Source organism: Labrenzia sp. THAF35, assembly GCF_009363595.1.
GTDB classification, from domain to species: domain Bacteria; phylum Pseudomonadota; class Alphaproteobacteria; order Rhizobiales; family Stappiaceae; genus Roseibium; species Roseibium algicola.
Window position 1 is genome coordinate 1,388,388 of sequence record NZ_CP045380.1, and the last position, 55,470, is coordinate 1,443,857.

57 protein-coding genes (1 of these 57 cut by a window edge) are annotated in these 55,470 nt (G+C 59.8%); 28 read left to right on the top strand and 29 right to left on the bottom strand.

The window, feature by feature from the left end; genetic code table 11:
- Positions 1-404: 404 nt before the first annotated feature.
- Positions 405-911, bottom strand: coding sequence for a cyclic nucleotide-binding domain-containing protein (locus FIU93_RS06395; protein ID WP_152505101.1), 507 nt, complete (start codon positions 909-911; stop codon positions 405-407).
- 25 nt (positions 912-936) lie between these two features.
- Positions 937-1,620, bottom strand: a complete 684-nt coding sequence (locus FIU93_RS06400; RefSeq protein WP_023002571.1) for a response regulator transcription factor — start codon at positions 1,618-1,620, stop codon at positions 937-939.
- A 192-nt stretch (positions 1,621-1,812) separates the two neighbouring features.
- Here FIU93_RS06400 and FIU93_RS06405 point away from each other — a divergent pair, with 192 nt between their 5' ends.
- Positions 1,813-2,352 carry a L,D-transpeptidase family protein gene (locus FIU93_RS06405; RefSeq protein WP_152505102.1) on the top strand — a complete coding sequence of 180 codons (540 nt, stop codon included), beginning with the start codon at positions 1,813-1,815 and terminating at the stop codon, positions 2,350-2,352.
- A gap of 16 nt (positions 2,353-2,368) precedes the next feature.
- Here the strand turns inward: FIU93_RS06405 and FIU93_RS06410 are convergent, their stop codons facing one another.
- Positions 2,369-2,854 (bottom strand): hypothetical protein, encoded by a 486-nt coding sequence (locus FIU93_RS06410; protein WP_055660126.1) that lies wholly within the window; start codon positions 2,852-2,854, stop codon positions 2,369-2,371.
- A 221-nt stretch (positions 2,855-3,075) separates the two neighbouring features.
- On the opposite strand from FIU93_RS06410, the gene FIU93_RS06415 reads away from it, so the two are divergent.
- From FIU93_RS06415 to FIU93_RS06435, 5 genes are all read left to right on the top strand, one after another.
- Positions 3,076-3,966, top strand: a complete 891-nt coding sequence (locus tag FIU93_RS06415) for a neutral zinc metallopeptidase (RefSeq protein WP_023002575.1) — start codon at positions 3,076-3,078, stop codon at positions 3,964-3,966.
- Positions 3,967-4,242: 276 nt separating this feature from the next.
- Entirely contained in the window at positions 4,243-5,154 is a 912-nt protein-coding gene (gene dapF, locus FIU93_RS06420; protein WP_152505103.1) for a diaminopimelate epimerase, read from the top strand.
- The gene (gene mtaB, locus FIU93_RS06425) at positions 5,151-6,419 is read left to right on the top strand and encodes a tRNA (N(6)-L-threonylcarbamoyladenosine(37)-C(2))-methylthiotransferase MtaB (protein ID WP_152505104.1); all 1,269 of its coding nucleotides are present in this window, start codon (positions 5,151-5,153) and stop codon (positions 6,417-6,419) included. The genes dapF and mtaB overlap by 4 nt, the downstream gene beginning before the upstream one ends.
- A 252-nt stretch (positions 6,420-6,671) precedes the next feature.
- Entirely contained in the window at positions 6,672-8,147 is a 1,476-nt protein-coding gene (gene ftsY / locus FIU93_RS06430) for a signal recognition particle-docking protein FtsY (RefSeq protein WP_152505105.1), read from the top strand.
- 170 nt (positions 8,148-8,317) lie between these two features.
- A complete protein-coding gene (locus tag FIU93_RS06435; protein ID WP_286202410.1) occupies positions 8,318-9,703 on the top strand; it encodes a mechanosensitive ion channel family protein in 1,386 nt (461 codons plus the stop codon).
- A gap of 44 nt (positions 9,704-9,747) precedes the next feature.
- Here the strand turns inward: FIU93_RS06435 and FIU93_RS06440 are convergent, their stop codons facing one another.
- From FIU93_RS06440 to gloB, 4 genes are all read right to left on the bottom strand, one after another.
- Positions 9,748-10,536, bottom strand: a complete 789-nt coding sequence (locus tag FIU93_RS06440; protein WP_152505107.1) for a DUF1206 domain-containing protein — start codon at positions 10,534-10,536, stop codon at positions 9,748-9,750.
- Between the two features lie 511 nt (positions 10,537-11,047).
- Positions 11,048-11,491, bottom strand: coding sequence for a cupin domain-containing protein (locus tag FIU93_RS06445; RefSeq protein WP_152505108.1), 444 nt, complete (start codon positions 11,489-11,491; stop codon positions 11,048-11,050).
- A gap of 44 nt (positions 11,492-11,535) precedes the next feature.
- Complete coding sequence (locus FIU93_RS06450; protein ID WP_152505109.1) at positions 11,536-11,751, bottom strand: hypothetical protein; 216 nt, start codon at positions 11,749-11,751, stop codon at positions 11,536-11,538.
- Positions 11,752-11,876: 125 nt separating this feature from the next.
- A complete protein-coding gene (gene gloB, locus FIU93_RS06455; protein ID WP_062486192.1) occupies positions 11,877-12,659 on the bottom strand; it encodes a hydroxyacylglutathione hydrolase in 783 nt (260 codons plus the stop codon).
- Between the two features lie 138 nt (positions 12,660-12,797).
- Between gloB and FIU93_RS06460 the strand changes: the two genes are divergently transcribed.
- A complete protein-coding gene (locus tag FIU93_RS06460; protein ID WP_152505110.1) occupies positions 12,798-13,574 on the top strand; it encodes a class I SAM-dependent methyltransferase in 777 nt (258 codons plus the stop codon).
- Between the two features lie 254 nt (positions 13,575-13,828).
- On the opposite strand, the gene FIU93_RS06465 is transcribed toward FIU93_RS06460, so the two are convergent.
- From FIU93_RS06465 to FIU93_RS06480, 4 genes are all read right to left on the bottom strand, one after another.
- On the bottom strand, positions 13,829-14,530 hold the full coding sequence (locus FIU93_RS06465) for a hypothetical protein (protein WP_152505111.1): 702 nt from the start codon (positions 14,528-14,530) through the stop codon (positions 13,829-13,831).
- 189 nt (positions 14,531-14,719) lie between these two features.
- Positions 14,720-14,989, bottom strand: coding sequence for a hypothetical protein (locus tag FIU93_RS06470; protein ID WP_152505112.1), 270 nt, complete (start codon positions 14,987-14,989; stop codon positions 14,720-14,722).
- A 161-nt stretch (positions 14,990-15,150) separates the two neighbouring features.
- Entirely contained in the window at positions 15,151-15,783 is a 633-nt protein-coding gene (metW, locus tag FIU93_RS06475; RefSeq protein ID WP_023002586.1) for a methionine biosynthesis protein MetW, read from the bottom strand.
- Positions 15,784-15,787: 4 nt separating this feature from the next.
- Entirely contained in the window at positions 15,788-16,990 is a 1,203-nt protein-coding gene (locus tag FIU93_RS06480; RefSeq protein WP_055660107.1) for a homoserine O-acetyltransferase, read from the bottom strand.
- A 217-nt stretch (positions 16,991-17,207) separates the two neighbouring features.
- On the opposite strand from FIU93_RS06480, the gene FIU93_RS06485 reads away from it, so the two are divergent.
- The 3 genes from FIU93_RS06485 to FIU93_RS06495 are packed head-to-tail and all read left to right on the top strand — an operon-like array spanning position 17,208 to position 20,164.
- Positions 17,208-18,080, top strand: a complete 873-nt coding sequence (locus tag FIU93_RS06485) for a chorismate mutase (RefSeq protein WP_055660523.1) — start codon at positions 17,208-17,210, stop codon at positions 18,078-18,080.
- On the top strand, positions 18,077-19,213 hold the full coding sequence (hisC, locus tag FIU93_RS06490) for a histidinol-phosphate transaminase (protein WP_023002589.1): 1,137 nt from the start codon (positions 18,077-18,079) through the stop codon (positions 19,211-19,213). Before FIU93_RS06485 ends, hisC begins: the two co-directional genes overlap by 4 nt.
- A gap of 6 nt (positions 19,214-19,219) precedes the next feature.
- On the top strand, positions 19,220-20,164 hold the full coding sequence (locus FIU93_RS06495; protein WP_023002590.1) for a prephenate/arogenate dehydrogenase family protein: 945 nt from the start codon (positions 19,220-19,222) through the stop codon (positions 20,162-20,164).
- Positions 20,165-20,272: 108 nt separating this feature from the next.
- On the opposite strand, the gene FIU93_RS06500 is transcribed toward FIU93_RS06495, so the two are convergent.
- On the bottom strand, positions 20,273-21,133 hold the full coding sequence (locus FIU93_RS06500) for a polyprenyl synthetase family protein (RefSeq protein ID WP_286202440.1): 861 nt from the start codon (positions 21,131-21,133) through the stop codon (positions 20,273-20,275).
- A 190-nt stretch (positions 21,134-21,323) separates the two neighbouring features.
- Here FIU93_RS06500 and FIU93_RS06505 point away from each other — a divergent pair, with 190 nt between their 5' ends.
- The 4 genes from FIU93_RS06505 to FIU93_RS06520 all read left to right on the top strand — a co-directional run bounded on the left by FIU93_RS06505 (position 21,324) and on the right by FIU93_RS06520 (position 24,252).
- Positions 21,324-22,538: a cyclopropane-fatty-acyl-phospholipid synthase family protein gene (locus FIU93_RS06505; protein ID WP_152505114.1), complete on the top strand. Its 1,215-nt coding sequence runs from the start codon at positions 21,324-21,326 to the stop codon at positions 22,536-22,538.
- A gap of 61 nt (positions 22,539-22,599) precedes the next feature.
- A complete protein-coding gene (gene mtgA, locus FIU93_RS06510; protein ID WP_286202411.1) occupies positions 22,600-23,274 on the top strand; it encodes a monofunctional biosynthetic peptidoglycan transglycosylase in 675 nt (224 codons plus the stop codon).
- Positions 23,275-23,455: 181 nt separating this feature from the next.
- The gene (gene rpmF / locus FIU93_RS06515) at positions 23,456-23,641 is read left to right on the top strand and encodes a 50S ribosomal protein L32 (RefSeq protein ID WP_006936667.1); all 186 of its coding nucleotides are present in this window, start codon (positions 23,456-23,458) and stop codon (positions 23,639-23,641) included.
- A 188-nt stretch (positions 23,642-23,829) separates the two neighbouring features.
- Entirely contained in the window at positions 23,830-24,252 is a 423-nt protein-coding gene (locus tag FIU93_RS06520; RefSeq protein WP_023002594.1) for a hypothetical protein, read from the top strand.
- A gap of 210 nt (positions 24,253-24,462) precedes the next feature.
- Here FIU93_RS06520 and FIU93_RS06525 read toward each other — a convergent pair whose 3' ends face one another.
- Complete coding sequence (locus FIU93_RS06525) at positions 24,463-25,104, bottom strand: septation protein A (RefSeq protein ID WP_152505116.1); 642 nt, start codon at positions 25,102-25,104, stop codon at positions 24,463-24,465.
- A gap of 139 nt (positions 25,105-25,243) precedes the next feature.
- On the opposite strand from FIU93_RS06525, the gene FIU93_RS06530 reads away from it, so the two are divergent.
- Complete coding sequence (locus tag FIU93_RS06530; RefSeq protein ID WP_173017283.1) at positions 25,244-25,987, top strand: DUF3299 domain-containing protein; 744 nt, start codon at positions 25,244-25,246, stop codon at positions 25,985-25,987.
- 264 nt (positions 25,988-26,251) lie between these two features.
- Positions 26,252-27,073 (top strand): hypothetical protein, encoded by an 822-nt coding sequence (locus FIU93_RS06535; RefSeq protein WP_152505118.1) that lies wholly within the window; start codon positions 26,252-26,254, stop codon positions 27,071-27,073.
- A gap of 69 nt (positions 27,074-27,142) precedes the next feature.
- Here FIU93_RS06535 and phbB read toward each other — a convergent pair whose 3' ends face one another.
- On the bottom strand, positions 27,143-27,871 hold the full coding sequence (gene phbB, locus FIU93_RS06540; protein WP_023002597.1) for an acetoacetyl-CoA reductase: 729 nt from the start codon (positions 27,869-27,871) through the stop codon (positions 27,143-27,145).
- A 120-nt stretch (positions 27,872-27,991) separates the two neighbouring features.
- Positions 27,992-29,173 carry an acetyl-CoA C-acetyltransferase gene (locus tag FIU93_RS06545; RefSeq protein WP_031270058.1) on the bottom strand — a complete coding sequence of 394 codons (1,182 nt, stop codon included), beginning with the start codon at positions 29,171-29,173 and terminating at the stop codon, positions 27,992-27,994.
- A gap of 295 nt (positions 29,174-29,468) precedes the next feature.
- On the opposite strand from FIU93_RS06545, the gene phaR reads away from it, so the two are divergent.
- Positions 29,469-30,059 (top strand): polyhydroxyalkanoate synthesis repressor PhaR, encoded by a 591-nt coding sequence (gene phaR / locus FIU93_RS06550; RefSeq protein ID WP_152505119.1) that lies wholly within the window; start codon positions 29,469-29,471, stop codon positions 30,057-30,059.
- A gap of 19 nt (positions 30,060-30,078) precedes the next feature.
- Entirely contained in the window at positions 30,079-30,579 is a 501-nt protein-coding gene (locus FIU93_RS06555; RefSeq protein WP_152505120.1) for a GNAT family N-acetyltransferase, read from the top strand.
- 190 nt (positions 30,580-30,769) lie between these two features.
- Here the strand turns inward: FIU93_RS06555 and FIU93_RS06560 are convergent, their stop codons facing one another.
- Positions 30,770-31,201, bottom strand: coding sequence for a heme-binding protein (locus FIU93_RS06560; RefSeq protein WP_023002601.1), 432 nt, complete (start codon positions 31,199-31,201; stop codon positions 30,770-30,772).
- A gap of 134 nt (positions 31,202-31,335) precedes the next feature.
- Between FIU93_RS06560 and ggt the strand changes: the two genes are divergently transcribed.
- Both ggt and FIU93_RS06570 read left to right on the top strand, forming a co-directional pair.
- Complete coding sequence (gene ggt, locus FIU93_RS06565; protein WP_055660095.1) at positions 31,336-32,931, top strand: gamma-glutamyltransferase; 1,596 nt, start codon at positions 31,336-31,338, stop codon at positions 32,929-32,931.
- Between the two features lie 107 nt (positions 32,932-33,038).
- A complete protein-coding gene (locus FIU93_RS06570) occupies positions 33,039-34,424 on the top strand; it encodes a multicopper oxidase family protein (RefSeq protein ID WP_152505121.1) in 1,386 nt (461 codons plus the stop codon).
- Positions 34,425-34,439: 15 nt separating this feature from the next.
- Here the strand turns inward: FIU93_RS06570 and FIU93_RS06575 are convergent, their stop codons facing one another.
- The 8 genes from FIU93_RS06575 to FIU93_RS06610 form a co-directional block, all read right to left on the bottom strand.
- The gene (locus FIU93_RS06575) at positions 34,440-34,760 is read right to left on the bottom strand and encodes a hypothetical protein (RefSeq protein ID WP_152505122.1); all 321 of its coding nucleotides are present in this window, start codon (positions 34,758-34,760) and stop codon (positions 34,440-34,442) included.
- Between the two features lie 348 nt (positions 34,761-35,108).
- Positions 35,109-35,381 carry a hypothetical protein gene (locus tag FIU93_RS06580; RefSeq protein WP_031270062.1) on the bottom strand — a complete coding sequence of 91 codons (273 nt, stop codon included), beginning with the start codon at positions 35,379-35,381 and terminating at the stop codon, positions 35,109-35,111.
- A 325-nt stretch (positions 35,382-35,706) separates the two neighbouring features.
- Complete coding sequence (locus FIU93_RS06585) at positions 35,707-36,363, bottom strand: 3'-5' exonuclease (protein ID WP_055660087.1); 657 nt, start codon at positions 36,361-36,363, stop codon at positions 35,707-35,709.
- A 19-nt stretch (positions 36,364-36,382) separates the two neighbouring features.
- Positions 36,383-36,898, bottom strand: a complete 516-nt coding sequence (locus FIU93_RS06590) for an MAPEG family protein (protein ID WP_208984642.1) — start codon at positions 36,896-36,898, stop codon at positions 36,383-36,385.
- Between the two features lie 156 nt (positions 36,899-37,054).
- Positions 37,055-38,485 (bottom strand): alanine/glycine:cation symporter family protein, encoded by a 1,431-nt coding sequence (locus FIU93_RS06595; protein WP_023002608.1) that lies wholly within the window; start codon positions 38,483-38,485, stop codon positions 37,055-37,057.
- Positions 38,486-38,695: 210 nt separating this feature from the next.
- The gene (gene rplT, locus FIU93_RS06600; RefSeq protein ID WP_023002609.1) at positions 38,696-39,055 is read right to left on the bottom strand and encodes a 50S ribosomal protein L20; all 360 of its coding nucleotides are present in this window, start codon (positions 39,053-39,055) and stop codon (positions 38,696-38,698) included.
- 26 nt (positions 39,056-39,081) lie between these two features.
- Complete coding sequence (rpmI, locus tag FIU93_RS06605; RefSeq protein WP_023002610.1) at positions 39,082-39,279, bottom strand: 50S ribosomal protein L35; 198 nt, start codon at positions 39,277-39,279, stop codon at positions 39,082-39,084.
- A gap of 284 nt (positions 39,280-39,563) precedes the next feature.
- Positions 39,564-40,178 carry an NAD(P)H-dependent oxidoreductase gene (locus tag FIU93_RS06610; RefSeq protein WP_023002612.1) on the bottom strand — a complete coding sequence of 205 codons (615 nt, stop codon included), beginning with the start codon at positions 40,176-40,178 and terminating at the stop codon, positions 39,564-39,566.
- A 98-nt stretch (positions 40,179-40,276) separates the two neighbouring features.
- On the opposite strand from FIU93_RS06610, the gene FIU93_RS06615 reads away from it, so the two are divergent.
- Both FIU93_RS06615 and FIU93_RS06620 read left to right on the top strand, forming a co-directional pair.
- On the top strand, positions 40,277-41,182 hold the full coding sequence (locus tag FIU93_RS06615) for a LysR family transcriptional regulator (protein ID WP_152505123.1): 906 nt from the start codon (positions 40,277-40,279) through the stop codon (positions 41,180-41,182).
- A gap of 519 nt (positions 41,183-41,701) precedes the next feature.
- Positions 41,702-42,094: a hypothetical protein gene (locus FIU93_RS06620; protein WP_152505124.1), complete on the top strand. Its 393-nt coding sequence runs from the start codon at positions 41,702-41,704 to the stop codon at positions 42,092-42,094.
- A 70-nt stretch (positions 42,095-42,164) separates the two neighbouring features.
- Here the strand turns inward: FIU93_RS06620 and acuI are convergent, their stop codons facing one another.
- From acuI to FIU93_RS06635, 3 genes are read right to left on the bottom strand one after another with little or no spacing between them, the layout of a single operon-like run.
- Complete coding sequence (gene acuI, locus FIU93_RS06625; protein WP_031270065.1) at positions 42,165-43,157, bottom strand: acryloyl-CoA reductase; 993 nt, start codon at positions 43,155-43,157, stop codon at positions 42,165-42,167.
- A 25-nt stretch (positions 43,158-43,182) separates the two neighbouring features.
- Entirely contained in the window at positions 43,183-43,809 is a 627-nt protein-coding gene (locus tag FIU93_RS06630; protein WP_023002616.1) for a DUF1326 domain-containing protein, read from the bottom strand.
- Between the two features lie 10 nt (positions 43,810-43,819).
- Positions 43,820-44,635, bottom strand: coding sequence for a DUF2182 domain-containing protein (locus tag FIU93_RS06635; protein ID WP_209010297.1), 816 nt, complete (start codon positions 44,633-44,635; stop codon positions 43,820-43,822).
- Positions 44,636-44,784: 149 nt separating this feature from the next.
- On the opposite strand from FIU93_RS06635, the gene FIU93_RS06640 reads away from it, so the two are divergent.
- Both FIU93_RS06640 and FIU93_RS31320 read left to right on the top strand, forming a co-directional pair.
- Positions 44,785-45,516 carry an FCD domain-containing protein gene (locus FIU93_RS06640; protein WP_152505125.1) on the top strand — a complete coding sequence of 244 codons (732 nt, stop codon included), beginning with the start codon at positions 44,785-44,787 and terminating at the stop codon, positions 45,514-45,516.
- Between the two features lie 333 nt (positions 45,517-45,849).
- The gene (locus FIU93_RS31320) at positions 45,850-45,996 is read left to right on the top strand and encodes a hypothetical protein (protein ID WP_023002620.1); all 147 of its coding nucleotides are present in this window, start codon (positions 45,850-45,852) and stop codon (positions 45,994-45,996) included.
- 189 nt (positions 45,997-46,185) lie between these two features.
- Here FIU93_RS31320 and FIU93_RS06645 read toward each other — a convergent pair whose 3' ends face one another.
- Positions 46,186-49,707 (bottom strand): autotransporter outer membrane beta-barrel domain-containing protein, encoded by a 3,522-nt coding sequence (locus FIU93_RS06645; RefSeq protein ID WP_152505126.1) that lies wholly within the window; start codon positions 49,705-49,707, stop codon positions 46,186-46,188.
- 223 nt (positions 49,708-49,930) lie between these two features.
- Here FIU93_RS06645 and FIU93_RS06650 point away from each other — a divergent pair, with 223 nt between their 5' ends.
- The 4 genes from FIU93_RS06650 (at position 49,931) to FIU93_RS06665 (ending at position 53,639) form a co-directional block, all read left to right on the top strand.
- Positions 49,931-51,061, top strand: coding sequence for a TIGR03032 family protein (locus tag FIU93_RS06650; protein WP_209010298.1), 1,131 nt, complete (start codon positions 49,931-49,933; stop codon positions 51,059-51,061).
- A gap of 323 nt (positions 51,062-51,384) precedes the next feature.
- A complete protein-coding gene (locus FIU93_RS06655; RefSeq protein ID WP_152505127.1) occupies positions 51,385-52,758 on the top strand; it encodes an integrase family protein in 1,374 nt (457 codons plus the stop codon).
- 68 nt (positions 52,759-52,826) lie between these two features.
- A complete protein-coding gene (locus FIU93_RS06660) occupies positions 52,827-53,126 on the top strand; it encodes a DUF1778 domain-containing protein (protein ID WP_152505128.1) in 300 nt (99 codons plus the stop codon).
- A gap of 6 nt (positions 53,127-53,132) precedes the next feature.
- The gene (locus FIU93_RS06665) at positions 53,133-53,639 is read left to right on the top strand and encodes a GNAT family N-acetyltransferase (RefSeq protein ID WP_152505129.1); all 507 of its coding nucleotides are present in this window, start codon (positions 53,133-53,135) and stop codon (positions 53,637-53,639) included.
- Between the two features lie 351 nt (positions 53,640-53,990).
- On the opposite strand, the gene FIU93_RS06670 is transcribed toward FIU93_RS06665, so the two are convergent.
- Positions 53,991-55,470, bottom strand: partial view of a DUF499 domain-containing protein gene (locus FIU93_RS06670; RefSeq protein WP_152505130.1) — the end only. Its footprint extends 1,817 nt past the window's final position; the window shows 1,480 of its 3,297 coding nt (coding positions 1,818-3,297); the start codon falls outside the window, past its right edge — the gene reads right to left on this strand; it ends in the stop codon at positions 53,991-53,993.

Here is a 55,470-nt window from a genome sequence, read left to right on the forward strand (position 1 = left end):
ATCCCGTGGCTTTGCCCTCGGACCCAAGTCGAGTGCCTTCCATCCCGGTCGGGTGTTTCATGCGGAAAGGTCACGGCATGGATTGCCTGGTCTGGCCCGGCAATGACGGAAAGAGGGTGTGGTCTCAGGAATTGGACCCGGTCTGGTTGGGGAGCCACCCCATGATGGGAGAAGCCGAGTTTCCAGGTTTCCCAGTCCCGTCATCCCATGGCTTGACCATGGGATCCATGCCGATCCCCTTATCTTCTGATGAGCTTGGATGTGTGGAACGGCCAGGATTACCGGATCACGTCCGGCAAAGACGGCGACACGTGAAGATTATCTCCAGGGAATGCGAAGACCCGCCGAGACTCAGACCCTGCCGCTGTTTGAATTGCGAGACAATCAGCGTCGGGACTTTTGCCCTACGACTGTTTCTCGTCGTCGCGCACGCGGCGTTCGGCGTTGATCTGCTCCAGTTCGGCCATCTTTTCGCCGATGGGGCGCAGGGCTGAAACCGTTTGGCGGAACTGGTTGGCGCGCTGGTCGAGCATGCGCTGTGCAAGTTCCGGGAATTCCTGGATCATGCGTTTGAAGAGCGCGCGGCGAATGCGGATGATGCGTACGCCGTCAACGGCTTCTGCCCGGCAAGGGCGCTTGTTTTCCGCAAGAAGAGCCGTCTCGCCCAGCAGTGTGCCCTGACCGACGCGCTCGATTTCCTCAAAGCCGTCCCTGGTCCTCGTCTGCAGGCTGACCGTGCCGCTGGTAATTACCAAACCGCCATCGGCGCGGTCGCCCTGATCGAACAGGCGCTGGCCGCGGTTGTAATCCATGCTTTCGGCGCTGAAGGCGAGCAGACGCAGCTGATCGTCCTGAAAGTCCGAAAGCATCGGGATTTGTTTGAGAATCGCAATGTCTTGGGCAAGGCTCATGCCCAAGAAATACGCCGATTACCGGTTACGGCACAAGCTTATATCCACCGGCTTCTGTGACAAGAAGCTCCGCATTGGACGGGTCACGCTCGATTTTCTGCCTGAGGCGGTAGATGTGGGTTTCCAGCGTGTGGGTGGTCACCCCGGAATTGTAGCCCCAGACCTCGTGCAGCAGCACGTCGCGGGTTACGGGCTTTTCGCCGGCGCGGTAGAGGAATTTCAGGATGGAGGTTTCTTTCTCCGTCAGGCGAACCTTGGAACCGCTGTCGTCCTGCATCACCTTGGCGGCGGGCCGGAACGAATAGCGGCCGATGGCGAAGGTGGCGTCTTCGCTTTGTTCGTGCTGGCGCAAATGTGCCCGGACACGGGCCAGAAGCACGGCGAACTTGAACGGCTTGGTGACATAGTCGTTGGCACCGGCCTCAAGCCCCAGGATCGTGTCGCTGTCGCCGTCATGACCGGTCAGCATGATGATCGGTGCCTTGAAACCGCCCTTGCGCAGCAGCTTGACCGCTTCGCGCCCATCTATGTCCGGCAGGCCGACGTCCATCAGCAGCAGATCGACGTGCTCTTCCTTGGCCATGGCGATGCCGGACGTGGCCGAATCCGCCTGGATCGTCTCAAATTCATCGTAAAGCGACAGCTGCTCCACCAGTGCTTCGCGCAGTTCGGTATCATCATCGACAATCAAAATCGTGCGGGCGGTCATCGTCGCGTCCCTCGCCAGAATCCAAAATCTCTTCACGACGACTTGTGCAAAGGACACAAGCGCGTTCCTGCTTCTATGTGCGTGGGAAATTGTTCCCGCACAAGCGGTGTCCCGTCAATTCTTCTTCACGCGGGGTTTAGGGGTGGTTTATCAAGAAGACCGGCGGAGCGGACAGGCGGAACGGACAGGATCATGAAAACCTTGAAAAAATCGGCGGGAATGCTGGAAGTTCGTGCGTCGCCTCTGAACCGGACACGCGGCGTGCTCAGTCTTGGGCGGATCACGGTCCCGTGTGCGCTCGGCCGGTCAGGCATTGTCATGCGCAAGCGCGAAGGCGATGGCGGCACGCCGGTGGGCCGGTTCGAATTGCTGCACGTCTACTATCGCCCAGACCGGGGCTTGCCGCCGGCAACGCTGCTGCCGACCGAGCCGCTGACACCGGCGTCGGGCTGGTGTGACGATCCTGGCCACCGCCTGTACAACAGGCCGGTGCAACTGCCTTTTTCGGCCAGCCATGAGAAGATGTGGCGCGACGACAGGCTCTACGACATCGTCGTCGTGCTGGATTGCAACCTGAACCCGGCCGTGAAGGGCCAAGGTAGCGCGATCTTCTTTCACGTCGCGCGGCCGGGCTATTCGCCGACGGAAGGCTGCGTTGCCGTTTCGCCGGAACACATGCGCCTGATTCTTCAGAACATCGGCCTTGGCGCGGAGATGGTGATCCACGCCTGAGCCGGCCCGAACAGTCTTAAGGATTGGCACTGACTTGTGGCCGGTAGATGGTGAAGCTGCCACTGACCGTGGTCGAGGTCCTGACGCCTGCGTCATCGGTCGTCGTTGCCGTGCGAATTCCGAAACCGTTGCGCTTGACGGTCTGGTCGTCGGTGACGTTGCTTTCCAGAAAGGTTGCCCTGTTGCCGTTGACGCTTTCCAGGATCGCGGTGTGCCGCGGTTCGCCGCGGGACATCGTCTGTTCCTCCCAGCTGCCGTCGGGCTGGGTTACACGAACCGTGACTTCGAAGCGGGTGAACTGGAACACGTCACCCGGCCGGGCATCCGACAGGTTGTTGATCACCCGCCCCCAGACATAGGTGGAGGCCGGCTTGTTGAAGCCGACGTGCCGGAAAGCGTTGTCGACCAGCGTCCAGCACTGGCCATCGCCTTCCACCCGGCCAAGTCTTTCGGTGGCGAAATTGATCAGGCGTTGCGCCTGTTGAGCGTTTACGTCGGGCATGATCGTTATCCTTCATAACTGCCCCATGGACGCAATATTAGGTCGGCATGACTGCCAACTCTGTAACCCGCATCACGATTCCGTTGGCAATGAGGGCAACCGAACGCGCCTTGCCGCGTTTTTTGAAAAGTGTCTCACAGGCAGAGACGGCAGCCAACCGCATAGGTTTCCGCGGTCTTGTCTGGTATGACGAAGTTCGGGTTCACGGAGATAATCAGGACATGCGCTGGAAAGGCCGCCGCGGCAGCAGCAACGTTGAAGACAGGCGTTCCATGGGCGGGAGACCACGCATGCGCGTCGGTGGCCGCCGGGTGAGAGGTGGCGGCCTCGGGTTGACGGGCCTCCTGATTATCGTCGGCATTGCCTGGCTGACCGGCATCAACCCGCTGACACTTCTCGGCCAGCTGGATGGCGGGGGCGGTTACGATACGCAGTCCTATCAGACGCAGGCCCCTCGCAGTGCGGCCGACCAGGAAACCGCGCAATTTGTCTCCGTCGTACTGGCCGACACGGAAAACACCTGGGGCCAGATCTTCGAAAACGGTGGTGCGACGTACCCCGAGCCGACGCTGGTGCTGTTTTCAGGGTCGGTATCATCAGCCTGCGGATATGCCAGCGCGGCAACCGGCCCGTTCTACTGCGGCGCCGACAGCAAGCTTTACATCGACCTGTCCTTCTATCAGGAACTGGCAAACCAGCTGAATGCGCCGGGTGATTTCGCACAGGCCTATGTGCTGGCGCATGAAGTCGGTCACCACATCCAGAACGTGCTTGGCGTGCTGCCGGAATTCCAAAAGGCCCGGCGTACGCTCAGCAAGGCGGAAGGCAACGCTCTATCGGTACGTGTAGAATTGCAGGCCGATTGTTATGCTGGCATCTGGGCGCATTATGCCGCCCGGCAGAAAGGGTTTGTCGAAGAAGGCGATATCGACGAGGCACTGAACGCGGCCAGCCGGATCGGTGACGATACGTTGCAGCGCCAGGCTCAGGGCTATGTCGTGCCGGAAAGCTTCAACCACGGCACCTCTGCGCAGCGGGCAAGCTGGTTCAAGAAGGGTTTCCAGTCCGGCGACCTCAATGCCTGCGATACGTTCAGCGCGGCGAGCCTGTAAGGGCACGAACACATCGCGTCATGCCATGGCACGTCCATGGCATCCATGCCGCTTGATCGGTTCTTTTCCGTACGCTTCCGGCTTTGAAAGCCCACGGATGGATTGCAGGGGCAAGACCTGCAATGACGACCAAGTGATAGCGGGCTGGCGCGTTTACGCATATCTGCGATGACTGCCTGCCCCACTGGTAATTTGCGGTATTTTCCGCCATATAGGGGCAAATGTCCGCAAGATGGCGGACGCTTTTCCTTGAAGCTTTGAAGAAGTGCGACCGGTATGGCGTCTGAAACCAGACCCTTTTTGAAGATGAACGGCCTTGGCAATGATTTCGTGGTCTGGGATGCGCGTGAAAAACCGCTGCGCCTGACACCCGAAGCCATTGCCGCATTGGGCGACCGCGAGACGGGCATCGGTTTCGACCAGATGATCACCGTTGAGCGGTCCTCGCTGGGTGTCGATGCCTTCATGCGCATTCACAACCGCGATGGCAGTGAAGTATCTGCCTGCGGCAACGCCACGCGCTGCATCGGCCGTCTGTTGATGGAAGAAGCCGGCAAGGAGCTTGTTACCATCGAGACCGGTGCCGGGCTGCTGCACGCGTTCGATGCCGACGGCCCGCGCAGCGTGACTGTCGACATGGGCGTACCGCGGCTTGCCTGGAACGAAATCCCGCTTGCGGAAGAGTTTGCCGACACCCGTGCGATCGAACTTCAGATCGGACCTATCGATGATCCGATCCTGCACACGCCGGCCGTCGTCAACATGGGCAATCCGCACGCGATCTTCTGGGTCGACGACGTGGAAGCCTATGAGCTTGAGCGGGTCGGTCCCTTGCTGGAACACCATCCGATCTTTCCGGAATACGCCAACATTTCGCTGGCCCATGTGTTTGATACCGACCAGATCCGGGTAAAGGTTTGGGAGCGCGGCGTCGGTCTGACGCTGGCCTGTGGGACCGCTGCCTGTGCGGTTGGGGTTGCTGCCGCGCGTGATGGCCGAACCAGCCGCAAGATCACCATCCATCTGCCGGGCGGTCCCATCGGGATCGAATGGCGCGAGAGCGACAACCACGTGCTGATGACCGGTCTGACGGAAGTGGAATTCGAAGGCGAGGTCGATCTCGATACCCTGGCCTGGCGCAAGACCGCCACGGGCGACGCCCCGCTGGCGGCTGGAGCCGCGTCATGAGCATCGATGTCGTGACCTTCGGCTGCCGGCTGAATGCATATGAGTCGGAAGTGATGAAGCGCGAGGCGGAGGCTGCCGGCCTCAAGGACGCCATCCTCATCAACACCTGTGCCGTTACCGGCGAGGCGGTTCGTCAGGCCCGCCAGGCCGTGCGCAAGGCCAAGCGTGACAACCCGAACGCCAGGGTGATCGTCACCGGCTGCGCCGCGCAGACGGAAAGCGAGACCTTCTCCTCCATGGAGGAAGTGGATCTGGTGCTCGGCAACACGGAAAAGCTTGAGCGCAAGTCCTATCAGGACGTTGCCGCCTTCGGCGTTTCCGAAACCGAGAAAGTGCGCGTCAACGACATCATGAGTGTCGAGGAGACCGCAGGCCATCTGATCGACGGGCTGACGGGCCGTGCGCGTGCATTCGTGCAGGTCCAGAACGGTTGCGATCACCGCTGCACCTTCTGCATCATTCCCTATGGCCGGGGCAATTCCCGCTCCGTGCCGATGGGCGTGGTCATCGACCAGATCAAGCGCCTCGTCGACAATGGCTATAACGAGATCGTGCTGACCGGTGTCGACATCACGTCCTATGGCGCGGACCTTCCGGGAACCCCCAAGCTGGGCTCGCTGTCGGCGAAGATCCTGAAAATGGTTCCTGACCTGAAGCGCCTGCGGCTGTCTTCCATCGATTCCATCGAGGCGGACGACGACCTGATGCGGGTGATTGCCGAAGACGAACGGCTGATGCCGCATCTGCATCTGTCGCTCCAGGCCGGTGACGACATGATCCTGAAGCGGATGAAGCGGCGCCACCTGAGGGCCGACACGATCCGCTTCTGCGAAGAGGTTCGCCGCCTGCGGCCGGACATGGTTTTCGGTGCGGACATCATCGCCGGCTTCCCGACGGAAACCGAGGACATGTTCCAGAACTCGCTCCGGATCGTCGACGAATGCGGCCTGACGCATCTGCATGTCTTTCCATTCTCGCCGCGCAAGGGTACGCCGGCAGCGCGCATGCCGCAGCTGCCGCGCAATGTCGTGAAGGAACGCGGCGCGCGCCTCAGGGCCAAGGGCGAGGAAGCGCTGGTCAGGCACCTTCAGGCCGAGGTCGGCAAGACCCGCCCCGTGCTGATCGAGAAGGAAGGCCTTGGCCGGACTGAACAATTCACGCAGGTCGAGCTGGGCAGCGGCAATGCCGGTGAGATTGTCGAAACCAGAATTATCGGACATACCGGCCGCCATCTTCTGGGCGAAGCCCTTTCCAGGGCTGCCTGAGGAAAGGTTCAGGGTTCGGGTGGTGACGAGCTGGCCTGTGGTGTGTGTCAGATTGGATTGCAGCCGGACAAACAGCCTCATCCTGAGGAAGCGCGCAGCGCTGTCTCGAAGGATGGGCCGCTTGCTCCGTGTATGCTGCCCATCCTTCGAGACGGTCCTGTCGGACCTCCTCAGGATGAGGCGGAATGTGTGGTCACTTCAGTTGCGACAGTTTAAGAACGCAGTAACGGGCAGATTTTTTAAGGCAGGTTCATGAGCGAGAAAAAGCGCGGCTTTCTTGGACGCCTCTTCGGCGGCAAAAGCAAACCGGAAGACGAGGCTGCTCCGGCCGCAGAGGATGCGGCACAGAAAGCAACGTCCGCAGAACCGCAGGAAGATGACCCGGCACTCGACGTCGAGATGGACGTTCGGCCTGTCGCGGCGCTGAACGAGCCGTTCCAGCCGATCGCAATGGATGTCAGCCCTGGTATCGTTCCGGAACTTTCGCCAATGAAGCCGGCGGTGGAGCCGGAAGACATTCTGCCAACCGATACGGGACCCGACGTCGAGCCCGAGCAGGCAGAAACTCGGGAACCTGAAGCGCCCCGGCCGGAAGAGCCCGAAAGCCAAGAACCCGCAACGCCAGAACCTGCAACACCAGAACCTGCAACACAGGCGCCAGAAACCCAGGCACCAGAACCGCAGGCACCGGAAATACCTACGCCTGAAACGGCCAGCGCACCGGAACCGGTTGTCGAGCCGGCCCCCGCAGAAGCGCCTGTTGCCGCGCCAGTGCCCGCCGTACCGGTGGAACCTGTTGCCGAAGAGCCGAAACTGTCCTGGTTCCAGCGATTGAAGAACGGCCTGTCGCGGTCTTCCGCATCGCTGACCGAAGGCATCAGCTCGATCTTCACCAAGCGCAAGCTGGACGCCTCCATGCTGGAGGAGCTGGAGGATATCCTGATCCAGGCAGACCTTGGTGTCGACACGGCGATGGCGATTACCGACCGTCTGTCCGACGGGCGTTACAACAAGGAAATTTCGCCAGAGGAAGTCCGGGCGATCCTGTCCGAAGAAGTTGAGAAGGTGCTGGTTCCCGTCGCCAAGCCGCTCGATCTCGATACCGGCAAGAAGCCGCATGTGGTGCTGATGGTCGGGGTCAACGGTACGGGCAAGACCACCACCATCGGCAAGCTGTCACAGAAGCTGCGTTCCGAAGGCAAGACCGTCATGCTTGCAGCTGGCGATACCTTCCGTGCGGCCGCGGTGGAACAGCTGAAGATCTGGGGTGAGCGCACCGGGGCTGAAGTGATTGCGCGCGATACCGGTGCGGATGCCGCCGGCCTTGCCTATGATGCGATGAAGGAAGCGCAGGCGAAGGGCGTCGATGTCCTTCTGGTCGATACCGCCGGCCGGCTTCAGAACAAGGCCGAGCTGATGGATGAGCTGGAGAAGGTCATCCGCGTGATCAAGAAGCACGACCCGGAAGCTCCGCACACGGTCCTGCTGACGCTCGATGCGACGACAGGCCAGAATGCGCTCAACCAGGTCGAGATCTTTGGCAAGGTTGCCGGCGTGACCGGACTGGTGATGACGAAGCTCGACGGAACCGCCCGGGGCGGGATCCTGGTCGCGATTGCCGCCAAGCACGCAATGCCGGTGCATTTCATTGGTGTTGGGGAAGGTGTTGCCGATCTCGAGCCCTTCTCGGCCAAGGATTTTGCCAGCGCGATTGCAGGCATGGCTTAACGCGAGCGTCCCGCAAGGTGCTGGACCCGTTCGTTTGGGCGCCTTGCGACATTTGCAAAGCAGTGCCGGGGAACCTCGCAGCCCGACGTGCGTTTAGTTAGCGTCGAAGTCTGGCGCGCGCGGAAACCCTTCTACTGACGGCAGCCGGGCACAAGCGTGGAAAGGCCGTCATGATTTCCAGATTGTTGCACTCGTTTCTTGTTGCTCTGGTGCTGTTTCTGCCCGGAGCACTGCCTGCATCTTCACAATCGGAAAGCCCCGCCGGAGCCATCACCGCCATGCCCGGCGCCGGCGACGATCAGGCCATCGAGCAGCGTATCAACGGTATCTATGACCAGCTCGACGGGCTTTCCGGAATTTCGGTCGTCGTAAGATCAGGTGTGGTCAACCTGAACGGAACCGTGACCGAGGCAAGCCTTGCCACAAAGGCCGAAGAGCTTGCCGGCCGTGTCGACGGCGTCGTCGCAGTCCAGAACAATCTCACCGAGGAAACCGCGCTGGAGGAACGTCTCGTTCCGGTTTACGAGCGCCTGCAGGCGCGCCTGTCCCAAGGGGTGAACTATCTGCCGCTTGCCCTGGTTGCCCTGCTCGTCTGGATGCTGGCCAGTGCGGCCGGACTGCTGATCGCGCGGTTTGAATGGCCCTGGAACAGACTCACGCCCAATGCCTTCATTGCGGATCTTGTCAGGCAGCTGATCAGGATCCTGTTCTTCACGATCGGGATCGTGCTTGCGCTGGATGTGCTGGGCGCCACTGCTGTCATCGGCACCTTGCTTGGAGCAGCCGGCATTGTGGGGCTGGCGGTCGGCTTTGCTGTCCGGGACACGGTCGAAAACTACATTGCCAGTATCATGCTCAGCATCCGGCAGCCGTTCAACCCGAAGGACTTCGTCCGGATTGAAGGCTACGAGGGCTTTGTCATCAGTCTCACGTCGCGTGCTACGATCCTGATGGAAAAGGACGGGAACCATATCCGCATCCCCAACGCCATGGTCTTCAAGAGCACCCTCGTCAACTTTTCCACCAATCCACGGCGCCGCTTCGTCTTCGAATTGGGCGTCGATGCGGAAAGCAACCTCGACAAGGCGCTGGACGTTGGCCTGATGACGCTTCGCCGCCAGGAGTTCATTCTTCAGGATCCCTCTCCCGACGCCTGGATCGAAGCTTTGGGAGATTCCAACGTTGTTTTGAGTTTTGTGGGCTGGATTGACCAGACGCGGACCGATTTCCAGAAGGCCCGTTCCGAGGCGATGCGCCTCGTCAAGCTGGCGCTTGAATCAAACGGCTTCTCCCTGCCGGAGCCCATCTACCGGCTGAGGTTCGACGATGCGCCTGCGCTGGAAAACCTCCTGCCGGACAGGCACCAGGGGGATCGGGAACGCGGGAAGATCGCCCGTAAGGAGGCAGCGTTTCCGCAATCGGCAGAAATGCCGAACGATACGGAAGCCGACCGGGATCTTGAAAAGCAAGTTGAACTGGAACGTAAAGCCGCCCAGTCGGACGACCTTCTCGATGAGCATGCGCCGAAGGAATTCGGGGCTAAATCAGCAAGGTAATCCTGACAGACAGGCGATTAATGAAGCAAATCCTGAGCAGCGTGTCAGGAAAGGCTGACCCTGCGCCACCGGGATTCGACAAAGGAGTAGATGGCAAAAACCATCAGACCAACCGCCAGCGCGAACAGCATGACCTGCCCATAAGGCAAACCCTGAATGTATTTCAGAGCATCCAGTGTGCTCGGCAGATCGCCGCCGGAGGTTGAGGCGCCCTCGATGCCAAGCCAGATCATTGCCGACAGAAGGGCGAACACGATCCCGCGTGCACCGAGGCCAAGAACCGACACGACGTGAACAATCCGCATCGGGGCTTCGTTTTCATCGAAGTGCTTGCTGTATCTGCCTGAACAGGCCTTCCACCAATGCGCAACCGCTATTCCAAGAAAGACAAGGGACAAGCCAGTCACGAATATCCGCTGGCCAAGAGCTTGCGAGATAGCGTTCATCAGGCCCGGCAGCAGTTTGCCATCATCCGTGCCCGTAATTCCGAGCAGGCCAATGGCGTAGAGGGCGAGCGCGCTATAGGTGGCGGCGCTTGCCAGAAGGGCCAGGCGCACGACGATCCCCTGCAGGTCCCGTCCATGGTTGTCCGCGTCCAGAACGGCCTGAACCAGCCGCCAGACGACAAAACCGAACAGGCCTGTCACAAGGACAGCCACCAGAACAGAGCCGAAGGGTTGGGACAAGAGAGTGACAAGGGCACCTTTCGTGCCCTTGCTGCTGCCTGCGCCGATGGACGCGAGAATGGCAAAGAAGGATATGATGCCATAGACGATGCCGCGTGAAAGATATCCGGCACGTGCGGCAGCTTGTAACCAGTGCGAGTACTTCATTCCCCTGGTCTTTCCGCCTTCCCGGCATTTTCACAATCGGTAAAGCGCTGTGCGCCGGCTCCGCCAGGACGATTGGCGGGCCGACCAGCGGGCGGCGCCAGAGGGCGTGGTTGTTAAACCTGCAATATTGGGGAGGTTACCCCCGCTCAGCCGAGGCCGAGAAACGACAGGATGGCAACAACCACGACGACAAGTCCGACGAGATAGATAATGTTGTGCATGTTCAATTCCTTGCCAGAAACGGAAAAGGGCCGGACGCTGGGTGAACGGCAGGGGGCAGCCGTTCGTGGCGGGGGCTTGCGTCCGGCCCAAACTGTTGGAGATCGTCTGCCGGGGGCGCGGCAGGGTTACCGGGGCTAGGTTAGACCAATCCGATGAAGGACAGGATCGCGCCGACAACGACGACGAGACCGACCAGATAGATGATACCGTTCATGCCTCTCTCCTTTCGTTGGAGAGAGAACTCGTCAAACAGGAAATGGTTCCGAGGAATCGAACAGGGAGCGAAAAATCAGCTTCCCGGTTCCCAGTCTTCCGGTGCCATGAGGAAGCCTTCGAACTGAAATCCGGGGGCAACCGTGCAGCCGACCAGGGTCCATGCACCGAGCGAGCGGGCCTGCTGCCAGCCGTCACGGGGAACGATGCCTTGCGGGCGCTCGCCGGCCAGAAGGTCGTTGCCCAGGGTAAGCACCTCCCGGGTGATGCCGTCGGGGCTGATGGAAAGTTCCAGCGGGCTGCCGGCGTACCAATGCCAGGTCTCGACCGCGTCAACCTTGTGCCAGCGGGAGAGGACGCCTTCGGGAAGCAGGAAATAGATCAGGGTAGATGCAGCCCGGCCGCCATCATCGGTGACGCTGTCGCGGAAGGTTTCGGCATAAAAGCCACCTTCCGGGTGCGGCTGCATGTCGAGAAGGTCGACGATCTTTTCGGCGGTCAGGCTGGCGGTAGAAGTCATGAAAAGTCCCGGCTGGATCAACTGGATTTCCGGGACGGGATCGCTCAGGAGGATTTCGACCCGGTGCAGAAAGCCAGATCATCAATGGTTTCGCGCAGGGCCGCAACCACTTCCTCGTAAAGGAGCTGCATGTCCAGCCTGTGTCCGCCGCCCTGATGACCCGGTATCGGTTCGGCCTGGCCGACGATGCGGCTGACCACGTCCCGTGCGCGCTGCTCCGCGGAGCGTGTCAAGTGGTCTTCGGAACTCGCAGGTGTCATGGTGTGTGCCCCTTCATGATCACGATGGCGTGCATATGGGGGCAACCAGTCGTTGTTTTAAGCCTTCCGGCCAAGAAAAACCGGAAGGCGGTGCAAGAATTCTGCTGCGGGACCTATAGGTATGATCAAGCGTTGTCCTTGCGCATGCGGATCTCGGAAAAGACTTCGGCAGCACTTTTGCCTTCCATGCCGAGTGCAGCGGCGACAGAAGCTTCACCTGCACGGAGGAACGGGTTCGTTGCTTTCTCTTTCGCCATGGTTGTCGGCAGTGTCGCGGCGCCTTTCTCGCGCAGCGCGGCAACTTCGTCTGCCCGCGCCTTCAGATCGGCGTTGTCCGGGTCGATGGTCAGGGCGAAGCGCGCGTTGGCCTGCGTGTATTCATGGCCGCAGTAGATGGTGGTGTCATCGGGAAGCTGGCGCATCAGTTTGGCAAGCGACGACCACATCATGTCCCTGTCACCCTCGAACACACGGCCGCACCCGAGCGAAAACAGAGTGTCGCCGGTGTGGGCCACCTTGATGGAGGCGATGTACCAGGAGATCTGATCCAGCGTGTGGCCCGGGGTCGAGATCGCCTTGATCTCGTAAGGTCCGCACCGGACGTCGTCGCCGTCTTCCACGGTGCGGTCGAACTCGGCAATCTTCAGGCGTGAACGCTCGGGACCGATGACGGTCGCGCCAGTTTTCCGCTTGAGTGTGCCGAGACCCTGGACATGGTCCCAATGGTGATGGGTGATCAGAATATGCGTCAACGACCAGCCGGTCTGCTCCAGCGCCTTTTCGTAGGCATCGGCGTCTGGCACGTCGACGGCAATGGTCGTTCCGCTGTCGGTGTCGTGAATCAGCACGCCGAAATTGTCGTCGAGACAGGTAAACTGGTGAATTTCGGTGGTGTCGCTCAAGGCCATGAAACGGCTCCCTGCTGAGATCTGTCGGTTGAGATGCAGACTGGCAAAGTCAGGCGCCAAGGGCAAGGCAAGAGATCTTGCGCTCTCCCGCCGTTCCATGTTCAATCGCCGCGACCCTTCTTGACCGAGCAAGGCTGAATGTATCTCGACGTCGTTCATTTGCGCGCTTTTTACGATTTGCCACTCGGCAGGCTGCTTCGCAGCCTGATCGGCGCCCCTATCCGCAAGATGTGGCCGGACCTTACCGGCCAGGCTCTGCTCGGTATCGGTTACGCGGGCCCGTTCATGCGGCCCTACCTCGACACGGTCGACCGGGCGATCGCCGCCATGCCCGCTCCCCAGGGCGCCGTTCACTGGCCGCGCGAGCGGGACAGCGCCTGTGCGCTGGTGGAAGACCAGGACCTGCCGTTTCCCGATGCCTATTTCGACCGGGTGATGCTGGTACACGCTCTCGACCATTGTTCGGACCCTGCGGCGGTTCTCAGGGAAGCCTGGCGGGTGCTGGTGCCGGGCGGGCGACTGATTGCCGTCGTGCCGAACCGGCGCGGCCTGTGGGCACAGTCGGAACTTTCCCCCTTCGGCTATGGCCGGCCTTATTCGGGCAGCCAGCTCAAGGATCTTCTGAAGAGCTGCCAGTTCAACGTGACCGAGGACAAGGAAGCCCTCTTCATGCCGCCCTCGCGCGCCCGCACCATCCTGCGCGCGGCCCGCACCTGGGAAGGCATCGGCCGCCGCATCTGGCCCGCCTTTGGCGGTGTTCTGATCATGGAGGCGGAAAAGGTCGTGTTCCAGAGCCTGCCCGTCGACGGCAAGAAAAGCCGCTTCCGCGTGCTGCGGCCTGTCTTCATTCCCGAAGGCGTCGCGACAGGGCTGAAGCCTGTCAGGTCCGTGCATCGTCAGGTGAAGGCGGATTAGGTGAGTGGTTTGGCTTGCGGGCTGCTATTGCGCTGCGGCTGAATGTGAAGGGCAAGCGCTTGAGCTATAGGCAATTTATTTAAGGCGAACCAGTATTTCAAACGTACGCCCGTGTAGCTTTGATTACCATTTCGATGCCGAAAAGACCTTTGAAACTCTTGTAGATTCTGGAGATTCGTCCTATATTTGTGGTAACCTCGTTGGCCGAACAGATAGGTTCAACCTGTCACCCGCCTGAATTATTCAGGCTAGGCCTACGAGGGCCGGAATTTCCAGATCTTAAAGTGTCTCATATGCTCTGGTGTCTCTTGTGTAAGAGACGGCAAATTCGCGGAAATGCGGATGCGTTCGGCGATTTGTTCCTTTGCGGAGCCTTGGTTCAAAAGGTTGTTATAGGAAGCGCCAATTGCGCCAATAAGGATGTCGGCAATCCAAAACATCCGGTCCTTTCTGTAGTCAACATGGTCAACGGCTAGGCAAGGGGCACAACTAATGCCGAAGCGCTTGCGCGCCATGCCGTCAATGTAACTTTCGAATTTGGTTAGATCATGCGGGCTTGTGCGCGCCGCATACATATGCCGAATGCGAGCATGTTTTCCGAGCTTACGTTTGAACCCATAGAGGTGCTGAACAACGAACTTGTTAAAACCAAGCTCGCTGTCGCCATTGTTGAAAGTGTCATGATCCTCATCGGATTTCGCCACAACAAGGGAATGAAAATCCATTCGATGGGAAGTTATAGCCTCAAACGCCGCATCGACTACTTTTTCGTACCGATGCTTGTTAGCTGCTCGGATTTTGGACCATTTCAAGGTATCGCGAGAACCTGTTTGCGCTTCAATGATTACCTGTCGAAGTTGCCGGGCAACGACGTCCTTACACAAAATGCCGCCGATCACTGTGTAGTGGTGTTGTGTACTACTCTCATCACTAAATGAAGCGTATCTGCCAAGCATTGGGTGAAATGAAACTCAACGGAATCTTAGAAGCAAATCGACAAATTCAAAGAAACTGCCAAAGAACTCGATTGCAACGAGTCCGAAGAAGCCTTTGATGCGATCCTAAAGCGTATCGCGAAAAGTCCACCTCCTAAAGGTGAAAAAATGAAAGACAAGCCCGGCCACTAAGCCGGGCTTTTTGTTGCTTCAACGTTTGGGGTCGTAATCCGACAAGAATGAATCACCTTGACCATGCAGAAAATCAAAGCCTGTAAGAAGGGAACGCGTCCATGAAAACAGCGTCAGCTCCTTATCAACACTCCCTTCAGTGTCATCGCGAAACTCACGATATGCGGCGGCCAGTCTCTCTAAAAACCGTTCTTGAAAAGATGGATCGGATTCAGCAAGAGTTTGAACGATGCAAGCGGCAAGGACTGCCGTACCCCTCATGGAATGGTCTATCTCGGACTTAGACATTATTTCCTCCCTGGTTGCAGGTAGGATCATCACGCACTTATAAGGCGTGGTGCGTCAAATATAATATGACCCATGTGGAGAGGGGTTAGAGCTGGTGGCCAGTCCCCAAATCTCATCTGAACGTGTAGAGCCAGGACGTATCACCGATTGATCCAGCTCGCTCACCGCTTCAGCAGAAAAACAGCCTGTTCGGCGACGATGTTCCACACCCACCACGGGGCATTGACCGGGATCTTGTTGCCCCGGCCGCTGAGGGCGATGGCCTTTTCGACATTCGCGTCCAGTTCCCGGCAAAGCTCGACGAAATCGCGCAGGGAACAGAAGTGGATGTTCGGCGTGTCGTACCATTCGTAAGGCAGGTACTTGGTCACCGGCATGCGGCCGCGGAACAGAAGCTGGGCCCGGTTGCGCCAGTGGGCGAAGTTCGGGATCGAGATCACGACCTGATTGCCGATGCGCAGGAGCTCGCTGACGACCTTTTTCGGTTCGCGGGTTGCCTGCAGGGTCTGGCTCAGGATGACGACGTCGAACGCCCCGTCCGGATAGTCGGACAGGTCCTGGTCAGCATCGCCCTGGATCACCGACAGGCCGCGGGCTACGCAGCGGTTGACGCCTTCCTGGGACAGTTCGATGCCGCGTCCGTCCACCTGGCGTTCACGCACCAGAAGGTCGAGCAGCTCACCGTCGGCGGACCCGATGTCGAGCACGCGGGCATTGTGCGGTACCAGCGAGGCGACAACCTTGTGGTCGCCGCGCACGTCTCCGCTCTTGGTCTGTCTTGGAGCCAGGTTCACGGGATCAGGCCTCCTCGCCCGGTGCGGGCAGGCCGCGGGCGTGTGCTGCGCCGGTGACGAAGCCGGAAATCGTCTGGAACATCTCCGGCACGTCCAGCAGGAACGAGTCGTGACCCCGGTCGCTTTCGATCTCGACGAAGGAGACGTTGGCCGCCGCCGCATTGAGCGCCTTGACCACGCGCCGGCTTTCGGAGGTTGGGAACAGCCAGTCGGATGTGAACGACATGACGCAGAAACGTGTTTTCGTTCCCTTGAAGGCGTTCGCCAGAGAGCCGCCGAACTGATGCGCCAGGTCGAAATAGTCCATCGCCCGGGTGACATAGAGATAGGAATTGGCGTCGAACCGGTCGACGAAGGTCATGCCCTGGTGGCGCAGGTAGCTCTCGATCTGGAAATCCGCGTCGAAACCGAAGGTGACATTGTCCCGGTCCTGCAGGTTGCGGCCGAATTTCTGGTGCAGGGACTCGTCGGACATATAGGTGACATGCGCCGCCATGCGGGCAACCGCCAGGCCCTTTGTCGGCCTTTGTCCTTCCTGCAGGTAACTGCCGGCGCACCAGTTCGGGTCGGCCATGATCGCCTGCCGGCCGACTTCGTGGAAGGCGATGTTCTGGGACGTGTGCCGCGCGGCCGCGGCAATCGGTACGGCCGAGAACACGCGCTCGGGATAGCTGGCCGCCCACTGCAGCACCTGCATGCCGCCCATGGAGCCGCCGATGACTGCAAACAGCGTGTCGATGCCAAGATGATCGACAAGGCGCGCCTGTGCCCGGACCATGTCGCGAATGGTGATGACAGGCAGTGCAAGGCCGTAAGGCTGCCCTGTCTCCGGGTTGATGGAGGCCGGTCCTGTGGTGCCGAGGCAGCCGCCGAGAACGTTGGAACAGATAACGAAATAATGATTGGTGTCGACCGGCTTGCCGGGGCCGACCATCTGGCTCCACCAGCCGGGCTTGCCGGTCACAGGATTGGTGGAGGCTACATACTGGTCGCCCGTCAGGGCGTGGCACACGATGACGGCGTTGGACTTGTCCGCGTTGAGCTCGCCATAGGTTTCATACGCAATCTGCCAGGGGCCAAGCTTTACGCCGGCATCGAGCTCCAGCGGTTCTTCCGCGGGAAAGCGCGCAAGTTTGCTCGAGGGCGAAACCGCTTCGCTTGCCTTCAGATCCTCCGGGGTGGCTGGACGTGATGTGTCTGCGGACATGGCTCTAAAGAATTATCTGTTGTCCCGGGCGGGAATATTTCAGGCCGGTTGAGCGGGCCACGGTCCGCCACCGGGAAACGGCAGGCACCCGGCAGAACGGCCAGACTGGCGACCTAGCCGTGCCGGAACGCCTGAGTCAATGTTTTCTTTTGCCTTTGGGCAATCACATGCCTATGACTATGCGCCGCTGAACCCAAACGAAGGCCGGAGCCACCTCATGTCTCACTTGCCGGACAGCGGGCTGTCGCTGGACGACCTCAGGACACGGGTCGACGAGATCGATGCACGCATCCACACCGCCCTGATGGAACGCGCCCAGGCCGAAGCCGGTATCCAGGCTGCCGGCCGCGCCGCGGGAGCTGCACCCGCCCTGTTTCAACCCGAACGTGATGCCGACCTGATGCGCCAGATGGTGGAGCGCCACCAGGGTGACCTGCCGCTGGCAACCGTCGAACACATCTGGCGGGATCTCATCTGTGCCTGCACCAGCCTGCAGGCAGATACCGCCGTCCATCTGGACGGCAGCGCCGATCTGATCGAGATGCTCGACCTGGCGCGTTTCTACTTCGGTTTTTCCGTGGAGCTGGTGCCGGGAAGCGATGCGGCCGACGTGGTCGGCGCCGTGACGGCGTCAGCCGGTGACCTGGGCCTTGTGGCGCTGATCGACCGGGCGGAGCTGCCCTGGTGGCGGGGCCTCAGCGAATCCGGCGCACTGGTGCGGGCGCGGCTGCCCTTCGTCATTCTGGACGAGCGTCCCGCCGACCTGCCGGCGCTGGTGCTGGCCAAGGCCGACAGCATGATCGACAACGCCGATATTGCGGTTTATGACGCCCGCTGGTCGGATCTTCTGCCGGGCAACCTGATGGACGAAGGCATTGAAGTGCTCAGTTTCTTCCGGTCCGCCGCCGGTGTCGACGCGCTGCTTGCGATTTCCGGCGAGCTGACGGAAGAGGATGTGCGCGCAGCCTGCCTTGCCGCAGGCGCCGCCCCGGAAGTTTTGAGACGTGTCGGCGGCTATGCCGCGCCGATCGACGGGAATGGCGATCCGGATGACACATTTGCTGCCGAGGACGAGGAGCCTCAGGGATGAACGAGATGACGACAGTGACTGAAGCCGGCAAGGCAACCGCAAACCGTCCGCAGCCGCGGCCGGGCGTTCTGGATATTGCGCCTTATGTTCCTGGCAAGTCCAAGGGCAGCCACGGCAAGACCGTTCACAAGCTTTCGTCCAACGAAACGCCGCTCGGCACCAGCGATGCTGCCCGCGCGGCCATTGAAGCCGTGGCGCGAAACCTGGAACTCTATCCGGACGGGTCCTCTGCAGAGCTGCGTGCGGCCATCGGCGAAGTCTACGGCCTCAATCCGGACCGCATCATCTGCGGCGCCGGGTCCGACGAGGTTCTCAGCCTGATCGCCTACGGTTATCTCGGCCAGGGCGACGAGGCGATCTATTCCGAACACGGCTTCCTGGTCTACGACATTGCCATTCGCGCCGCCGGGGCAACGCCGGTGATCGCACCTGAAAAGGACCTGACGACGGATGTCGATGCGATCCTGGCAAGGGTCACCGACAAGACCCGCATGGTCTTCATTGCTAACCCGAACAATCCGACCGGCACCTATCTGCCGTTCGAGGAGGTCAAGCGGCTGCATGAGGGCCTGCCGGCCAACGTCCTGCTGGTTCTGGATGCCGCCTATGCGGAATATGTTCGCCGCAACGACTATGAAAGCGGTCTCGAGCTGGCAGCGACGTCCGACAACGTCATCATGACGCGGACCTTCTCCAAGATTTACGGCCTCGCCAATCTGCGTCTCGGCTGGGGCTTCGGTCCGGCCCATGTGATCGATGCGCTCAACCGCATCCGGGGTCCGTTCAACGTCAACGGCATGGCGATTGCCGCCGGTATGGCCGCTGTTCGTGACCGTGATTTCGTCACGCGCTCGATCGAGCACAATGACACCTGGCTGCCCTGGGTGACGGCGGAGCTGGAAAAGCTCGGCCTGAAGGTGACGCCGAGCGTCGGCAACTTCGTGCTGGTTCACTTTCCCGACGAGGACGGCAAGCGTGCGGCGGATGCCGATGCCTATCTGCTGGAGCGCGGCTGCGTGCTGCGCATGGTCGGCAATTACGGGCTGCCGAACTCGATCCGCATGACCATCGGTTCGGAAGACGCCAACCGGGCCATCATTGGCCACCTGAAGGACTTTCTGGAACAGAAATAAGAACACATGACTGTTGCCCCCATTTTCGAGCGCATGGCCCTGATCGGCATCGGCCTGATCGGTTCCTCGCTCGCACAGGTCGCCCGTGAACGCGGCCTGGTCAAGGAAATCGCGATTTCCACCCGGTCTGCGGATACCCTGCAAAGGGCGGAGGAGCTGGGCCTGGGCGACAGTTATGCGCTCGACGCCGCCGTGGCGGTGGAGGGGGCCGACCTGGTGATCCTCTGCGCGCCGGTGGGGGCCAATGAGGCCATTGCCAAGTGGATTGCGCCTGCGCTGAAAAAAGGCGCGATCCTGACCGATGTCGGTTCCACCAAGGGGTCCGTCGTCGATCAGGTCAGCCCCCATGTGCCCGAGGGTGTGCATTTCATTCCGGGTCACCCGATTGCCGGGACCGAACAGTCCGGACCCGATGCCGGGTTTCCGACGCTGTTCGACCAGCGCTGGTGCATCCTGACACCGGCAGAGGACACGGATCCCGAGGCCCTCGAAAAACTCAGCGCCTTCTGGCGCGCCTGTGGTTCCGACGTCGACACGATGGACGCCAGACACCACGATCTGGTGCTGGCCATCGTTTCGCATCTGCCGCATCTGATTGCCTACAACATCGTCGGCACCGCGGACGATCTGGAGACGGTCACCAAGTCGGAAGTCATCAAGTATTCGGCGTCCGGTTTCCGCGATTTCACGCGTCTGGCGGCGTCCGATCCGACCATGTGGCGGGACGTCTGCCTGCACAACAAGGACGCGATCCTGGAAATGCTGGCGCGGTTTTCCGAAGATCTTTCCGCGCTTCAGCGGGCAATCCGCTGGGGCGATGGCCAGATGCTGTTCGACCTCTTCACCCGCACCCGGGGTATCCGCCGCTCGATCATCGAGGCCGGTCAGGAAACCGACGCCCCCGACTTCGGCCGTCATGCCAAGGACAAGGCCGGCACACCGGCGGAGTGACCGCTTCCATCAGGAACCGGTCTTGCCAAGGGAATTTCCCGGGCGTTGAGCCCCCATTGCATTCTAGCCCCTGAGGATCGCTCGACCCTCAAGGGCTTTTTTGTCTCGTCAGTTGGTCCGGTTGACGATGAAACGGGCAAGGGCGCTCAGGATCGCCGCACGGCTGCCGTAGGGCGCGAGAAGCGTTTCGGCTTCCTCCACCAGCCGGCCGAGCTCGTTGCGCGTCCTGTCGGTGCCCCAGAGGCCTACAAGCGTCGCCTTGCCGGCCTCCGCATCCTTGCCGGTGGCCTTGCCCATTGTTTCCGCGCTGGCTTCCACGTCCAGAAGGTCGTCCGCGAGCTGGAAGGCAAGGCCGATCACTTCACCGAAGCGGGTCAGCCGGTCGACATCCGATTCCGCTGCATCCGCCAGAATGGCGCCTGCCCGGCAGGCGTAGCGCAGCAGCGCGCCGGTCTTCATGGATTGAAGCTGGCGGATCTCCGCTTCGGAGCGCTCGCGGTGTTCGGACTCCAGGTCAAGCATCTGCCCGCCCGCCATGCCGCCGATGCCCGACGCGCGGGCCAGTTCACGCGATAGCCGCAGGCGCACCGCTGCATCCGCATGCACCGCCTCGCCCGTGATCACGTCAAAGGCGAGCGTCAGCAACGCATCGCCGGCCAGGATGGCGGTCGCCTCGTCATAGGCCTTGTGCACGGTTGGCTGGCCCCGGCGAAGATCGTCGTCGTCCATAGCAGGCAGGTCGTCATGGACCAGCGAATAACAATGGATCAGTTCCAGCGCGCAGGCAGCCTGCAGAACGCCGTCATCCGCCCGCCCGAACAGATTGGCAGCCTCCATCACCAGAACCGGCCGCAGTCGCTTGCCGCCGTTGAGCGCGCCGTGGCGCATGGCTGCAAGCAGCCTTGGGGGGCGCACGGTTTCATCCGGCAGCGCCTGGGTGGCCAGAAGCGTTTCCAGCGTGGCCTCCACAAACTTGGCCTGGAATGTCAGATGCTGGTTTGGGTCAAGGGTCACGATTGGCTCCGGGACGGATCGGCAACATTTTCAAAGTCCGGGTTTCCCTGAAACCAATTCTCTGTATCGTCAAGGCTCGAATTTCAAAAAAATGCGGGAGCTACCTGCCCGATCTTTTCAAACTGACCCATTTGGAGATTTTTCCATGAAACTGCTGTCGAGCCTTCTGCGATCCTTCATCAAGCGCGGGCGCATGCGTGTGATCGACGTCGCGGGTGCCGTGCACGAATTCGGGTCGGGCGAGGACGGTCCGACAGTGACCATCCGGCTGCATGACAAAAAGCTTTACCGATCGCTTTTTCTCAATCCGGAGCTGGCCGCGGGCGAAGCCTATATGGATGGAACCCTGACGATGGAGGAAGGGTCGACCTGCTACGACTTCATGTTCCTGTTTTCCATCAACAGGGCGCCGCTTGGGGCCAATCCCGTACAGGGCCTGTTGCGGAAGGGCTGGAAGCTCTTGCGGCGGCGCCAGCAGCAGAACAGCGTCGAACGGGCAAAGTCGCAGGCGCGGCATCACTATGACCTCTCAACCGACCTCTATCGGCTGTTCATGGATGAGGGCCTCAACTACAGCTGTGCCTATTACACCTCGCCTGACGACACGCTGGAACAAGCCCAGGCGGCCAAGCTGGCCCATCTGGTCGCCAAGCTGGACCTGAAGCCTGGGATGGAAGTGCTTGAAATCGGCGGCGGCTGGGGCTCGCTCGCCATCCGCATGGCTCAGGCCGGTGCAAAGGTTACCTCGCTCAACGTCTCGCCAGAGCAAGTGAAGATCGCCGAAGAACGCGTGCGCGCTGCGGGTCTTGAGGACCAGGTGACATTCGTTCTGAAGGATTACCGGGAATTCGAAGGGCAATTCGACCGGATCATCTCGGTCGGCATGATGGAACATGTCGGCATCGGCCATCTCGAGGAGTATTTCGGCCAGATCCGCAGATGCCTGACCGAAAAAGGCTATGCCGTCGTGCATTCCATCGGTCGCATGACGCCTCCGGGCACGACGGGGCCTTTTATTCGCAAGTATATTTTCCCCGGGGGTTACGTTCCGGCGCTGTCGGAAGTCTTTGCGTCTACCGAACGGCTTGGGTTATGGGTCTGCGATGCGGAAATCCTGCGGCTGCACTACTACTACACCATTCGCGACTGGCGCATTCGCTTTGAAGACAAGAGGGCGATTGCCGCTGATCTTTATGACGAAACTTTCTGCCGTATGTGGGAGTTTTATCTGTGTGCGGTCGAGCTGGGCTTCCTGCACGGATCCAACATGGTCTTCCAGCTCCTCCTGTCGAAGGAGCGGGATGCCGTGCCGATTGTCCGCGACTTCATCGTCGATAACGAACGGGAACTGAATGGTTAGGGTCAAACCTGCAACGGGTGGAAAGTCAGGCTCCGGGGGCGCGCCGGGGCGCCGCCGTGGCATGATCGGCCTTATCCGCAAGCGCTTGTTGCAGCTGTTGTTGGTCCTGGTCCTGCTTCCGCCCGTTCTTACCGTCATCTATTCCGTCGTGCCGCCCATAAGCACGCTGATGATCGGGCGCTATGTCCAGTTTCTATGGGTCGACCGGCAGTGGGTACCGCTTGAGCAGATTTCGCCAAACCTCGTCCGGTCGGTCATCACTTCGGAAGACAGCGGCTTTTGCGAAAACGACGGCGTCGAGTGGGACGCGCTTCAGGATCAGGTCGAAGCACTGAGCGAAGGCGAGAAGCCTCGCGGCGCAAGCACCATCACGATGCAGACCGCCAAGAACCTGTTCCTGTGGGGCGAGCGGTCCTACATCCGCAAGGGGCTGGAACTGCCGCTGGCCCTGATGCTGGATGCGATGCTGACCAAGAAGCGGATCCTGGAAATCTACCTCAATATTGCCGAGTGGGGCGAGGGTATCTTCGGCGCCGAAGCCGCCGCGCAGGCCTGGTTCGGCAAGAGCGCCAAGGACCTGACGCGGACCGAAGCTGCCAGATTGGCGACAGCCTTGCCAAATCCACGTGGCCGGAACCCCGCCAAACCAGGTTCCGGACACCGGAAACTGGCCGGCACGAACCTGGCCCGTGTGAAGGGCGCGGGGCCGATTTTCGGCTGTGTTCTGGGGAAATAGACGGAGGTGGATAGCGCTTCGCCACCGCCTGTTCTATCCAGACCAAGAATTTTTTCTCTATGGGGTGGCAAAACGTTGGCGTTGCCTGTATAACGCCGCGCATTCCAACACGCTGCGTGACGCCACGCCCCGGGCTAACCCGGTCCGGGCCGCGCGGTTATGGACCACGGAGAAAAACAAAATGGCCGTTCCAAAGAGAAAAACCTCGCGCTCCAAGCGCGGTTTTCGCCGTTCCGCGGACGCCCTCAAGCAGCCGACTTACGTCGAGGACAAGGATTCGGGCGAACTGCGCCGTCCGCATCACGTTGACCTGAAGACCGGCATGTACCGGGGCCGTCAGATCCTTTCCGCAAAAGACGACGCATAACACCCGTATTCTTCGTGAATGCAGGTAGCGTCCGGACCGGATCGCCGCATGGCAAATCAAGATTGAGGCTGGCCTTGTTTCGACGGGCCGGCCTTTTTCTTTTCAGCGCCTTGAATTGGCTATCAAGATCGTGTCAGCTCGCTCCGATTTCTGCCCGCTTCGGGTGTCCTTGAATTCGGGAGCCGTTCATGCGCCTTTTTTCAGCCGTTCCTTTCACGCTTTTCTCGCTGCTGATCTATAACGCCCTTGCTTTCACGGTGGGCGCGGGAGAGCCCGGCTTCTGGGCGCAGCCGATGATCACCATACAGATGGTTTCCGGCGCAACCTTCGAGCTTCTGGCGAGCGATCTGCTCATCACGGTCGGGCTGTTCTTCCTGTTCATCGAAATTCTGAAGGCGACCCGCATCGGCACGACGGCCCTGCTGGACCACATGTTCTCGGTGCTGGTGTTCGTCGCCTACCTGGTGGAGTTCCTGGTGCTGCAGCCCGCGGCGACGTCGCTGTTCTTCATCCTCATGGCGATCTCGCTGATCGACGTGATCGCCGGGTTCTCGATTTCCATCACCGGCGCACGGCGGGATGTTTCCTTCGGCCATGGGGACGTGCACTAAGACTGCTTGCGGGCCGACTGCCGCTATTCCGGACAAGTGTGACGCGGCCGAGCGCAGCACCGGCACGCGGAATTCCTTTGCGTTTTAGCGCGGTCCGCATTTGAAGAGAATGGGTTCGCTTGGCTCGCGCCGATACCCGGTTTCCGGATCGGCGTGCAGCGTTTCGCTGCATTCGTCAGGAATGACGGGCGCGGAGCAAGACCGGAACGGCTAGGCGTCCTTGCCGTCTTCGACGATCGCGTGTTTCTGGATCAGCGGCAGCTGGGTCAGGGTGAAGACAAGGGTGATCGGCATGATGCCGAAGACCTTGAAGCTGACCCAGAAATCGGTCGAGAAGCTGCGCCAGACGATCTCGTTGATCGCGGCAAGCACGAAGAAGAAAACGCCCCAGCGGAATGTCAGCTTACGCCAGCCTTCGTCCGTCAGCCGGAAGGCGCTGTCGAAGACGTAGCCGAGCAGTGCCTTGCCGAACAGCAATCCGCCCAGCAGAACCGTGCCGAACAGGCAGTTGACGATGGTCGGCTTCAGCTTGATGAACAGTTCGTCGTGGAGCCACAGCGTCAGGGCGCCGAAAACCAGAACCACCGCGCCGGACACCAGCGGCATGATCGGCAGGCGCTTCGTCAGCCACAGCGACACGACCAGCGAGATGCTGATGGCCACCATGAAGGCGGCGGTTGCCAGGAAGATTGGCTTGCCGACCTGTTGCAGCACGGGAAAGGCCGCCGCGATCTGTTCGCCGCGGGCATTGAACAGGAAGAACACGCCGAGCGGTCCCAATTCCAGCGCCAGCTTCAGGAGCGGGGAAAGTTCCTTGCGGGTGGGGTCGTTCGGGGCGTGTTCGAGTTCCATGTTTTTCCGTTATCCTGTTCAGGAAGTCTGCTTCCGGACATAGGTGATGGAGGGTGCCAGGGTCAAGGACCCCGGTCCGATTCGGAAAATAGAGCCGGAAAATTTCAGGGCCAGTAGAGAGGCACCGGGAAGCGTGAAGATGAAACGTTGGATGCTGTGCCTCGCGGCCACCTTGCTGTTTACGGTCTCTGCCTTCGCGGCGATGCCTGTTCGTTGGGACCAACTCAAGGATCCGGAGGCCGCAGCCTATGAGGACCCCTTTGCCGCGCTCAGCGGCACAGAGCTGCGGTCGCTGGGCACGGTGCTGCGGCTTCGCCAGCAGTTGGACGAGACGGTTGAGACTGACGCGGACCGTTCAACGCTGAAACGTCGTCTTCAGCAGGAAGAAGCCCAGCTTGCAGCAGCTGGCGTGCCGACGGACAAATTGCTGTCGCAACGCTTCGAGGTTGCGAAGAAACGGGCTGCTGCGTCGCTTGCCGGCAACAAGGCTCTGGCCGGGAGGGACATCGAGATTACCGGGTATGTGATCCCCGTGCAGGAACCCGGCAGCGATGAGGTAATCGCCGGCTATCTGGTTCCCGAACAGGGCATGTGCAGCCACATGCCGGCGCCCGATCCCAACCAGATGATCCGTTACCGGCTGTCGACAGGCTGGCGGGCGGAGTATGTCTATGAACCGGTCCGGCTCACCGGGCGCCTGTCCTTGAAAACAACCCGACAGGAAATCACGCTTCTGGACGGTCAGGTCGACATGATCGCGGCGTTCGAGATGGAAGTCACAGGCGCCCAAAGCCTGGGTGAGGAGACCGCCCCGGATCCGATGAGCCGGATCTGGAAATTCTTCAAGGGGCCGGTGCCTGAGAACTCCTGGAAGCACCCATAAAAAAGGCGCTGCAACGGGCGCTTTTTGGAATAGCCGCGTGATCGCTGAAATTCGTTTGTCTGAGGTGCCAGGCTAAGATACGCGATGGATAGGTAGAAACTAAAAAAGTCGGAAACCTGCTCGCCGGTGCAATTTTTGCGCAAATTCCGAGATGATTTTGCGCAGTAGATTGAAAACCGGAGCATTCATCAAGATCTGATCCATAGCAGAAACCGTTTCAACTCTTGCAGAGGTTCCTTTCGTTTCAGCTCTGGTGCCTTTGTGATGATTAAGATTTTTTCTTTTCTTGGGTTTCTCGGGATCGTAGGGTTTATTATCACATTTCCGATTTTCATGGTCAGGTTGAAAACTGCCATGAAGATTGCCCTCGCGATTTTTTCAGGACTGCTGCTTTGGTGGCGTTTTACCGGCCCCTCTGACCGGGAGGGTGTTTTGTTTGTCGTTGTCTTCGCCAGTATTGCAATAGGTATGAGCGTGTCGCTACGCTTGCTGTGCGTGCTGTTTCTCCATTTCGCAGACAAGAAACGTTGTTTTGAAGATGTTGAAACCGCATCGCCTTACTGGCTGGACTTAGTCGTGGGGTTTGGTGCGTCAGGCATTTTGACGCTGATCTTTTTTTGCAACCTGGCCTGGGCAACCAGTGACCTGTCCCACGCCATGCTACTGCATGTTAGCCTTGCTCTTTTCTGTATCTGGCTATTTGCCAAGACCACTGAGTCTTGGCTGAAACGACCAGCATCAAGGCTTTTTCTTCATCCATTCGGCATTGGAACCGCCACGGTCCTGCTGGCTCTCACGGCTTATAGCTGGTTCTGGTATCCGACCCTGGTACGCTCTGAAGCGTATGCTGCTGTCAATGGCAGCGACCACTGCATCTACTTTCCCACCACTCAAAAGATCGCGCAGGTCGGCGACCGTCTGACTCTCCTGACTTTGGCCAAACGCAGAAGAGGTGGCAATTTTTTCCTGGTTTCGCGAGAGAAGGCCTGGGCGTGGAGCTACCATGAACGTGGCTTTGTTCCCGATCAGAAGGCTAATCGCGGCTGGCTTCAGCGCGTCTGTTTCGGCCAGGATCAACGAGAGTAACGTTCTAAAAAACAGAAAAAAGAAAGACGCCCGAGAGCGCCTTTCCGTAGTTCTGGTTTTACTGAAGCCTCAGCCGTTGGCGATGTACTGACCGCCGTTGATGGTCATCACAGCACCGGTCATGAAGGCGGCGGCGTCGGACGCCAGGTAGACCACCGTCTGGGCGATTTCTTCCGGATGGCCGAGGCGGCCGACCGGGATGCCGGAGATGATCGACTGCAGCACTTTTTCCGGCATGGCGGCAACCATGTCGGTGTTGATGTAGCCCGGGCAGACGCAGTTGACGGTGATGCCCTTGAAGGCGTTTTCCTGCGCCAGTGCCTTGGTGAAGCCAATCACGCCGGCCTTTGCCGCGGAATAGTTCGCCTGGCCCATCTGGCCCTTCTGGCCATTGATGGAAGAGATGTTGATGATGCGGCCCGAAGACCGTTCCCGCATGCCGTTGATCACCGGCTTGGTCATGGTGAACATGGAATCGAGGTTCGTCGACAGGACTTCGCGCCACTGCTCGAAGCTCATCTTGTGGAACATGCCGTCGCGGGTGATACCCGCATTGTTGACCAGCACTTCCACCGGACCCAGTTCGCTTTCCACCTGGGCAATGCCTGCCGCGCAGGCGTCAGGATCGGAAACGTCCCACTTGAAGACGTGGATACCGGTCTCGGCCTTGAAGGCTTCGGCCTTTTCGGTGTTGCCGGCATATGTGGCCGCCACGGTGTAGCCTGCGTCTTTCAGACCCCGCGAAATTGCTTCGCCGATACCGCGCGTACCACCCGTGACCAATGCGACCTTGCTCATTCCCCTTCCTCCTGACTTCCAGTTCCGGGCCCTTTGGGCTCTCTGACATCAATTCAGTCTTGTTTGCTGTTCCCGATCATGGCCGGAGGCCCGGCCATGATCCTTCTTTCCCTTTGCGGCTTAGCGCTCCAGGCACATGGCGACACCCATGCCGCCGCCGATGCACAGTGTTGCAAGGCCTTTCTTGGCGTCGCGGCGGTTCATTTCGTGCAGCAGGGTGGTCAGGATGCGAGCCCCGGACGCACCGATCGGGTGGCCGATGGCAATCGCGCCGCCGTTGACGTTGACGATGTCCGGGTTCCAGCCCATGTCCTTGTTGACCGCGCAAGCCTGAGCGGCGAAGGCTTCGTTGGCTTCCACGAGATCGAGGTCGGCAGCGGACCAGCCGGCTTTCTCAAGCGCCTTGCGCGATGCCGGGATCGGGCCGGAGCCCATGATTGCCGGATCGACACCCGCAGTGGCCCAGGAGGCGATGCGGGCGAGCGGCTTCAGGCCGCGCTTTTCGGCTTCGGCGGCGCTCATCACCAGAATGGCGGCTGCACCGTCGTTGATGCCGGAGGCGTTGGCGGCAGTCACGGAACCGTCCTTGGTGAAGGCCGGGCGCAGCTTGGCGACGCTTTCCAGCGTGGCGCCGTGACGGATATATTCGTCATCGGCAACGACGCGCTCACCCTTGCGTTCCTGCAGGGTTACCGCGGTGATCTCGTCCTTGAACTTGCCGGCCTTCTGGGCAGCTTCCGCCTTGTTCTGGGAAGCAACTGCGAACTCGTCCTGCTGGTCGCGGTTGATCTGCCACTTTTCGGCGACGTTCTCGGCGGTCTGGCCCATGTGGTAGCCGTTGAAGGCATCCCAAAGGCCGTCCTTGATCATGGTGTCGATCATCTTGTAGTCGCCCATCTTGTAGCCGGCGCGCATGTGGGCGCAGTGCGGCGACAGCGACATGTTTTCCTGGCCGCCTGCCATCATGATGGTGGCGTCGCCTGAAATGATCTGCTGCGCTGCAATGGCAACGGTGCGAAGACCGGAACCGCAGACCTGGTTGAGCGTCCAGGCCGTCGCACTATCGGCAATGCCTGCCTTGATGGCAGCCTGACGCGCCGGGTTCTGGCCCTGACCGGCCGTCAGAACCTGACCAAACACGACTTCGTCGATGTCGCCGCCTTCGACGCCGGCCTGTTCCATGGCCGCCTTCATGACAATGGCACCGAGGTCATGCGCCGGGGTGTTGGCAAAGGCGCCATTGAACGACCCCACGGGCGTGCGGGTCGCACTGACAATGACGATATCGGTGAAAGCGCTCATCATACTCTCCAGACTTGAGGCCAATTGACCGTAGTGGACTGGTGCCGCAGGGGCACCTGTCGATGCTTATTATGCATGGACTAGAAACTGCGCTGAGATTTGTGTCAACCGTAACACTCCGTATCGAAGGCTTGTTTTCGCATTTGCGGTATAATCCTTTCGTCAGCGCACATAAAAAGGCTGGCACGATCCGATACGATTGGCTTAGTCTCTTACACGGAGGAGATGACAGGCCTGCGAAAGCCTTGTCGTCAAATGGGAAACTAGCCACAAGGCTGATAGGCGGAATTCACGGATGGCCAAGACCAACGAGCCGACAATCATCAAGAAATACGCCAACCGGCGCCTGTACAACACGGGCACCAGCACCTACGTCACGCTTGAGGACCTGGCGGTGATGGTGAAGGGGGAGGAGGACTTTGTCGTCTATGACGCGAAGTCCGGTGAGGATATTACCCGGTCGGTCCTGACCCAGATTATTTTCGAACAGGAAGGCAAGGGGCAGAATCTTCTGCCGGTCACGTTCCTGCGCCAGCTGATCCGCTTTTACGGCGACAGCATGCAGGGCCTCGTGCCGAGCTTCCTGGAATATTCCATGACCTCGCTCACCAAGGAGCAGGAAAAGCTGCGTTCGCAAATGAGCGAAGCTTTCGGCGCAACGGCGTTCGAGGCCATCGAGGACCAGGTCAAGCGCAACACGGAGATGTTCGAGCGGGCCATGAAGATGTTCATGCCCTTTCCGGCCGCGGGGGGAGATCCAACTGCGACTGCCAACCCGGCGAGCCAGGCCAAGCCTGTAAAGTCCGGCGGGAACGATCTCGACGACATGAAGCGCCAGCTGGAAGACATGCAGAAAAAGATCAACCAGCTCAGCGAGAAGTCCTGAGGCGTTTACGCGACCTGTAATGAGCCGTGATCTGGACCGCATGAACATCGCCATCATTGCGCTTGGCGATGATCCAGTGTTGCTGAAAATCCTCGAGACGTGGTTTGTCGAGGAGTGGGCCGACTGGTATGGCCCGGGGCAACCCGGCGATGCGCGGGAAGATCTGGAAAAGTGCCTTCTGCCAAATGCTCGCCTGCCGCGCTGTCTGGTTGCGCTGGACGGAGATGGCAGGCCGTTGGGAACGGTCTCCCTGCGTGATACCTCGCCGGGGTCGGACCTTTATCCCGGCGCCTGGCTGACCGCATTGCTTGTGCATTGCGATTTCCGGAAAGCAGGTATCGGCATCAAGCTGATCGCTGCCGCAGAACGGGAAGCCACCAGGATCGGATTTCCGAAAATTCTGACTGCAACGGCAACGGCCGGGTCGCTCGTCCTCAGACGGGATTGGCAGCAGGTCAAAACACTTCAGTCGGCTTCGGGGCCGTTGGATATCTATCGCAAAGCCCTGGGGCCGGTCTGAACGGGCGTCAGCCCGGACCGCCGTCAAAATAAAGCCTCATCCCGAAGAGCGAGCTCACTCGAGTCTCGAAGGATGGGCCGCTTGCTCTTGTGTTTGCAGCCCATCCTTCGAGACGTGCCTATCGGCCCTCCTCAGGATGAGGTGAAGGGTAGGTGAGGCTTCTTGAAAGAAGGCAGATCCGGTCCTTTCCTTAGCCGCAGTCGGCAACCAGGCTTGCAGCGGCAATGCCGGCGACTGCGCAGGCTTCGTCATTGTCGGACGTGTCGCCGGTAATGCCGACAGCGCCAAGGGTTTCGCCTTCGTCGTTCTTCACCAGAACGCCGCCGGGCACCGGTACGATGGCCCCGCCGGAAACGCCGTTCAGAGCGTTGACGAAATGCGGACGGGACTCTGCATTGGCGTTCAGCCATCTGGTGCCGGTGCCGACAGCGAGTGCACCTATCGCTTTGCCCGTGGCGATCTGCGGACGCATGATCGAGGATCCGTCCTGCCGCTTGAGCAGGATGGCATGACCACCCGCATCGAGGACAGCAACGGTAAGCGGTTTCAGATTCAGCTCGGCTGCTTTTTCAAAAGCGGCAGAAATGATGGTCTCTGCCGTTGATAATGTCAGTTTGCGCATTTTCCCACTTCTCCTTAAGGTGCTGACCGCGATACCGATTTGCTAACAGAACATGGCATTGGCGAATAGGCGGCTTTCCCGAGAAGCTATTGCTGCGATTCGGAAAGAAAGACACTTCGGCCAGGAGGAATTCAGTGAAGCGTGATTTTCAGGCCCCGGGCCGGTCCCCGGTTTTTGCACGCGAAGCAGCGGCTGCGACCTCTCATCCGCTGGCAACGAGCGCGGCTCTGGAAGTGCTTCAGGCAGGTGGCAATGCGGTTGACGCCGCGATCGCGGCAGTTGCCGTTCAATGTGTTGTCGAACCGCATATGACCGGTATCGGCGGCGACTGTTTTGCCATTGTCATGGAGCCGGATGGACGTCTGACGGGTTTCAATGGCTCAGGTGCAGCCCCGCGGGCCGCGACACCGCAAAAGCTTGCAGAGCTTGGCGTCAAGGACATCACCGACACGTCGCCGCATGCCGTGACCGTACCCGGTGCCATTCGGGCCTGGGAAACGTTGCTGAAGGCGCATGGTACCAAGAGTTTCAAGTCCCTGTTCAAGCGGGCAATTCAATATGCCCGCGACGGATTTCCGGTTGCCCCGCGTGTTGCGCGCGACTGGGCCGGGGATGTCGACAAGCTGCGCGCCGACGAGGTTTCGGCCGCGCGCTACCTGATCAAGGGCGAAGCACCCAAAACCGGCACGGTTCTGAAATACCCGCGTCTGGCAGACACTCTCGCGGCAATTGCCGAGGGCGGGGCGGATGCCTTCTATTCTGGCCCGGTTGCCGACGACATTGTGAGCGCGCTGCAGTCGCGCGGCGGGCTGATGACCCAGGACGATCTGGCCGCTTGCCACACGACAGCGGTGTCACCGGTCTTGAGGGACTACAAGGGTCACACGGTGGCCGAATTGCCGCCAAACGGGCAGGGGATCGTTGCCCTGATCATGCTCGGTATTCTGGAACAGTTCGACCTGGAAAGCCTTGATCCGCTCGGTCCGGAACGTTTTCACCTGGAAATGGAAGCCGCGCGTCTGGCCTATGGCGTCCGGGAGCAATTCATCACCGACCCGGGATACATGGATGTCTGCCACACACGGTTGATCGGCGCGGATTATATCGACCAGCTTGCCCGGCAGGTGTCGCTGACCAAGCGGATGGACTCGGTCCCGGCAAGTGCGCTGGCTCCGCAGACGGACACGGTTTACCTGACGATCGTCGACAGGGACGGACTTGCGGTTTCCTTCATCAATTCCCTGTTCAGCGGGTTCGGCAGTGGCATTGTCGCTCCGGAAACCGGTGTGCTGCTGCATTGCCGTGGCAGTTCGTTCCGGGCCGAGCCGGGACATGCCAATTCCATCGACGGCGGCAAGCGGCCGATGCATACGATCATTCCGGCAATGGTGCTGAAAGAGGGGGCGCCGTTCCTGTCCTTCGGCGTGATGGGTGGCCACTACCAGGCCTGCGGCCATGCACATGTGCTGACCAACATCATCGACTATGGCATGGATGTTCAGGCCGCCATCGACTTCCCGCGGATGTTCTTCGACATCGCCAGCCACGAACTGCAGGCGGAACGACTGGTGCCACCGTCCACGCTCGACGGACTTCGTGCGCTGGGCCATTCCGTCGTTCCGGCGTCCGGCCCAATTGGCGGGTCCCAGGCCATCATGATCGACAAGACCCGGCACTTGCTGACAGCAGGCTCCGATCCACGCAAGGACGGGCATGCCGGAGGCTACTGACCAGGCTTCGGCCGGCCACCTGACCGCGTCAATTTGAACCTTGTGATCGCCGCCTCACGGGTGTTTGGTGCGGTTGGACGCGCCGATAATCATATGAGGTTTTCAATATGCCCGGATTTTCGAGGCGGGAGATCCTGCTTGGCGGCGCCGGGGCGCTGACGGCGTTTGCGGCCGGTGGACTTGGTGCCAGGCAGGCACTGGCCGCTGAGCACAGCCTGACCCTTTCGAGGCTCAATCATTCGGTGCTGCCGGAAACGGTCACGGCTGACATGATGAGCTTCAGCCCCAGTGGTCCGCCGCCGGTGCTGCGGTTCCGCAAGGGACAGACCACCACGATCGACGTGAAGAACGCGCTTGATGAAGCGTCGGTGGTGCATTGGCACGGCCTCAGGATCGCCAACAACATGGATGGCGTACCCTATCTGACGCAGTATCCGATCGAGGCGGGAAACGCGTTCCGCTACGAGTTCACGCCGCCTGACGCCGGCACCTTCTGGTACCACCCGCATTGCAACACGCTGGAACAGATCGCCCGGGGAATGACCGGGGTGATCGTGGTGGAAGACGAGGAAGATGCCGGCTTCGACAGCGACCTGCCACTGAATATTCGTGATTTCCGGCTTGGGGGCGACGGCCAGTTCATTGCCTTCTACAAGCCTCGCAATGCCGCGCGAGGCGGCACGCTCGGAACCGTTTCGACAGTCAACTGGCAACCACAGCCCGTTTATGAACTTGCCGCGGGCTCTCTCGTGCGTCTGCGTCTGGCTGTTACCGATCTCACAAGGGTCGGCAGATATACAGTTTCCGGTGCCGAGGCACTGATAATCGCGATCGACAGCAACCCGTTGCCGCAGCCGGTGGCGATGGACGAAATCGTGCTTGCGCCCGGACAGCGGGCTGATGTTGCCCTGCGTGTACCGGACAGTGAAGACGAGGTCGCCAAGCTTGTTCTGAAAAAGCCGAATGGCGACAAGGTGCTGGCGACATTCCAGCCCAGGGGCGCGTCAGCCGGCAGGGACCTGCGAGAACTGAAGCCACTCAAGCCGAACCCTGTGCCACAGGCAGACCTTGCCAATGCCGAGGTTCTGGATTTCGTGTTCGGCTGGTCTCCGGGCGGGGATGCGCCGCAGGCCAGCATCTGTGGTTCGCTCGGCTATACCTTCTGGTCGATCAATCGGGTGGCCTGGGGCGGGGATGTGCCGGGGCCATTCGATCCGCTGGCGACCTTGCGGCACGGCAAGTCCTACATCCTGCGCTTCCGAAACGAATCACCGAACGATCATCCGATCCATCTGCACGGCATGTCGTTCCAGTTGCTGCGGTCGAACAAGCGCAAGCTGCCGCCGTTGGTGACGGATACCGCGCTGCTTCTGGAAGAAGAAACCATGGAAGTGGCCCTGGTTGCCGACAATCCGGGCGACTGGGCATTCCATTGTCATGTGATCGAACACCAGAAAACCGGCCTGGCCGGTTTCCTGCGTGTAGAAGCCTGAGCGCTTTCCGACAGGTCAGGCAGACAGGGAGATCGTGTAGGAGCGTTCGTCGCCGTCTTCGGCGGCGGATGCATATTGCGCGACATGCTGCCGGCGCTCCAGCCAGGTCTGCTCGTCAAACGAGTCTCCGGCCAGAAGCTGGGTGGCATATTCGGCATGGGCGCCGTAATAGGCGTCACGCTGAGAAGCCTGTGCGGCGAGATGTGCGGGGACGGCATCCAGAGCGCCAAACTGACCATTTGAGGTCGAACTGAAGCCGGTTCTTTCAGTCGGAGCGGTTACCGGCTTCTGCCGGATGCGCATGGGATGGATGGCCGATACGGGTCTTACTTGCATTTCAGTCTCCGGGGTGGGCCAGTCCGTGGCCAGTCTTTCGGAGGTCCGGGGAGTCCGGATCTGTTTTTCAATATAGGGTCTCTGACAACAGAAAAATGTGACGCGCGTCACACTTTGACGGGAGAGGGGGGTGCCCGCTGCTGTCTAGAGATAACGGTTGTCAGCAGAATTTGTTCCCGGTGCCGTCATTTGCTGCGGTGCTTCTGCCTCCAGCCTCTGCAGTTCGGGTGATATGCCCCTCCTTGATCCTCACCTGAAGCATGTTCGGGCAAACCAAAAAAAGACCCGGAGCAATGCCCCGGGTTGAAGGTCTCCAGTGGTACTTCTGGAACTTTAAAACAGGTTGGCCTAGCGCTCGGTCTTGAGCAGTCGGCCGGCAGGGCGCTGGCGTGGCAGGGCAGCAGTTGCCCGATACGAGTTCACGCCGGTGAGTGGTTCTGTTTGCCTGCGGAACCTTGTCTGGGGCTCTCCATCTCGCGTCGCGATCAGATGGGCGAGGAAAATAGAGTTCGGGCGGTAGCGCGCGCTGAAGGCAATCTGCTCGCGCTCAAGCTCCGGTTCCACGGGAACGGGGAGATACGTGTCAAAGGTCGCCTGCCGCTCGGATTCCGTCTCTCCCACGGAGGGACGCTTCCGCCTCACATTGGCACGACCTGCAGAAGAAACCGGGTTAACTCGCACGATTTAACGCCTCATTGTTTCAGAATGGCACGCCCAAGGCTGCCTCACCTGAAACGTCGCAATCACCGTGCCACGTTAACCTCTTGTTAACTTTTTGTCCGCAGAAAACCGCCGATCTGCATTAACAATCGTTAATGCGGTGGCGCAAAATCGGACACTTTTCAGTGGGAAGCGGGGATAGCGGTGGTAACCGGAACCGGCCCGTTGCAGGCAGGGGCAAGTCCTGACGGCAAAGGGAATCAGGTTTGACCTGCGGGGGGAGGACTCAGGCTGAACGGTGTTCCGACAGTTCTGGCAGCCGAACCGCGAGTGGCAGAGCGAAGTCCTCGGCGGTCAGTTTCTCATTCCTCAGAAGATGCTGCAGGCTCACGGCAACCGACATGGCATCGTCGAGAGCGTCGTGTTGCCGCCCGTCCGACGTCTCGAGGCCAAAATACTCCGCCAGACGACCGCTCGTCATTTTGCCCATATCCTCAACGGGGGTGCCCGCATTCAAGATCAGGCCGATGGCGTTGCCGAAGCGGTGGGCGGGGATGGGTGGTGTCAGGCCTTCGATATAGGAACTGATCGCCAGAAGGGTGAGTTCGTCCTTGCCCCAGGACCAGAAATTCGCCCCCTCTGCGAAGGCTGCGAATTTTTCCAGTGCGTCGGCGTGGGCAATGCCTTCGCGGTCGATGTCCGCCTGGGTAATGCCGGTCAGCTCGGTGAAGAAAGGATCTACATTCGGGTGCCTGCCGAACCTGTCCCTCGGCTTGATCAGGACATTGAATGTATCGAGAATGTCATAACCGCCCCCGAGCGAGAGTTTCACCGCGCCAATCTGGGCGACATTCGGATCCGGATCCAGCGGACCGCACCATTGCCGGCTCATGGCGCCGGGCGCGGTCAGATATTCGCAGTCGTAAATGATCACGTGATGCATGAAAAAGAGGTCCGTCCGATCAAAAGAAGGAAAAAGCGAGGGCGGCCAGAAACAGAAGAACGGTTGAATAGAACGTCAGGGCAAAGCCGAAGGCCCTGGCGGCCGCGCCTTTTTCATAACCGTTCCAGAACAGAGCGCGTCCGCACCAGAACAGGAGCGCGGCGGCAGGCAAAGCGCCGAGATACCCGGCCGGGGCAAGTGCTGCGAATGCGATGTAAGTAAGGGCGGCCAGCGTGGTCTGTTCCAGCGTGTTCTGGAGCACGGCCTGCAACAGCTTGGCCTTTTCGGTGCCTGAGGTCAGTCCGCTGCCGTCGATATCCTCCGGTGTGAAAAAGCGATGCCGGGCCAGAAGGCCTATCGACAAAAGCAGCCAGAAAGCGCCGGCCAGCAGACATTGGGCTGCCAGCGTAAGGCGGGCTTGCGGCGAGCCGTCCGGCAGCCAGTCCTGCGGATACTGACCGGCGCCAAAGCCAAGCCCGGTGGCCGCGACGATTACCGCCGCGATCATGCCCTTCATCACACCATGTTGTTTCACTGTCAGGGGCAATCTGCTGCCTCGCTTTCGCTGACGGAACCGACACGGGAACAGGACCACACCGGGCTTCAAAAGAAAAGCGTTGGCAGGCCCCGGCGCAGACAGACTGGCGCGACCAGGAGGCCGCGCCAGTGCAAGAGATCGTCTTTGAGCCCGTCAGTCCGGTGCCTTGCCGGTCCAGGCGCTGCGGTCGATGTCGAGATCCGCGAAGTTGTCAGGGTTCAGCACCGGTCGGGCGACACCTTCCCGAAGCTGGCTCTTGAAGTCGTCCAGGATCCGCTTGGCTGTCGGGAACAGCATCATCAGAGCGAGTAGGTTGACGACCGCCAGGACGCCCATCAGCGGATCGGAGAAGAAGAACACCGAGGTTGCATTCGGTGCCGTCGCCCCCAGGAACACGACGCCCATCACGGCGACCCTGAGAACGTGCAGGGCCATGGTGCTGGATGTCATCGAACTGAGGGCGTTTTCGCCGAGGTAGTAGTTGTAGATGATGGAGCTGAACGCGAAGAGCAGCACTGCGCCGGTCAGGAAATAGCTCGTCCAGCCACCGAGGTGGGAAGCAAGCGATTGCTGGGTCAGGACGACGCCGTCAACGCCTTCTGCACCCGGCGCATAGACATCGCCGAGCAGGATGATCAGCGCCGTGCAGGTGCAGATGATCATCGTGTCGATGAAGACCGAAAAGGACTGGGTGATGCCCTGGCTGATCGGGTGGCGGACTTCCGCCGTCGCGGCAACGTTGGGAGCCGAGCCGAGGCCGGCCTCGTTGGAGAACAGCCCGCGGCGCAGGCCTTGCGCAAGGGCTGCGCCCATGCCGCCGCCGACCACTTCTTCCAGCCCGAAGGCGTTGAGAACGATGGAATAGATGACGCCGGGCACCTCGGTGATGTTGAGAAGGATGATCACCAGTGCCATGCCGATATAGCCGACGGCCATGATCGGCACGATGACATCCGCTGCCTTGGCAATGCGGTGGATGCCGCCAAAGACGATCAGGCCGGTCAGCACAGTCAGGCCAATGCCCGTCCACAGCCGACCGATGCCGAGGCTTTCTTCCGCGGCGCCCGCCACGGTGTTGCCCTGGAAGGCGTTGAAGCCGAAGGCGAAGGAGGCCATGAGGCAGAGTGCATAAAGCACCGCAAGCCAGCGGTAATCGGCGCCAAGGCCATGGATGATGGTGCGGGCGGGTCCGCCACGATAGGTGCCGTCACCCGTGGAGCGCTTGTAGAGCTGGGCGAGCGAACACTCGATCAGGCTGGTTGCCATGCCGACAAGGGCAACGGCCCACATCCAGAAGACCGCACCGGGTCCACCGAGCGTGATCGCCACGGCGACACCGGCGATGTTGCCGCCGCCAACCCGGCCGCCGACAGACAGAAGCAGGGCTTCGCGGGCAGAGATGGCGTTGGGATCACCCGACTGGTTCTTGGAAGACAATACGCGGAACATACGCAGGAAGAAGCGTAGCTGAACGAAACCGGTAACGACCGTGAAGAAGATGCCAATGACGACGAGAAACGGGATGAGTGCCCACCCCCAGGTCAGGTCGCCGATTAGGGCGAAGAACGCCTCGACAAGCTGCATGGATCCAACCCTCCTTGTTTTCCGCAAGGCTGACGAAGGGTCAGCCTCATCGGAACCGGAAGGGTAGGCTTCAATTTCCGGGGTTTGCAATAAAAAAGAGAGGTGCTTGAAAATGCAGCTCTGAATTGCCGGGTTGATAGGCAGCCACCAGGCAACAAAAAACGCGGCTCGAATGAACCGCGTTTTTCAAATCGGATAGGGAAGCCTGCCTTAAGCGGCCAGGGCGCCCTGAGCCTGATCAACCAGGGCCTTGAAGGCATCCGGCTGGTTGATGGCGAGGTCGGACAGAACCTTGCGGTCGACTTCGATGCCGGCCTTGTTCAGACCGTCGATGAAGCGGCCATAGGTCATGCCGTGCTGGCGGGTTGCCGCATTAATGCGCTGGATCCAGAGCGAACGGAAGTTCCGCTTCTTGGCCTTGCGGTCGCGATAAGCGTACTGGCCGGCTTTCTCGACGGCCTGCTTGGCAACGCGGATGGTATTCTTGCGGCGGCCGTAATAGCCTTTTGCTGCCTTGATTACTTTTTTGTGGCGAGCGTGGGCGGTAACGCCCCGTTTGACGCGTGACATTTAGGTGATCTCCTTCGGGGCTGGCTTTATGCGTAGGGCAGGAACTGCTTCACGATCTTTGCATCCTGGTCGCTCAGCGTGGTGGTGCCACGGGCGTTGCGGATGAACTTGTTCGTGCGCTTGATCATGCCATGACGCTTGCCGGCCTGCGCGGTCTTCACCTTGCCGGTCGCGGTCACTTTAAAGCGCTTCTTGGCGCCGGACTTCGTTTTCAGCTTGGGCATTTTGCATCCTTTCCTTGGTGCATCCGTTCAGAACGGATACTCTTTTGTTGGTGCATTCAGAGCCGACACGGCATGCCCTCGGTTGTCGAAAACGGTCTGCGCAAGAACACAGAAAACCAGTCCACGACGAGCCGGACGACTCTGGACCGGGCGCTTATATGGGAGCTTTCCTTGGAATGCAACCGGTTTGCGCGCCTTTTTTGGCGGTTTCGGCCAGATCTGCGGCACGGTCCTCCGCGGCAAAAGCAGTGGCCGCGGAGACCGGTGTGCGCCAGCAAGGCCGATCAGGCAGCCAGATCGCATTCCTGCCGGGCGGCCAGAAGGCTGGCAGAGACCTTTTCAGGATCGGCGACGGTGCCTTGCACGGCAATGAAGCGGATATCCTCAACGCCCAGGAACGACAACAGGAACTTGAGGTAAGGCTGCACGAAGTTGGCCGCGGCAAAGGGCTGGCCGTCAAGATAGCCTTCGGCCCCATAGGCGGAAATCACCACCGCGCGCCGGGTTTTTGCAAGTCCCTGAAAGCTGTTGCCGTCAAATGAAAATGTGTGCCCGACACGAACGATCTGGTCGATCCAGGCCTTGAGCGCCGCGGGGACTGCGAAATTGTAGATCGGCGCGGCAATCAGCAGGGTGTCGGCTTCCTGAAGCTCGGCGATCAATTTATCGGAAAGGGCTGTCGCTTCCTTCAGGTCTGCGGTCATGGAGGCGGGCTCGGTATAGAAACCTTCGATGGTCTTCTGGCCGATGATCGGGATGGAGCCATCGGCAACATTTCGCGTGATGACGCGGCAGTCGGGATGTTTGCGGCGGTAGCTTGCCTCGAAATGATCGGCAATGGCGGTGGAGTGCGAGCCGGTCTGGCGGGAACTGGAATTGATGCGCAGAAGCAGTGTCATGCGGGTATCTCCTGGTTGGATGATGCCCGGAGGTTATTTCTGCGTATGTGGAGGAAAAACACTGTGGCTCGCAGGATATTCGTGCTTATTCTGCATGAATGGATCTGCAAGCCCTCAAGACAATCCTGCTCGTCCGCGACCTTGGCAGCCTGGCAGCTGCCGCGCGGGCGCTGGATCTCGATGCCTCGAATGTGTCCCGGACGGTTTCTGCAATCGAGCGGGAGCTTGGTCAGAGGCTTTTCCAGCGCAGCACGCGCAAGCTGTCGCTGACGGAGGCGGGCGAAGCCTATCTCCAGCGGGTTGCGCCGCTTGTGGAGGAGATCGAGGCGGCGAACGAGGACATTGCCGCCAGAAGCCAGCAGCCACGGGGAACCTTGCGCATGACGGCGTCGGTTGCTTTCGTGCTGGAAGGAATCGTCCCGCTTTTGCCGGTGTTTCACGACCGGTACCCGGATATCTCGGTCGAACTTTTTCCCTCCGACAGCAATCTCGATCTACTGGCGGAAGGACTGGACCTTGCTGTCCGCCTGGCTGCGGCGCCGAAAGGCGATCTCATTTCCACAAAGCTGCTGCAAACCCATTACCGGGTGGTGGCCTCGCAGGACTATCTTGAAAGGGAAGGGCATCCGGAGGCGCCGGGTGGCCTGTCTGCCCGAAATTGCCTGTGTTTTGCATTGCCGGATTTTCGCAATGCCTGGCGCTTCAGGCTTGGGGATGACACGCCCTTCGATGTGGAAGTGTCGGGCAGAACGACAATTTCAAGCGCGCTTGCGCTACGCGAAGCAGCCAGGCTTGGCCTTGGTCCGGCATTGCTGGCCGACTGGCTGATTGCGAGCGACCTGAAGGACGGCAGGCTGGTCGACCTCTTTCCCGACCACACGTGTGCTCCGGCGAACTTCGAAACCGCCGCATGGATCCTTTATCCGAGCAGGGCCTATCTGCCGCTCAAGGTGCGGGTGATGATCGATTTTCTGAAGACAGAGTTCGGACGTTCCGGGAACTGATTATACATCAGAGGATTTGTTCTTTTGAGATAATTTGTCCAATTTATTGAACTGAAGAAGATTTTTTACCTCAAAGAATATTTATGAATTCAAATATTCATGATTTTTGATCGTTTTTCTGAATCTATAAACTGATGTATACGATTAAATTTATTCATTTATGGCAATTTCACTAAGAAAGGCGCCATATTCAATCTTTACGTGTTATTTAGTGTAAAACTTTGTCCCATAATACATTTCTTTGTTGAGAATCAGGTCGTGAATATGTTGTTTTAAAGCTACGGAACAATAATTCGGACAACCTTGGATATGAATCCCAACATATGCCACGATCGAAAGATTGTTTTTGTACACAATCCCAAAGTAGCTGGTACGAGCCTGAGAGATTGGCTTGGCTTTGACGAAGTCTGGAATCACGGATTCCCGACGACAAATACGCCTGTAGAATGCTGGAATGACTACAGGGTTATTGTTGCTATACGAGATCCGATCGACCGGGCCTTGTCCGGGTACAGGTTCATGACCCGGGAAAAATATGTCGGAAGCTTCCGCAGCCGGTATCCGGACCTGCCAACCTGGGACCCGCTGACCTTCTTCCGGAAAATGTTCAACGAACAGATCTTCGTGGTGCCGCCGCAGTTCAAGTACACGATGCACATGCATTCCAACAAGGCGCCGGACTATCTGATCCGGTTCGAGAACATGGATCTTTCCCAGCTCGCGCAGGATCTCGATATCCAGAAGCCGTTGCCACGGGAAAACGCGAACCCGCAAACTGAAGTGGTCGATATTGCGGAAGATCTCTATGTGGCCCTGATCGACCACTACAAGGTCGATTACCTGCTTTTTGGCTACAGGCCGGTGCCTTATCGCGACTTCATGCGCTCACAGGAAATAGCTGCGGCTGCCTGAAGATCTGCATTCATTTCCGTGACGAAATTCGCCCGGGCAGACCCATTGTCCACCCGGGCAAGGAATTGTCTCAGGCATTCACGTCGACGACGACACGGCCCTTGACCTGGCCTTTCAGGATGTCGGCGCCAAGCGCCGGCAGGTCTTCAAGGGTTGCCGGGTGGATCATCGCTTCCAGCTTGTCCATCGGCAGGTCTTTCGCCAGCCGTTCCCAGGCTTTCAGGCGGCCGTCATAAGGCTTCATGACGCTGTCGATGCCCAGCAGGTTGACGCCGCGCAGCAGGAACGGGATGACGGTTGCCGGCAGATTGGCGCCGCCTGCAAGGCCGACGGCTGCAACGGATGCGCCGTATTTCATCTGGCCGAGAACACGTGCAAGCATCGGACCGCCGACAGCATCGATGCAGCCCGCCCAGGTTTCGCTTTCGAGGGGGCGCTTGACCGTTTCGGCAACGTCATCGCGTGGCACCACGCGGGCGGCGCCAAGAGACTTCAGGTAATCCCAGGTGCTCTCGCGTCCGGTGACGGCGGCAACCTCGTAGCCGAGATTGGCCAGAATGGCGGTTGCAACGGAGCCGACGCCGCCAGCGGCACCGGTGACCAGCACCGGCCCGTTTTCCGGCTTCAACCCGTGCTCCTCAAGCGCCATGACCGCAAGCATGGCCGTGAAGCCGGCTGTGCCGATCGCCATGGCGTTGCGCGTGGTCAGACCTTCCGGCAATGGGACGAGCCACTCGCCCTTTACCCGTGCCTTCTGGGCGTAGCCGCCCCACCACGCTTCGCCGACGCGCCAGCCGGTCAGTACCACCTTGTCGCCCGGCTTGTACCAGTCGTCGGAGCTTTCCTCGACGGTTCCGGCAAAGTCGATGCCGGGCACATGCGGATAGTTTCGAACCAGTCCCCCTCCCGGGCCAAGGCACAGGCCGTCCTTGTAGTTGAGCGTGGAGTATTCCACGGCAACGGTGACATCGGCTTCCGGCAACCGGCTCACGTCGATGTTCTCAATCGAGGCGTGGGTTTTGCCGTCTTCGTCCTTGTCGACAATCAGTGCCTTGAAGGTCATGAGCTGTTCCCTTTTCTCTTCGGTTTCAGGCGGCGGCTTCCGCCGCCGGGCCGGACCAGTCGATCTGGCAGATTTCAGCACTTCTGCCGTCAAAATCCCAGACCCTGCCGTAAGCGCGCACGCGGCCTTGCGTGGCGGTGGCGACCGTGATGTCCGAACCCATCCAGTATTCGGTGTTCTTGACGACGATATCCTCGTCCGGATTGGCGCCGCGCACAGGCTCCACCTCGCCCTTGATCGCCTTGCCGACGATCAGGCGGCGTTTCTTGCCTTCGTTGGTGTAGGAGACAGGAGCGCGTTCGGCGCCCAGAAACTCGCTGACCAGAACCCGGAACAGGCCGGTGGTGCCCTTGGCCTGGCCGGAGAAGATCTTGATCAATCCGTCATAGGCCGCTTCGCTGGCGCGCTCGTCGATATAGGCGGCGGCCTTCCAGTTGCCGCGGGCCATCAGGCCCGGAATTTCCAGGACGAGGCCGACATTGAGGCCGGAGAGGTCCTCGCCCTCATAGTGGCCTTCGTCAATGCGCACACCCGCCCAGGCCTGGCAGTAACCCTCTGTGGGCGGGTGCTTGCCAAGCGATACCACGCAGGGGCAGAAGACGGTGCAATTGCAGTTGAGGATCAGTTCTCCTCTGATGGCCCAGCCGGACATGATTTTCTCCCTATATGGTTATTGGTAATAACGGCAGAACCAGAACGACCAGTCCGGCCAGAATGAGGAAAACGCCGACCGGCACGGTAAGTTTCGCGCCGATGTCGGGAAGTTTTTCCAGTGTCATCAGCACCATGGCGCCCCCCATGAAGGCGAGATTCATGGTGCCGGCGACAAACGCGAGCAGCATCAAGGCCCAGCAGCAGCCAAGGCAGACGGCGCCAAGCCTGAGACCGAGCATCAGCCCGCCCCGGGCCCCCGGCTGCCAATGACTGAAGAAAAAGGTCAGCGGGTTCCGGCAGGAGCTGAGGCAGGCCTGCTTGAAGTGGCTGAACTGATAAGCCCCCGCCAGCAGCAACAGGGCCGCGTTCAACGGGTTGGAAACGGATTTGCCGAATGGATCGAGCAGGCTTTGTTCCGCCAGCCAGACCTGAAGAGAACCGGCCAGAAGCGAAAATCCGAGCCAGACAGCAAGATACCCACCCACAAGCGCGGCCAGCGGCAAGATGCCTGCGGCGGCAGTCTGTGTCAGCTGCGCATAGGTGCGAAACGCGGGAAAGGCTGTTGGTGCCATCATCGCCAGGGCCATCAGGGCCCACATCAGGGTGGCGACCCCGAAGCCGGCATTGGCGGCTGTTGCCGAGCACAGGGACAGGAATGCCTCCAGCGGCTGCCCCATGGGTAGCCCGGTAAGCTGCCAGTCCGTGGTTTCCCTCAGGCCGCCTGCCTGCATGGCGAACAGGGCGATCCAGGCCACCAGAATGGCGGCATAAAAGGTCAGCCAGAACGCTCTGTGGCCAGGCATGAGCCGCGCAACGGTGTCCACCCGATCCTCCCGACAAATTTTCTCCTAGGCTGCGGGGGCAGTCTCTAAAAGTCAAACATTTAATTGTCAGACATTTAAACAATTTGTTTGACCGTGTCGGGCCGTCTCTTTAGGTTTGCCGGGGTTCAGGCGAAAATTCGGAGGTTCTTTTGGCGATTGAATTCAACACGATTCAAAAAGAGGGCCTTTCGGTCCAGATCGCCAATGCCATCCGCAATGCCATTCTCGAAGGCCGCCTTGCCGGTGAGGAGCGCCTGCCGAGCGAAGCCGATCTGGCGGAGCGCTTCGGTGTGTCGCGGTCGACTGTTCGCGAGGCCTTGAAACGGCTTGCCGCCCAGAACCTTATCCGCAGCGAGCGGGGTTCTTCCGGTGGGGCTTTCGTCAATCGCATGACCTGGGCCGAAGCTCAGGACAACCTGATGACGACCACGCGGCTCCTGATCGGCATGAACGACATTCCGCTGGAAGACGCCATCGAGGCCCGCTTTGCGCTGGAAGCTGCCGCGCTGCCCCTGGCGGCGGAAAAACGCACCGACGACCAGCTGGCCGAACTTGCACGCGAAATTTCCCGGCAGAGAAACCGTGACACAAGCGACGAGGACTTTTGCGCGTCGGACGTCGCCTTTCATTCGGCCGTGGCGCGGGCAACGGACAACCCGATCCTGGTTTTCCAGTTGTCGGCCGCGTTCGAGGCGATGCAGCCACTCATGAACATGCTGGTCTACCGCCTGCGCGACCGCGAACGGATCGCCGATCTGCATCAGGCCCTGGCCGATGCGCTGGCCGCGCGCGACAGCGCCGCTGCCGCGCAGCATCTGGACGCCCTGTCGGCCTATACGCGGGAACTGGCGGCGCAAAGGCGCAAGCCGCGCAGCGCATAACGCCCCTTTTCAGGGATGGCTGTCCTTATCCATGCGAAGCTGGAAGGCGATTTCCGCCGCGCCTAAGCCTGAAAGCCAAGCCATGTCAGAGACTTGCCGAATAAGTAACTCTACGGCATTGTTCAATCTCATCCTAAAGTCTAATATAGACGAAAGTCGAAGTTCGAATCGTGGCGAATTTGCCTCCCACGTCTGCCGAGACGGTCACCGGATGCGCCATCTGTTTGAAAAGGTCGGCTTTTGTACGCCCGGTCACCCCTGGCCGGGCGTACAGGTCTGAACAGAGCTTGCGCCTGCGCGGCAGGAGCGCTCTTCACCATAGGGAGCAGTGCCATGAAATTCTGGAGCATCGCCGTCGTCGCCATGATCCTCGCCGGTGTCGCCGCCACCAAGGCCGCCAACCCCAGCCATGCCCTGACCGACGGCTCCGTCGCCACCGGCATACCGGTCACGACGCTGCACACGCCGGTCACGCCGTAAGGCCACCGACAAACGTCCGGCGCAGGCGCCCTTTGCCTGCGCGCCAAGACTTGTTTTATGAAACCTGCTTCGGCTGCATATCCTGCGCGTAGCCTTTTATCCGGCCTTGAGCGAGCGTTGTTCGGCCGTGTCACATTTGCCAGCCTGCAATCCCGCCATTGTCATGAAAAAGTCAGGCCATGCCTGCTTTCAGAATGGAACGATTGCCCTCAGGTAACCGCCATTGCTCCGGCTCACGCTTCCGAAACTGCCGGTGTACGCGAGCTTGAAGGAAGTGCCGGAGGCCTTCTGCAGTTCGAGTGCGGCGGAAAGGTTCATGACCGTAGTATCAAGTTTGGTCGTGGTTACGAAACTCGGAACACCCGAAGGGGCTTCAGTGAAGCGTGAATGGATGCGGTAGTCGTTGTTGGAAAAGAAGCTGACACCCGTCTTCATGGAGCCATTTATCCTGTAACCGGGGCTTTCATGTAACGTGCCCATGACACCAACAGCAGGTGTTGCTGTCAGAATCCAGTCGTTGCTGCCAGATATGGTGAGGTTGGCGGATCCGGCTCCCGTTTCCCGAACATCGCCGAAGCCTACCCGGGTCGCAGCGACGTCGACCATCGGCACGACGCGGAATGTACCGGTATCGAACGCATAGGACAGCCGGGAGACGATCCCGGCAAACGAGATGGTCTGATCACTGCTGGCGGTACCAAAGCCGAGACCGACCTGGCGGTCGGTGTCGTATTGCGCCAGGCCGCCATAGCCACCCAGACTTGCCTCCAGCGCGCCCCAGGTCTTTTCAAACTTCGCGCCGATTGTGTAGCGCATGCCGTCGGATGTGCCTGAATTGTTGGTGGAAAGCTCGCTGGTTTCTACCGTGCCGGCGACACCGACCCGCATGCCGTCGCCGAGTGGCACTTCAAGGCCGCCGGAAAAGCCGTAACTGGTCTCTCCGCCGCCGATCGTTGACGTGGTTTGGCGAATATCGACCCTCTGGCCCTGGACCCGGCCCCAAAGGCAATAGTCGTCGGCGGCTGCAACCGCGACGCCATCGAGCCGGGAAGGGCATGACAACAGGGATTCACGGAAATTGTGAAGGCTGCCAATCGCCGCCCCGACCTGAACCAGATAATGTTCGCCGTGCAGCCGGTCCAAGGCTTTCTGGTAGGCCTCGATGCTCTCGATCTTCATCAGTTCCAACTGCAGGTCGTGCATGGCGCCGCCGCCGTCAGAGTAGATTGCGTTCATGTTGGCGCCAACATTGCGCTCGTTTTGGGTCCTGAGCTGCGATGTGCCGTCGGGAGCAACGGGTGTGAAGTCGATATACTGGTTGCCGATGGCCACGTCCGTCGCATTGGGAAAGACAAGCGTGTAGTCCACCACAACGGTGTCTCTGGCGGTCAACCCGTTGTTGGTGACACCGCCTGCCGCGGACAGGATAGTCAGGGTTTTGGTCGGATCGACCAGGTTTAGCGGGTTAACCTTCACGTTGCCTGAGAGCGTCGCCGTTCCGGAAATGTTGATCCGGTCGACCGTCGAGGCTTCCGAGTTCATGTCTACGGAAAAAGTCCCGCTGCTGGTCTGGACGAAATTGCCGGTCAGTGCCGTTGTCTGGATCGCTCCGGTGCCGCCGGGTGAGAGGTCGCCCTCATTGGTCAGCGTGTTGCCGGCGCCAAGATTGACGGTCGAAGCACTCTTGAAGAGGCCACCTGATCTGTTGTCGAAGGAATTGGTGCCACCGCCCAGGTCGACGTCGCCGGTGACCGTTCCATAGTTGACAACAGTGTCGTCGCTGACAGGCGTATTCACCGTCGTGTTGATTGCTTTGTCGCCGCCGCTGAGAGCTCCGGTCCCGGTGATGGTGATCGTGTTGAGGCCGGCCACGCCCAGGCCGACGCCATTCCGTCCGCCATAGACCGAACCGGTAATGGTGATGTCGGCGCTTGTGCTTGCGCCGAGTACATAGATACCGTCGTTATTTGTTCCGAAGACGTCATGTGCAGTGACGGAGGTGGTTCCCGTGCCGTCGTTTTGGGCCCTGATGCCGTTGGTGGCTCCGGAGATTCGGCCGGTCGAGGTTACGGTCAGGTCCGTGCCGGTAAAACTGTTGAGGGCATAGATACCCTCGGTGGTGCCTCCGGTGGCGTTCACCGCGCTGATCGTTGCGGAACCGGTTCCCATGTTCCTGGCGGCAATACCGCTCCTGGTGCCGCTCACGGTACCCGAGCTGGTGATGGTAAGGCCCGTACCATGGGCCTCCGCATTGATGCCGTTGGCCGTGTTTTCTGCGTGATCACCGTCGAAACCTTCAACGTCATAGGTCGTGATCCTGAGCGCGCCGGTGCCGAAGTTTCTGGCATAGAGACCTGATGAGGCACCGGAAACCGCACCTGTTGCAGTGATCGTCAGGTCCCCAGCGGAATTGAAGTTCTTGGCCAGAATGCCGGAATTCTTCACCCCAGCAGCAGTGGTGACCGTGAGAGTTGTATTTCCGGTGCCGTCGTTGCGGGCGTAGACGCCTCTTTCCTCGCCAGTAACGGGACCATTCGCGGTGATCGTAATATCCGTCCCGCTGGTCGAATTTCGAACGTATATGCCGTCCTTGGCCCCGCCCGTCACCGTTGCGGTGGTCACTGTCACCACGCCGCTGCCTTCGTTCTTGGCGAATACTCCGTATCGTCCGCCCGACACTCCACCGGTGGCGGTGATCCACATGTTGGTGCCAGTGCTCTCAATCAGGCCATAGATGCCATCGTTTTTGCTGCCCCGGACATCTGCGGCGGTAATGGAGAGGCTGCCGCTCCCTCGGTTCGTCGCAGTGATACCGTTGTTTTCAGCAGTGACGGCTCCCGTGGCGGTGATGGACAGGTCCGTGCCAAACGCGTTGTCAGCGAAGATGCCATCGACTTCGCTGCCGCCGCTTGCCGAAACATCGACAGTTTCGATTGTCAGGGATCCGGAACCGTAATTGCGGGCAACGACTCCTGCTCTCGTGTCGTGCCCTGAGCCGGTACCTGTGACGGTAACTGCGCCTGTCGCACGCACGCTGAGGTCTGTCCCTTCGTTCCATGCCAAAATGCCGCTTCCCGACTCGCCGGCAACGTCGGCGGTTGTGACGGTCAGTCGGCCAGTGCCGTCGTTTCGTGCATTTATGCCGTTCTTTTTGCCGGAGACCGTACCGGTCGTCGTGATCGTCAAGTCGCGGCCAGCCGTTGTACGGTTGCGCGCATAAATGCCGTCTTTTGTCGCGCTGGTGACGCTGGCTGCGGTGACGGTGATCGACCCGCTCGACCCTGACTCGTTGAGAGCATTGATGCCGTAGCCTTTCACGGCACTGACGTCCCCGGTGACATTGATGGTCACCGCCCCCCTGATTGCGCCATCGTCACCTGTCGACCTGACATCGATGGCGTTTTCTTCGCCCTGGATGAGGCCTCCGGTCGTATTGATGAAGCTGAGGGCGCCGTTTCCGGTCACGGTGATGGCGTTACCGGTGCCGCCGGTTGTGTCGATGGAGGCACCTGAAGCCATGGTGACGTCGGCATTGTCTGCGTTGATGGTTTGCGTGGTCCTCAGCGTGCCCGAGCACAGATAGGTGCCACCGCCTAGTGCGCTGCAGGCGGCATAGGCCTGGCGCCCCGCATAGCCGAAGACGACAGGGACGGCGAGCGCCGAGGTCAGCATAAGCTGTCTTTGTACTGCGGACTTGGGGAAGGAACGCATGAAACGGGTCTTTCCGGTGACTGCCGACCTTTGCCGGTCGACAAATCGCGAGTAATCGAAACAGGACAAAACGAATTACTGCTATTCTTGCTCCCGGATTGGTTAATGCTTTGATTCGACATATTCAAAAACAGATGCCTTCAGACAAAAACTGTGCTGCGAAAAGAGCATGATAGATGGTTAATGCTATGCCTGTGGCGAGCTCGGCCCGAATGGAAGCGGGATGCTGATGCCGACTGAAGACAGGAACCTGCCGGTCGGTATTCGCGAGACCCGGGCTGATGAACCAACAGGCGTCACCTATTCGATGTCAGGCGGCCTCGTTGGGCTTCTCGCCTCGCTCAAGATCTCGGTTGCCTTTTCGTCCTACCAATCCGGCAAGTTCTATCTGCTTGGCCGCAATCCGGACGGCGGACTGATGGTCAATGAGCAGTTCTTCAGCAAAGCCATGGGAATTCATGTCAGTGGCGGAACCATTCACCTGGCCACGTTGTCGGAAATCGTGCGGCTGGTAAACGTGCTTGAACCGAACCAGCGGATCAACGACACGTTCGATGCCTGCTTCGTGCCGCGCGCTGCTCATGTCACCGGTGCCCTCGATGCACATGATCTGGGCATCGACCGTGACGGACGCATCCTGTTCGTAAATACGAGGTTCAACTGTCTGTCGACAATATCCGAGCGACACAGCTTCAGACCGGTCTGGACGCCGCCCTTCGTAAGCCGGATCGTCGACGAAGATCGCTGCCATCTGAATGGTATGGCGATGAGGGATGGGAGGCCGGCCTTTGTCACGGCGGTGAGCCGGTCCGACACGATTGACGGCTGGCGAGACCGGCGCGCCGACGGCGGCGTTGTGGTGGAGGTGGAAACCGGCCGGATCGTTTGCCAGGGGCTTTCCATGCCGCATTCCCCACGCTGGTACCGCGGCCGGTTGTGGCTCTTGAATTCAGGCACCGGTGAACTCGGGTCAATAGTCCCCGCTGACGGCGACAGCGAGGGACGGTTCGAACCGCTCACCTTCTGCCCCGGTTTCCTGCGCGGCCTATCCTTCCACGGTCGTTATGCGTTCGTAGGGCTCTCCAAACCACGTTACCAGCGTTTCGAGGGCCTGGCGCTCGATGAACGGCTGAGGGTTGCCGATTCAGAGCCCTGGTGCGGTGTTCAGGTCATCGACCTCGACACCGGCGCCTGTGTGGAATGGTTCCGTATCGACGGTGCCGTCGCCGAGCTCTATGACATCGGCGTCCTCCCCGGTGTCACTTGCCCAATGTCACTTGGGTTCGGAAGCGAGGAATTGATGAACCTTGTTACCGTCGATGTCGAAGACAAGGAGAGGCCAGTCAGCCCTTAGCTGAACTTTCGCATCAGAGCGCGATCGGTTGGGGGATGCAGCACAAGCGTATCATGGCGCGGCAACCTCAAAAACCTATTCGCTAAATCAGGAAAACTGGTGACCCCGGCGCGATTCGAACGCGCGACCCTCAGATTAGGAATTTAAAGCGAGCCGTACGCCGCCTTATCCGTTAGCTCTATTAACCTCAGAAGTCATCAATTTCCTCTTGATATTCAATTAATTATCGTATAGCGTGCGGTTGTTGCCAATTGCAACCGTTAAACACTTCGTTGCGCCAAAACCGTTTCAAAAACCGTTTCAAAAATCTCAGGTATCATGACATGGCCGATATGCGTATCCTATTGAACGATAAAGCAATTGAACGTCTTATGCCGCCCGATAAGGGACGCTACATTGTCCGGGATACCGAGCTAAAAGGGTTCTTCCTTATGGTCGGAGCCCGAAAAAAGACCTTCATGGTACAGGCGGATCTCCGAAAACTAGGCAAGCGCGCCTCCACGGTTCGTCTCGCCATTGGCGACACGAGGGAGCTCTCCACGCGTGCGGCGAGGTCTGTTGCGAAGGAGTATCTGTCCCAGCTCAGCCGGGGTATTCATCCCAGGAACGGTGAGAAAGCTGCCAAGGCTTCAAACGCTTCTGAGATAACGAACGGCGAAAATAACGAGGCATCCGGCATCACGCTCAAGCAAGCCTGGGCTCGCTACAAGATTGCCATGCAGCGTAAGAACCGGAGCGAGCGCACGATCGAGAGTTATAGGGATCACGTCGAGCGGATCTTTAAGGATTGGCAGGAGATGCCCCTGAAGCAGTTTGGCGATGATCCTGGCCGGGTTGCCGCCAAACATGACGAGATTGGTGAGAAGCACGGTCCCTACATAGCCAATGGCAGCATGCGCACTTTCAGGGCGATCTACAATCACGCTCGAAAGACCAATCGGGAACTGCCTGCAGACAACCCGGTCGACAGCGTGGACTGGAACCATGAGAAACGCCGCGATAGCGGCATGGGTCTCATTGACCTGAAGGAATGGTTTATCGAGGCTGCCCAGCTTGAAAATCCCGTCCGACGCGAGTTTCACCTGTTTACACTGCTGTCCGCGTGCCGGCCGGCCGCGTTAAGAGAAGCGAAACCAGCCCATCTGGATTTTCGCCGCAGGGTGCTTCACATCCCCCGTCCGAAAGGAGGTGCGGATCGTGCCTTTGATATCCCGCTGTCGAGGGAGATGGTCTGTTGCCTCCTGCGATGCATTCGATTTGGTCGGCAGATGCACCCGTATGAGGCCAATGACTGGCTGTTTCCCGCAGACAGTGCCACTGGTCATCTGGTTGAGCACAAGGAAGATCGCGCGACATTGTCGAAATGGGGCAATGAACTGCGCCAGACCTATCGCACCGTGGCGACGCCGGCGGGTGTCTCGGAACTGGACGCAAGGATGTTGATGAATCATTCGGTTCCTGGCGTGAACTCCGGGTACATTACACGGCATAAGCTGCTTGAGGATCATCTACGAGCGCAGCAGCAGTCAATCAGCGATACGATGTTTTCAGTGTTTCGCAACACGTTAAATGAGAACCGTGAAATTCAAGATTGGCTTGGGATCGGTGCGGCACGTCGTCAGCTCCTTCGTGCAAAAGAATATTCTAGACACTCTGAACAGAATGAAATCGTGCGAATGCGCGTTTGGGCCGCTTAGCCAAATAAGTCTAACTGTATTGCATTTTGCGATACAATTCTCTATATATGCAACAAAGGAGACCTGCCATGGCTACCGTTGCCGACCGCAAGGAGCATCCGATATCGATGCGTCTGCCTGAATCGGATGTCGCAATGATCGACCGGGCCGCCAGCCTGCGCGGCCGCTCGCGCACAGACTTCGTGCGCGAGGCTGCCGTGCGCGCTGCCGAAGAGGTGGTTATGGAGTCAGGTCTCATTCGAATGAGCGCGGAGGGTTTCGCCGCTTTCATGGATGTCGTTTCCGCCGATACGGCGCCTATTCCTGAGATGGTGGATCTGGTCCGGCGAGCCGCGCCTTGGGAGACCAGCGGCACTTCGAAGCCGTAATCCACTGTGCTCTCCGCACCGGAGCCGTTGAATGCGGCGCATGTTCTTACCGATTTCTCCTGTGGCAAGCCCGCTCTCGATCATTGGCTGAAGACCCGGGCGCTCTCCAACCAGCAGAAGGGTTTTACGGCTGTCATGGTTGTGCATGATGATGGCCGAGTGGTGGGGTACTATGGGCTCGCGCCGACATCGATCGTGCCCACCGTCATGCCGAGATCGATCCGCACCGGTCAACCGCCTGATCCCGTTCCCTGCCTTCTCCTCGGACAACTCGCAACCGATTTGGCCTGGGCAGGGCAGGGGATCGGCACCGGCCTCGTCAAGCATGCATTGGAGCGCAGCGTTCAGGCGGCTGCTCTCATCGGTGGGCGGGCATTGGTGGTGAACGCTGTCGATAACGAGGCGGCGCAGTTCTGGCAGCGCCGCGGTTTTGTACCTTCCCGCGGCGATCCGTTTGTTCTCTTCCGCTCCACTGCCGCCATTGCGGCGTCACTCGAGGCTGCAAGAGCTTAGTCACCAAGGGGAGTGAAGGTGCACACGGGGCGTGCCAATAGGTACTAAGGCGAGCGAATGGCTCTTAGTGACCGTCGCAGAGAATCGCGATACCCCGAAATAGGCGTACACAGAACGCCCGCACAAGCCGGACGAAAACTTACGACCAAATCTCTAGCGAGATCATCACTGAGATGGAAGCTGGCCGCGTGCGTGAATCGGCGTCACGGATTGACCCCGGTGGTACGTACAATTTCAATAACTTACGACGCCGATCGGCAACGGGGCCTCTTGCCGATTCACAACATTCGCTTAAGGCGGCTATATGATAGGACGAGCGCCGCAGGATAGGCGGGCAGAACTACCTCACTATCATTCGATCGACTTCTCGACAAAGCCGAGCGTATTGGCATTTTCGACCAGCGTCCGCACCTTTGCGCGATCGAGTCCGCCGGGCACTTCTGCTTCGATCTCGAGCCTTAGCCTCACTTCGTTACCTGGTAGCGTCGTGAGCTGTTCGACGATCGCCTCGACAATTTGGTGGATATCCCTTGCCGGCCGTTCCGGCGAGATCATTACGGTGCCGGTAAACCGCGTTGGCTTCCGCTCTGAATGAGGCGAACCGGGAGCCCCGTCCGTTGCTTGCTCTTCGAATTTTTGCGACTTCTCACCAGGCGCCTCCGAACCGCCGGTCAGGCCAGGCTCTGCGGGGGCCGGCCTGTGTGCCTCAGCAACGTCAGACTTCACGATGATGCTATCGCTGTCGATGACCACAACCGCATTGTCGGTTCGTTCGATTGCAAGCCCCAGATAGGCACCTGCATTCTCATCCCATCGCTCGGCGTAGGCGAAGGGTCCGGGCAGCATGCCGCTGACGGCTGCCTGTACGGCCTTAATCAAGACGTCCCGGTTCTTCAGTCGCGGTAGATAGATGTGGCGGTTAAGATACTCCAGCAAATCCTTCAATGACAGGTGTGGTTTGCCGTTCCAGATGTATTTCTGGAGATCGCGATCGAGGCGCGATGGTCCCAGTTCGGTGAGCAGCCCTTCCTCGGCCACGAGCTTTTTGCTCACCCGCGCCAATAGCCCGTCCTGTGCCGGAATCTTGCCCGACATCCACTCGACATCGGCCTGGGCACTCTCCTGCGTCGGATAATGCAGATAGCACCACGCCTCCTTGAGACGCGTCTTTATCGTCTCGGTTGCTTCGGCCAGCTTGGCCTTAGCGAGCGCACTGTCACTCTGGGTGAGGTTGAGCCGATCAGTGTCGCGGACGATCTCGCCCCACGCTAGGGAGGTGCGCACGGCGTCTTTCAGGTTGTCGAGCTGGCGGGCGTCCGCAGCGATAAACACCAGGGTGTTGCGATACACGCGCGGTGCGCTGCCACGCTGCATCAGGATGTCCTTCGCTTCGATCAACGCTTCCGAGGTGTCGCGTCCGTTGTGCGAATGCGCGACCCCCAATACCACGGCCCGCACGCCGCCGGCTTCATCGGGCACCTCGGCCGAGGAGGCTGGCGCGACCTGCCGGGCGTCGAAATGCCCACGATCCGCGAGGCCATTCACATATTTGCCGAGTTCCGCGTCGATCGTCACGTCAACCAACGCCGCTTCGATCTGCGCTGCCTTATCCGCGGCAATTCGGTTGAGGCTGGCCGACATGGAGTACCAGTAGCGGCCAAGATCGGCGTGCATGAACTTGGCCTGGTTGGTCAGCCGCCGAAGTGCGTCTCCAAAAATTGCCGGGCGCTCTCCCGGCTGCACGACTCCAAGATTGATCTGCTTGTCGTCCAAACCGGTATTCTGCTGCTGGTGCGTCGGCGCGGTTCCCATGAAGATCGTTCGGGCGACC

What these genes read in the sequence shown, in the direction of transcription:
- FIU93_RS06395 (WP_152505101.1), bottom strand. Translation starts at nt 911, where the DNA reads ATGAGCCTTGCCCAAGACATTGCGATTCTCAAACAAATCCCGATGCTT.
- FIU93_RS06400 (WP_023002571.1), bottom strand. Translation starts at nt 1,620, where the DNA reads ATGACCGCCCGCACGATTTTGATTGTCGATGATGATACCGAACTGCGC.
- FIU93_RS06405 (WP_152505102.1), top strand. Translation starts at nt 1,813, where the DNA reads ATGAAAACCTTGAAAAAATCGGCGGGAATGCTGGAAGTTCGTGCGTCG.
- FIU93_RS06410 (WP_055660126.1), bottom strand. Translation starts at nt 2,854, where the DNA reads ATGCCCGACGTAAACGCTCAACAGGCGCAACGCCTGATCAATTTCGCC.
- FIU93_RS06415 (WP_023002575.1), top strand. Translation starts at nt 3,076, where the DNA reads ATGCGCTGGAAAGGCCGCCGCGGCAGCAGCAACGTTGAAGACAGGCGT.
- dapF (WP_152505103.1), top strand. Translation starts at nt 4,243, where the DNA reads ATGGCGTCTGAAACCAGACCCTTTTTGAAGATGAACGGCCTTGGCAAT.
- mtaB (WP_152505104.1), top strand. Translation starts at nt 5,151, where the DNA reads ATGAGCATCGATGTCGTGACCTTCGGCTGCCGGCTGAATGCATATGAG.
- ftsY (WP_152505105.1), top strand. Translation starts at nt 6,672, where the DNA reads ATGAGCGAGAAAAAGCGCGGCTTTCTTGGACGCCTCTTCGGCGGCAAA.
- FIU93_RS06435 (WP_286202410.1), top strand. Translation starts at nt 8,318, where the DNA reads ATGATTTCCAGATTGTTGCACTCGTTTCTTGTTGCTCTGGTGCTGTTT.
- FIU93_RS06440 (WP_152505107.1), bottom strand. Translation starts at nt 10,536, where the DNA reads ATGAAGTACTCGCACTGGTTACAAGCTGCCGCACGTGCCGGATATCTT.
- FIU93_RS06445 (WP_152505108.1), bottom strand. Translation starts at nt 11,491, where the DNA reads ATGACTTCTACCGCCAGCCTGACCGCCGAAAAGATCGTCGACCTTCTC.
- FIU93_RS06450 (WP_152505109.1), bottom strand. Translation starts at nt 11,751, where the DNA reads ATGACACCTGCGAGTTCCGAAGACCACTTGACACGCTCCGCGGAGCAG.
- gloB (WP_062486192.1), bottom strand. Translation starts at nt 12,659, where the DNA reads ATGGCCTTGAGCGACACCACCGAAATTCACCAGTTTACCTGTCTCGAC.
- FIU93_RS06460 (WP_152505110.1), top strand. Translation starts at nt 12,798, where the DNA reads ATGTATCTCGACGTCGTTCATTTGCGCGCTTTTTACGATTTGCCACTC.
- FIU93_RS06465 (WP_152505111.1), bottom strand. Translation starts at nt 14,530, where the DNA reads ATGCTTGGCAGATACGCTTCATTTAGTGATGAGAGTAGTACACAACAC.
- FIU93_RS06470 (WP_152505112.1), bottom strand. Translation starts at nt 14,989, where the DNA reads ATGTCTAAGTCCGAGATAGACCATTCCATGAGGGGTACGGCAGTCCTT.
- FIU93_RS06480 (WP_055660107.1), bottom strand. Translation starts at nt 16,990, where the DNA reads ATGTCCGCAGACACATCACGTCCAGCCACCCCGGAGGATCTGAAGGCA.
- FIU93_RS06485 (WP_055660523.1), top strand. Translation starts at nt 17,208, where the DNA reads ATGTCTCACTTGCCGGACAGCGGGCTGTCGCTGGACGACCTCAGGACA.
- hisC (WP_023002589.1), top strand. Translation starts at nt 18,077, where the DNA reads ATGAACGAGATGACGACAGTGACTGAAGCCGGCAAGGCAACCGCAAAC.
- FIU93_RS06495 (WP_023002590.1), top strand. Translation starts at nt 19,220, where the DNA reads ATGACTGTTGCCCCCATTTTCGAGCGCATGGCCCTGATCGGCATCGGC.
- FIU93_RS06505 (WP_152505114.1), top strand. Translation starts at nt 21,324, where the DNA reads ATGAAACTGCTGTCGAGCCTTCTGCGATCCTTCATCAAGCGCGGGCGC.
- mtgA (WP_286202411.1), top strand. Translation starts at nt 22,600, where the DNA reads ATGATCGGCCTTATCCGCAAGCGCTTGTTGCAGCTGTTGTTGGTCCTG.
- rpmF (WP_006936667.1), top strand. Translation starts at nt 23,456, where the DNA reads ATGGCCGTTCCAAAGAGAAAAACCTCGCGCTCCAAGCGCGGTTTTCGC.
- FIU93_RS06520 (WP_023002594.1), top strand. Translation starts at nt 23,830, where the DNA reads ATGCGCCTTTTTTCAGCCGTTCCTTTCACGCTTTTCTCGCTGCTGATC.
- FIU93_RS06525 (WP_152505116.1), bottom strand. Translation starts at nt 25,104, where the DNA reads ATGGAACTCGAACACGCCCCGAACGACCCCACCCGCAAGGAACTTTCC.
- FIU93_RS06530 (WP_173017283.1), top strand. Translation starts at nt 25,244, where the DNA reads ATGAAACGTTGGATGCTGTGCCTCGCGGCCACCTTGCTGTTTACGGTC.
- FIU93_RS06535 (WP_152505118.1), top strand. Translation starts at nt 26,252, where the DNA reads ATGATTAAGATTTTTTCTTTTCTTGGGTTTCTCGGGATCGTAGGGTTT.
- phbB (WP_023002597.1), bottom strand. Translation starts at nt 27,871, where the DNA reads ATGAGCAAGGTCGCATTGGTCACGGGTGGTACGCGCGGTATCGGCGAA.
- FIU93_RS06545 (WP_031270058.1), bottom strand. Translation starts at nt 29,173, where the DNA reads ATGAGCGCTTTCACCGATATCGTCATTGTCAGTGCGACCCGCACGCCC.
- phaR (WP_152505119.1), top strand. Translation starts at nt 29,469, where the DNA reads ATGGCCAAGACCAACGAGCCGACAATCATCAAGAAATACGCCAACCGG.
- FIU93_RS06555 (WP_152505120.1), top strand. Translation starts at nt 30,079, where the DNA reads ATGAGCCGTGATCTGGACCGCATGAACATCGCCATCATTGCGCTTGGC.
- FIU93_RS06560 (WP_023002601.1), bottom strand. Translation starts at nt 31,201, where the DNA reads ATGCGCAAACTGACATTATCAACGGCAGAGACCATCATTTCTGCCGCT.
- FIU93_RS06570 (WP_152505121.1), top strand. Translation starts at nt 33,039, where the DNA reads ATGCCCGGATTTTCGAGGCGGGAGATCCTGCTTGGCGGCGCCGGGGCG.
- FIU93_RS06575 (WP_152505122.1), bottom strand. Translation starts at nt 34,760, where the DNA reads ATGCAAGTAAGACCCGTATCGGCCATCCATCCCATGCGCATCCGGCAG.
- FIU93_RS06585 (WP_055660087.1), bottom strand. Translation starts at nt 36,363, where the DNA reads ATGCATCACGTGATCATTTACGACTGCGAATATCTGACCGCGCCCGGC.
- FIU93_RS06595 (WP_023002608.1), bottom strand. Translation starts at nt 38,485, where the DNA reads ATGCAGCTTGTCGAGGCGTTCTTCGCCCTAATCGGCGACCTGACCTGG.
- rplT (WP_023002609.1), bottom strand. Translation starts at nt 39,055, where the DNA reads ATGTCACGCGTCAAACGGGGCGTTACCGCCCACGCTCGCCACAAAAAA.
- rpmI (WP_023002610.1), bottom strand. Translation starts at nt 39,279, where the DNA reads ATGCCCAAGCTGAAAACGAAGTCCGGCGCCAAGAAGCGCTTTAAAGTG.
- FIU93_RS06610 (WP_023002612.1), bottom strand. Translation starts at nt 40,178, where the DNA reads ATGACACTGCTTCTGCGCATCAATTCCAGTTCCCGCCAGACCGGCTCG.
- FIU93_RS06615 (WP_152505123.1), top strand. Translation starts at nt 40,277, where the DNA reads ATGGATCTGCAAGCCCTCAAGACAATCCTGCTCGTCCGCGACCTTGGC.
- FIU93_RS06620 (WP_152505124.1), top strand. Translation starts at nt 41,702, where the DNA reads ATGACCCGGGAAAAATATGTCGGAAGCTTCCGCAGCCGGTATCCGGAC.
- acuI (WP_031270065.1), bottom strand. Translation starts at nt 43,157, where the DNA reads ATGACCTTCAAGGCACTGATTGTCGACAAGGACGAAGACGGCAAAACC.
- FIU93_RS06630 (WP_023002616.1), bottom strand. Translation starts at nt 43,809, where the DNA reads ATGTCCGGCTGGGCCATCAGAGGAGAACTGATCCTCAACTGCAATTGC.
- FIU93_RS31320 (WP_023002620.1), top strand. Translation starts at nt 45,850, where the DNA reads ATGAAATTCTGGAGCATCGCCGTCGTCGCCATGATCCTCGCCGGTGTC.
- FIU93_RS06645 (WP_152505126.1), bottom strand. Translation starts at nt 49,707, where the DNA reads ATGCGTTCCTTCCCCAAGTCCGCAGTACAAAGACAGCTTATGCTGACC.
- FIU93_RS06650 (WP_209010298.1), top strand. Translation starts at nt 49,931, where the DNA reads ATGCTGATGCCGACTGAAGACAGGAACCTGCCGGTCGGTATTCGCGAG.
- FIU93_RS06655 (WP_152505127.1), top strand. Translation starts at nt 51,385, where the DNA reads ATGGCCGATATGCGTATCCTATTGAACGATAAAGCAATTGAACGTCTT.
- FIU93_RS06660 (WP_152505128.1), top strand. Translation starts at nt 52,827, where the DNA reads ATGGCTACCGTTGCCGACCGCAAGGAGCATCCGATATCGATGCGTCTG.